This is a genomic window from Lysinibacillus parviboronicapiens (genome assembly GCF_003049575.1).
In the GTDB taxonomy this organism is placed as follows: domain Bacteria; phylum Bacillota; class Bacilli; order Bacillales_A; family Planococcaceae; genus Lysinibacillus; species Lysinibacillus parviboronicapiens.
Genome location: NZ_PYWI01000016.1, coordinates 57,672 through 101,048 on the forward strand (window position 1 = coordinate 57,672; position 43,377 = coordinate 101,048).

Sequence of the window (43,377 nt, forward strand, 5' to 3'; positions counted from 1 at the left end):
TTTATATTTATTCAGCCGTGCTTCTAACTAGTGCGTTTGAATAATATTTGATATAAAAACGGTTGACAGCAATCCGTATCTTTGGTAAGATGGGTGCTGTTGTGAATCATCCATTTGTACCGTAGACAGTAGGAGTGACTTGTCACTTAATGATCCTACCGAGGACATCGGAATTCGGATTCTTATTTTAAAGATGATGACTTTCAGCCTCTGTGTCTATATGACCCAGAGGCTTTTCTTTTGTCGGTATAAATGACCCATTCTAATAGGAGGTGTCATCATGAGCAAAGCAATCGAAAACAAACAATCACAAGTGCAAGAAATCACTGAAAAATTCCAAGGCGCTGCTTCTGTAGTAGTAGTGGATTACCGTGGTCTTAATGTTGCGCAAGTAACTGAGCTTCGTAAACAACTTCGTGAAGCTGGCGTTGAGTTCAAAGTTTACAAAAACACTTTAACTCGTCGTGCTGCTGAAGCTGCTGGCGTTGAAGGAATCAACGAAGTATTAACTGGTCCTAACGCAATCGCGTTCTCAACTGAAGATGTTGTAGCTCCTGCTAAAATCATCAACGATTTCGCTAAGAAAAATGAAGCTTTAGAAATTAAAGCGGGTATCATTGAAGGTACAATCTCTTCTGTTGAAGATGTTAAAGCACTTGCAGAACTTCCATCACGCGAAGGTCTTCTATCAATGCTTTTATCTGTACTTCAAGCTCCAGTGCGCAACTTCGCACTTGCAACAAAAGCTGTTGCAGAACAAAAAGAAGAACAAGGCGCGTAATTCTTTACGTTGCTTAACTTCAGCGGCCTGACCGCAAAAAAATAAAACATTATCCAATTAGGAGGAAATTATAATGAACAAAGAGCAAATCTTAGAAGCTATCAAAGCTATGACAGTTCTTGAATTAAACGATTTAGTAAAAGCTATCGAAGAAGAATTCGGTGTAACAGCTGCTGCTCCAGTAGCAGTAGTTGCTGGCGGTGCTGCTGCAGCTGAAGAAAAAACTGAATTTGACGTAGTATTAGCATCTGCTGGTGCAGAAAAAATCAAAGTAATCAAAGTGGTTCGTGAAATCACTGGTTTAGGTCTTAAAGAAGCTAAAGAAGTTGTAGATAACGCTCCTAAAGCTCTTAAAGAAGGCGTTTCTAAAGATGAAGCTGAACAAATCAAAGCTAAACTTGAAGAAGTTGGCGCATCTGTAGAAGTTAAGTAATCTCGTATTACTTTTATACAAAAAGAAAGCTCGTCATTTGTGGCGAGCTTTTTCTTCATTCTGAGGAGGCATGAAAATGTCAGATCACTATTATACAAATAAACCTCAAACTGAGAGTAAACCTCGTCACTGGACATTTAAGTTACTTGGGCATTCGTTTTCTTTTGAAACGGATGCAGGTGTATTTAGTAAAAGCGAAGTAGATTTTGGATCCCGTGTATTAATAGATACGTTTAAAATGCCTGAAGTTGATGGTGCGATTTTTGATGTGGGTTGTGGATATGGACCGATTGGATTGTCTATTGCCAAAGCAAATCCCCAACGTACTGTTTTTATGATGGATATTAATGAACGTGCAGTTGCACTTTCGCAAAAAAATGCGCAAGTAAACGGAGTTCAAAATGTACGAATATTTGTAAGTGACGGACTATCGATGGTGGATAATGACGCAAAGGCTGCGGCTATTTTAACCAACCCTCCAATTCGTGCAGGAAAAGATACAATTTTCCGTTTTTACGATGGTGCTTACGATAAGCTAGTGACATCTGGAGAGTTGTGGGTAGTGATTCAGAAAAAGCAGGGTGCACCTTCGACGGTAAGTTATTTAGAAGAGAAGTTTTTAGAAGTCGATGTTGTCGAGAAGAAAAAAGGATATTGGATTATACGTGCAAAAAAATAAATGAAATATGTATAAAATATTGACTTGACAAATCGGCTATGATAATATGATACAATGCAAAAATATTATTTTGAGGTCGTGTGCCCTTTTGTATATGATTAGTTTTATATGGGTATACTTGCCAAGATAAGTTTAGTTAACCGAAAATGAGATCTTTTTGAAGACTCGTTTTCTTTTTGTCTTTCGAAATCATACACTATTTGTATGATTTTGCAAAGACCTAATATCGCTTTATTGAGGGGTGAATGAGTTGACAGGTCAACTAGTTCAGTACGGACAACACCGCCAGCGTAGAAGCTTTGCGCGTATTAAAGAGGTGCTTGAGCTTCCAAATCTGATTGAGATTCAAACGGCGTCTTACGAGTGGTTCCTTGAAGAAGGTTTACGTGAAATGTTCCGTGACATTTCGCCGATCGAGGACTTTACAGGTAATCTTTCATTAGAATTCATCGATTATACATTGGGTGATCCTAAGTATGATGTGGATGAGTGTAAAGAGCGAGATGTTACTTACGCAGCTCCATTACGTGTGAAAGTACGTCTTTACAACAAAGAAACAGACGAAGTGAAAGAACAAGATGTATTCATGGGTGACTTCCCATTAATGACTGAAACAGGTACGTTCATCATCAATGGTGCAGAACGTGTTATCGTTTCACAATTAGTTCGATCACCAAGTGTGTATTTTCATGATAAAACTGATAAGAACGGTAAAAAAGGCTTCGGAGCAACGGTTATTCCGAACCGAGGCGCTTGGTTAGAATATGAAACTGACGCAAAAGACGTAGTATATGTGCGCATTGATCGTACGCGTAAGCTACCAGTAACAGTGTTGCTTCGTGCTTTAGGTTTCGGTTCAGATCAAGAAATTATCGATATTATCGGTGACAACGAGTATTTACGTAATACGCTTGAAAAAGATAACTCTGAAAGTACAGAAAAAGCACTTTTAGAAATTTATGAGCGTTTACGTCCTGGTGAGCCACCAACAGTCGAAAGTGCTAAGAGCTTATTATACTCTCGTTTCTTCGATGCAAAACGCTATGATTTAGCGAATGTTGGTCGTTACAAAATGAATAAAAAGCTTCACATTAAAAATCGTTTATTCAACCAAACGATTGCAGAGACGCTTGTAGATCCAGAAACAGGCGAAATTTTAGTAGAAAAAGGTACAGTGCTTGATCGTCGTACATTAGATAAAATCTTACCGTACCTAGAAGATTCTTCAAAAGGTATTGGCTACCGTTCTTTATCACAAGTCGGTGGTGTACTTGAGGATGATGTAACAATCCAATCTATTAAAATTTATGCACCAAAAGATGAAGCACAAAAAGAAATCAATATAATTGGTAATGCGTATATTGATGAAGAAGTGAAAAATATTACACCTGCTGACGTGCTATCTTCAGTAAGTTACTTCTTCAACTTACTTTACCAAGTAGGGGCTACTGATGATATCGACCATTTAGGTAATCGTCGTCTACGCTCTGTTGGTGAGCTATTACAAAACCAATTCCGTATCGGTTTATCTCGTATGGAACGTGTAGTACGTGAGCGTATGTCTATTAACGACACAGCTGCTATCGTACCACAACAATTAATCAACATCCGTCCTGTTATTGCATCGATTAAAGAGTTCTTTGGTAGCTCTCAATTATCTCAATTCATGGACCAAACAAACCCATTAGCAGAGCTAACACATAAACGTCGTCTATCTGCATTAGGACCGGGTGGTTTAACGCGTGAGCGCGCTGGTTTCGAAGTACGTGACGTTCACTACTCTCACTATGGTCGTATGTGTCCAATCGAGACACCAGAGGGTCCAAACATTGGGTTAATCAACTCATTATCTTCATTTGCCAAAGTAAATAAATTTGGATTCATTGAAACACCTTACCGTCGTATTGATCATGAAACTGGTAAAGTAACGGACCAAATCGATTATTTAACAGCGGACGAAGAAGATAACTACTACGTTGCACAAGCAAACTCGTTATTAAATCCAGATGGTACATTTACAAATGACGAAGTAGTAGGTCGTTTCCGTGGGGATAACACTGTATTCAATAAGGCACAAATGGACTACATGGACGTATCTCCTAAACAAGTAGTTTCTGCTGCGACAGCATGTATTCCGTTCTTAGAAAACGATGACTCTAACCGTGCACTTATGGGTGCCAACATGCAACGTCAAGCGGTTCCACTATTAAATCCAGAAGCGCCATTCGTTGGTACTGGTATGGAACACGTAGATGCGCGTGACTCAGGTGCGGCAGTTGTAGCGAAGTATGATGGTATTGTAGAGCATGTTGAAGCCCGTTCAATCCACGTACGTCGCATTGAAACAGTTGACGGTAAAGAAGTTAAAGGCGATTTAACAAAATATAAATTACAAAAATTCATTCGTTCAAACCAAGGTACTTCATATAACCAACGTCCACTTGTAAAAGTTGGCGAACGTGTGAAACCTCGTGATATTTTAGCAGACGGTCCATCGATGGAAAAAGGTGAATTAGCTCTTGGTCGTAACGTTCTTGTTGCATTCATGACATGGAACGGCTTCAACTATGAGGATGCTGTTATCATGAGCGAACGCCTTGTAAAAGACGATGTTTATACTTCAGTTCATATTGAAGAATACGAATCAGAGTCTCGCGATACAAAATTAGGACCTGAAGAAATCACACGTGATATTCCAAACGTTGGGGAAGATGCACTTCGTAATTTAGACGAACGTGGAATCATCCGTATTGGTGCGGAAGTTCGTGACGGTGATATTCTTGTTGGTAAAGTAACGCCTAAAGGGGTTACAGAACTAACTGCTGAAGAGCGTTTATTACATGCAATCTTTGGTGAAAAAGCACGTGAAGTTCGTGATACTTCATTACGCGTACCACATGGTGCGGGCGGTATTATTCTTGACGTGAAAGTATTTAACCGTGAAGATGGCGATGAGTTACCACCAGGTGTTAACCAATTAGTTCGTGCATACATTGTTCAAAAACGTAAAATCCGCGTTGGGGACAAAATGGCCGGACGTCATGGTAACAAAGGGGTTATCTCTCGTATTTTACCGGAAGAGGATATGCCATTTATGCCAGACGGCACTCCTGTAGATATCATGTTAAACCCACTAGGTGTACCTTCTCGTATGAATATCGGACAAGTTTTAGAGCTACACTTAGGTATGGCTTCTCGTTACTTAGGTATCCATATGGCAACACCAGTATTTGATGGTGCCAACGAAGAAGATGTTTGGGAAACGATGGAAGAAGCAGGGATGAACCGTGATGGTAAAACAATCCTGTATGATGGACGTTCTGGTGAGCCATTTGATAACCGTGTATCTGTTGGGATCATGTACATGATCAAACTTGCGCACATGGTTGATGATAAACTTCATGCACGTTCAACTGGTCCTTACTCACTTGTTACACAACAACCACTTGGTGGTAAAGCACAGTTCGGTGGACAACGCTTTGGTGAGATGGAGGTATGGGCACTTGAAGCATATGGTGCTGCGTACACACTTCAAGAAATTTTAACAGTTAAATCCGATGACGTGGTTGGTCGTGTAAAAACTTACGAAGCCATTGTTAAAGGTGAAAGTGTACCAGAGCCGGGTGTTCCTGAATCGTTCAAAGTATTGATCAAAGAACTTCAATCTCTTGGTATGGATGTAAAAATGTTAACAATCAATGATGAAGAAGTAGAGCTTCGCGATTTAGATGAAGAAGAAGATCTTCAACCAGCTGATGCACTTAACATTGCACCACAGCCAGAAAAAGAAGAAGAGCCAGTGGAGTCATTTGAATAATTAACACTATTCAGAGCCGGGCAGGATTTGATGCCCTGTCCGGCTTTTCTTTACTTGTAAAACAATCTATTTTTAATCTTTTGTCAAAGAAGTACATTTTTTGCAAACGATTGTCGAGCTGCGTAAAAGAGTCTTTATAAAGACCTATACTAAAGGGAGGTAGGCTCCTTGATAGACGTTAATGAATTTGAATATATGAAAATTGGTTTAGCTTCTCCTGACAAGATTCGTTCTTGGTCATACGGTGAAGTCAAAAAACCTGAAACAATCAACTACCGAACATTAAAACCAGAAAAAGATGGTTTATTCTGTGAACGTATTTTCGGTCCAACTAAAGACTGGGAATGTCACTGTGGTAAATACAAACGTGTGCGCTACAAAGGCGTAGTTTGTGACCGTTGTGGTGTTGAAGTAACACGTGCAAAAGTTCGTCGTGAACGTATGGGTCACATCGAATTAGCAGCCCCAGTTTCTCACATTTGGTACTTCAAAGGTATTCCAAGCCGTATGGGTCTTATCTTAGATATGTCTCCACGTGCTTTAGAAGAAGTAATTTACTTCGCATCTTATGTTGTAATCGAACCGGGTGCTACTAACTTAGAAAGCAAGCAATTACTTTCTGAAAAAGAGTACCGTGCATACCGCGAAAAATTTGGGAACACATTCGAAGCAGCGATGGGTGCAGAAGCAATCAAAAAGCTTCTTGCTAAAATTGATCTTGAAGATGAAACATATTCTTTAAAAGAAGAGTTGAAATCTGCACAAGGCCAACGTCGTACACGTGCGATTAAACGTCTAGAGGTTGTTGAATCATTCCGTAATTCAGGTAACTCACCTGAATGGATGATTTTAGATGTACTACCTGTTATTCCACCAGAGCTTCGTCCAATGGTGCAATTAGATGGTGGTCGTTTCGCGACATCTGATTTAAATGATCTTTACCGTCGAGTTATCAACCGTAATAACCGTTTAAAACGCTTATTAGACCTTGGTGCACCAAGCATCATCGTTCAAAACGAAAAACGTATGTTACAAGAAGCTGTTGATGCATTAATCGATAATGGCCGCCGTGGTCGTCCGGTAACAGGTCCAGGTAACCGTCCGTTAAAATCACTTTCACACATGTTGAAAGGAAAACAAGGTCGTTTCCGTCAAAACTTACTTGGTAAACGTGTTGACTATTCAGGTCGTTCAGTTATCGTAGTAGGTCCAAACTTAAAAATGTACCAATGTGGTCTACCAAAAGAAATGGCAATTGAGCTATTTAAACCTTTCGTTATGAAAGAGTTAGTAGAACGTGGTCTTGCACATAATATTAAATCTGCTAAACGTAAAATTGAACGTTTAAACAACGATGTATGGGACGTTTTAGAAGACGTTATCCGTGAGCACCCGGTATTACTTAACCGTGCACCGACGCTTCACCGTCTTGGTATCCAAGCATTCGAACCAACATTAGTTGAAGGGCGCGCTATTCGTCTTCACCCATTAGTATGTACAGCTTATAACGCTGACTTTGATGGTGACCAAATGGCGGTTCACGTTCCTTTATCAGCAGAAGCACAAGCAGAAGCTCGTCTTCTAATGCTTGCTGCACAAAACATCCTAAACCCGAAAGACGGTAAACCAGTTGTAACACCGTCTCAAGATATGGTATTAGGTAACTATTATTTAACATTAGAGCGTGAAGATGCTCGTGGTGAAGGTTCCATTTTCTATGGACCAAATGAAGTGCTAATCGCGTATGATACTGGTCATGTTCACTTGCATACACGTATTGCGATAAAAGCAAGTTCACTACACAATCCAACGTTTACTGAAGAGCAAAATAATATGTTCTTAATCACAACTGTTGGTAAAGTAATCTTTAACGAAATCTTGCCTGAATCATTCCCGTTCATTAATGAACCGACTGAATTTAACTTAGAGCAAGAAACACCACAAAAATACTTTGTAAATTTAACAATTGACGAAGAAACTTTAAAAGAACTTGAAGCAGATGCTGCATACAAAGAACTTGATGAAAAAGGCAAAGTAGATGCACAACGTACAGCTGTACTTCGCAAACACTTTGTATCAGTTCCTGTTGTAAACCCATTCCGTAAGAAGTTCTTAGGAAATATCATCGCTGAAGTGTTTAAACGTTTCCACATTACAGAAACATCTAAAATGCTTGACCGTATGAAAAACCTTGGTTTCAAATATTCAACACGTGCTGGTATCACTGTTGGTGTATCTGACATCGTTGTATTACCAGATAAAGGCGAAATCTTAGCAGTAGCACAAGAAAAAGTAGATAAAGTACAGGCGCAATTCCGTCGTGGTTTCATCACTGAAGATGAGCGTTATGATCGCGTTATCTCTAGTTGGAGTGCAGCGAAAGATGAAATTCAATCGAAGCTGATGAAATCGCTTGAGAAAACAAACCCAATCTTCATGATGTCTGACTCAGGTGCCCGTGGTAACGCATCTAACTTTACACAGTTAGCTGGTATGCGTGGTCTGATGGCCAACCCGGCTGGTCGTATCATTGAACTTCCAATCAAATCGTCATTCCGTGAAGGTTTAACGGTATTGGAATACTTCATCTCTACGCATGGTGCTCGTAAAGGTCTTGCCGATACAGCCTTGAAAACGGCCGATTCAGGTTACTTAACTCGTCGTCTTGTAGACGTTGCACAAGATGTTATCGTTCGTGAAGATGACTGTGGAACTGACCGTGGTTTAACAATTGGTGCGTTAATGGAAGGTACAGAGTTAATCGAAGCGTTAGACGAACGTATTGTTGGTCGTCATGCAAAGAAAACTATCTATCATCCAGAAACAGGCGAAGTGATTTTAGCGAAAGATGGTTTAATCGACCAAGATATCGCTCGCGTCATTACTGAATTAGGTATTGAAGAGGTAACAATTCGTTCTGCATTTACATGTAATACAAAACATGGCGTATGTAAAAAATGTTACGGCATGAACTTAGCAACAGGTGAAAAGGTTGAAGTTGGGGAAGCAGTTGGTATTATTGCGGCTCAATCAATCGGTGAACCAGGTACACAGTTAACAATGCGTACTTTCCATACAGGTGGGGTTGCCGGAGATGATATTACACAAGGTCTTCCACGTATCCAAGAGATTTTTGAAGCTCGTAATCCTAAAGGTCAATCAGTTATCACTGATATCGCAGGTACGGTTTCAGACGTCACTGAAATTCGTGAAGGTCTAAAAGAAATTACAATTGAAGGTGAAGTAGAAACACGTAAATACCAAGCACCATACAATGCTCGTCTGAAAGTACAAGAAGGCGACTTCGTAGAACGCGGCCAAGTATTAACAGAAGGTTCTATTGATCCAAAACAATTATTAAAAGTTAAAGACGTTTCAACAGTACAAGAGTATCTGTTAAAAGAAGTACAAAAAGTATACCGTATGCAAGGGGTAGAAATTGGAGACAAACATATCGAAGTAATGGTACGTCAAATGCTTCGTAAAGTACGTGTCATTGAAGCTGGTGATACAGAGTTACTACCAGGTTCATTACTAGATATCCACCAATTCTCAGAAGCAAATGCAGATGCTGTGATGAACGGCAAAAACCCTGCAACTTGCCGTCCTGTAATTTTAGGTATTACAAAAGCTTCTCTTGAAACAGAATCATTCTTATCTGCCGCATCATTCCAAGAAACAACTCGTGTATTAACAGATGCTGCCATTAAAGGTAAGCGTGACGAACTTCTAGGATTAAAAGAGAACGTAATTATTGGTAAACTTGTTCCTGCAGGTACTGGTATGCAACGTTACCGTCAAATCCGTATTGAAAAAGATGAGCTTGATTTAGAAGAAACAGTTTCTGCTGAATAACTAGTAACATGAGCTCCGAAGAGATGGATTGTTGCCATCTCTTCGGACTTTTTAAAGATATTAGTTGACAGTGGGAATAGGTAATGTTAATATATTGAAGGTTGATAGTTAACTGTCTATACTTCGGAGGATATGAAAATGTCTTATGATAAAGTAAGGGCTAGTAAAACAATCATAGGTACAAAGCAAGCAGTAAAAGCAATGCGCGATGGTTCAGTAAAAGAACTTTTTGTGGCACTTGATGCAGACAATTGGGTAACCGATTTGGCCATTACTTTCGCGAGAGAAATCGGTGTGCCAATTATTCTTGTTGAGTCCAAAAAGGAACTGGGCAAGGCCTGTGGAATCCACGTTGGAGCAGCGGTTGTTGCTATTGCTGTAGAGTAGTTTTTGTGTATAAAACACAAAGACTTTGTTTTTACCCAAAAAATGAACCACCTGGATGTGTGGTATTAACAAGGAATAAATGAAGGGAGGAAATACCGATGCCTACAATTAACCAATTAGTACGTAAGCCTCGTCAATCTAAAATCACGAAATCAAAATCACCAGCGTTAAACAAAGGATATAACTCATTTAAAAAATCTTTAACTGATGTTAAATCTCCACAAAAACGCGGTGTTTGTACTCGTGTAGGTACAATGACACCTCGTAAACCAAACTCAGCGTTACGTAAATACGCTCGTGTGCGTTTAACTAACCAAATTGAGGTTACAGCTTATATCCCAGGTGAAGGCCACAACTTACAAGAGCACAGTGTTGTTCTTATCCGTGGCGGACGCGTAAAAGACTTAGCGGGTGTTCGTTACCATATCGTACGTGGAGCTCTTGATACAGCTGGTGTAAACGGTCGTTTACAATCACGTTCTAAATACGGAACAAAACGCCCTAAAGAAAAAAAATAATGTAACACGATAAGTGTTATTAAATATTGAGCCTCATGTAGATGTCACCAATTTCAAATCTTGCTAGCAGAGTTGAAATTCGTGTGGCAACTACGAACAAGGCAAAATTTATAAAATAAATCGATAACTATTCGAAAGGAGGAAAACACATGCCTCGTAAAGGTCCTGTTTCCAAACGTGACGTGTTACCAGATCCAATTTATAGTTCAAAACTAGTAACTCGTTTAATCAATAAAATGATGGTTGATGGTAAAAGAGGTACTTCTCAAAAGATTTTATACGGTGCGTTCGAAATTGTTAAAGAACGTTCTGGTGAAAATCCAATTGAAGTATTCGAAGCTGCTCTAAACAACGTAATGCCAGTTCTTGAAGTACGCGCTCGCCGTGTTGGTGGTTCTAACTACCAAGTACCGGTTGAAGTACGTCCAGAACGTCGTACAACTTTAGGTCTTCGTTACCTAGTTAACTATTCTCGCCTTCGTGGTGAAAAAACTATGGAAGAGCGTTTAGCTAACGAAATCCTAGATGCTTCAAACAACACTGGTGCATCAGTTAAGAAACGTGAAGATATGCACAAAATGGCAGAAGCGAACAAAGCATTCGCTCACTACCGTTGGTAATTTAACCTATGTGTTAGCTAATTGGCTAACACAAGGTCTTTTATACAGTCTTTACCCCAATATGGAAGGAGAAATTTCCTATGAAACGCGAATTCTCACTTGAGAATACTCGTAATATTGGGATCATGGCTCACATTGATGCTGGTAAAACAACAACAACTGAGCGTATCCTTTATTACACTGGTAAGATTCACAAAATCGGTGAAACTCATGAAGGCGCTTCTCAAATGGACTGGATGGAGCAAGAGCAAGAACGTGGTATTACAATCACTTCTGCTGCAACAACAGCCCAATGGGCAGGCCACCGTGTAAACATCATCGATACTCCTGGACACGTAGACTTCACTGTAGAAGTAGAACGTTCATTACGCGTACTTGACGGTGCTGTAACAGTACTAGATGCTCAATCTGGTGTTGAGCCTCAAACTGAAACTGTATGGCGTCAAGCTACAACATACGGTGTTCCACGTATTGTATTCATTAACAAAATGGATAAAACAGGAGCAGATTTCTTATATTCTGTAGGAACTCTACATGATCGTTTACAAGCAAACGCTCACCCTGTCCAATTACCTATCGGAGCTGAAGATCAGTTCTCTGCAATCATTGACTTAGTTGAAATGAAAGCAACTTTCTACGGCGACGAAAAAGGTACTGCAGTAACTGAAGGTGAAATCCCTGAAGAATACCGCGAACAAGCTGAAGAATACCGTGAAAAACTAATCGACGCTGTTGCAAGTGTTGATGAAGAAATCATGGAGAAATATTTAGAAGGCGAAGAAATTACTGTTGCTGAACTTAAAGCGGCTATCCGTCGTGCTACGATCGCAGTAGAATTCTACCCAGTAATCTGTGGTACAGCATTCAAACACAAAGGCGTACGCCCAATGTTAAATGCAGTTATCGATTATTTACCATCTCCAGTTGATGTACCAGCAATCAAAGGTACTTCAGTTGATGGTGACGAAGAGTTAGAACGTAAATCTTCTGATGAAGAGCCATTCTCAGCTCTTGCATTCAAAGTTATGACTGACCCATTCGTAGGTAAATTAACTTTCTTCCGTGTGTACTCTGGAACATTAGATTCAGGTTCATACGTACAAAACTCTTCTAAAGGTAAACGTGAACGTGTAGGTCGTATCCTACAAATGCACGCTAACTCTCGTGAAGAGATTTCTAAAGTATTCGCTGGGGACATCGCAGCAGCAGTAGGTCTTAAAGATACTACTACTGGTGATACTCTATGTGACGAGAAAAACCTAGTTATTCTTGAATCAATGGAATTCCCTGAGCCAGTAATTTCTCTTTCTGTAGAACCAAAATCAAAAGCTGACCAAGATAAAATGGGTCAAGCTTTACAAAAACTTCAAGAAGAGGATCCAACTTTCCGTGCACACACTGACACAGAAACTGGACAAACAATCATCTCAGGTATGGGTGAGCTTCACCTTGATATCTTAGTTGACCGTATGCGCCGTGAATTTAAAGTAGAAGCTAACGTAGGTGCTCCAATGGTATCTTACCGTGAGACATTCCGTGGCTCTGCAAAAGTTCAAGGTAAATTCACTCGCCAATCTGGTGGTCGTGGACAATACGGAGACGTAACGATTGAGTTCTCTCCAAATGAAGAAGGTAAAGGCTTTGAATTCGAAAACGCTATCGTTGGTGGTGTAATACCTCGTGAATACATCCCTGCAGTTGAAGCAGGTCTTCGTGACTCTCTTGACCGCGGTGTAGTAGCTGGTTACCCTCTAATCGACATTAAAGCGAAATTAGTATTCGGTTCTTACCATGACGTTGACTCGAATGAGATGGCGTTCAAAATTGCTGCATCTATGGCTCTTAAAGAAGCATCGAAACAATGTGACGCTGTTATTTTAGAACCAATGATGAAAGTTGAAGTTGTAATTCCAGAAGAGTACCTTGGTGATATCATGGGTAACATTACTTCTCGTCGCGGACGCGTTGAGGGTATGGATGCTCGCGGTAACTCTCAAGTTGTTCGTGCAATGGTTCCGTTAGCGGAAATGTTTGGTTACGCAACAACTCTTCGTTCTGCAACGCAAGGTCGCGGTGTATTCTCAATGACATTTGATCATTATGAAGAAGTACCAAAATCAATCGCTGCTGAAATCATCAAAAAAAATAAAGGTGAATAATTGAATTTTCATCTTGCATAAAGTATAACTAATTTGTAAGCTATGATTGCAGGATAGGGGATGGGCCCGTTCTCTATCAGCATTCATTCTATAAATTTCAAAAAAAACATATAATTTTGAGGAGGCAATCTCTAATGGCTAAAGAAAAATTTGACCGTTCAAAAACGCATGCTAACATTGGTACAATCGGACACGTTGACCATGGTAAAACTACTTTAACTGCTGCAATCGCTACAGTACTTTCTAAAAAAATGGGTGGTACAGCTAAATCTTACGCTGACATCGATAACGCACCTGAAGAAAAAGAACGTGGTATCACAATCAATACTTCTCACGTAGAATACGAAACAGAATCTCGTCACTATGCACACGTTGACTGCCCAGGACACGCTGACTATGTTAAAAACATGATCACTGGTGCTGCACAAATGGACGGCGGTATCTTAGTAGTATCTGCTGCTGATGGCCCAATGCCACAAACTCGTGAACACATCCTTTTATCTCGTCAAGTAGGTGTTCCATACTTAGTAGTATTCATGAACAAATGTGATATGGTTGACGACGAAGAATTATTAGAATTAGTAGAAATGGAAATCCGTGACCTACTATCTGAATATGAATTCCCAGGCGACGATATCCCTGTAATTAAAGGTTCTGCTCTTAAAGCTCTTGAAGGCGAAGCAGAATGGGAAGAAAAAATCGTTGAATTAATGGACGCTGTAGACTCTTACATCCCAACTCCAGAACGTCAAACTGACAAACCATTCATGATGCCTGTTGAGGACGTATTCTCAATCACTGGTCGTGGTACAGTTGCAACTGGCCGTGTTGAACGTGGTCAAGTTAAAGTTGGTGACGTAGTTGAAATCGTAGGTATTACTGAAGAAGCTAAATCTACAACTGTAACTGGCGTTGAAATGTTCCGTAAATTATTAGACTACGCTGAAGCTGGTGACAACATCGGTGCTTTACTTCGTGGTGTAGCTCGTGAAGAAATCCAACGTGGTCAAGTATTAGCTAAACCAGGCTCAATCACTCCACACACAAACTTCAAAGCTGAAGTTTATGTTTTATCTAAAGAAGAGGGTGGCCGTCATACTCCATTCTTCTCTAACTACCGTCCTCAGTTCTACTTCCGTACAACTGACGTAACAGGTATCTGTAACTTACCAGAAGGCGTTGAAATGGTAATGCCTGGTGATAACATCGAAATGACAGTAGAACTTATCGCTCCAATCGCTCTTGAAGAAGGTACTAAATTCTCTATCCGTGAGGGTGGCCGTACTGTAGGCGCTGGCGTAGTTGCTTCTATCCAAAAATAATTTTAGCGCAAGCTAATTTTTCTAAACCAATCTGTAGGGACGCTTACAGATTGGTTTTTTATGTTAAAATTAGATGAGAAAGGGGTGCTTGTGCATGGAAATGAAAGTTTTATTGATAGAAGATGATCCATCAATTTTTGGAATGATTAAACAGCGTTTTGCGCAATGGTCACTGCAAGTTGTAGGTCCAAGAAATTTTCTAAAAGTGATGGATGATTTTATAGAAGAGAAACCGCAACTAGTATTAATTGATATTCAACTACCTGCTTATGATGGTTTTCATTGGTGTCGAGAAATTAGACATATCTCGAAGGTACCAATTCTCTTTCTATCATCACGAGATCACCCTATGGATATGGTGATGGCCATGCAAATGGGTGCTGATGATTTTATACAAAAACCTTTTCATATGGAAGTATTAGTTGCAAAGGTACAGGCCATTTTGCGGCGTACGTATGACTATGTAGAAGAAAAGATGGAAGTCACACGTTTTAATGGTGCTGTTATTGATTATGCAAGAAGCGAGATAATGTTTGAAGGACAATTGGTTTCTTTGACAAAAAATGAACTTTTTATCTTAAGGGTTTTAGTGGAAAAGGCTAATCAAATTGTCTCAAGAGATGATCTAATGAGAAAATTATGGGACGATGAGCGCTTTGTTAATGATAATACATTGTCTGTAAATGTAAATCGTTTACGCACAAAGCTTGAAGATATAGGATTACAGGAAGTCATTTTAACAAAAAAAGGGCTAGGCTATATGGCGTTATCGCAAGGGATGTGATTGTGGGTGCTTCTATTATTCTTAAAAGAGCGACTAACATGGATAGGATTTCATTTATTTATAATAGTTGTTCTGAATGTACTATTTTCTTTAGATGTGGGTTTAATGAGCATTTCCATTACGTATGTTAATATTTGCATGGTAGTTAGCTTTACAGTCTTTTTGCTGTGGCGTTATATTGTTGAAGTAGGTCAATTGAAAGATTTCCTGGGAAATGTGGATGGGCAGTTAGATGACGTTCATAGTAAAAACTTAGACCTATCACCTTTTCAAGATGCTTATTTTGCGAAGATTGAAGATGTATTTTATGTAAAGGATATGGAATTGAACAAGGCGAAAGTTCAGTTACAAGAGTATACAGACGAGCTTTTGGCATGGGTACATGAAGTGAAGGCACCTTTAACATCTATTAACTTAATGTTATCCCAAATAGAGGATTTAGCATTACGTCGCAAACTAGAGCATGAGTGGCTCAGATTGCATTTATTAGTCGATCAGCAGCTGCATCAAACTCGTCTTGCTTCAATTGAAAAAGATAACTATATGACCGAAATGGAGCTGCGTACTGTTGTTTACAAGGAAATCCGTGCAATGCAGCCGTGGTGTTTGGAAAAGGGTATAGGTTTTGATGTAGCAGAACTATCGGAGATGGTAATGACGGATGGTAAATGGTTAGCTTTTATCGTACGGCAAATTCTATCAAATGCTATAAAATACAGTCCTACCAATACTGACATTGTAATCTTTACGGAAGTAGATGTCACTGGCGCAATATTGCTACATATACAAGATGAAGGTATTGGTATTCGAAAAGAGGATTTGCCACGTATCTTTCAAAAGTCGTATACGGGGACTGCTGGTAGGGAGTCGGCACAATCAACAGGTATGGGTTTATACCTAGCACATAATGTTGCACTGAAAATCGGCATTCGTATTAGCGTGCAATCGGAGGCTGGTGAAGGTTCCATTTTCACATTACGTTTCCCCTTGCAAAATGAATATGTCAAACTAACAGGTAGATGACGAAAATGTCACCTACCTTTTTATATTGTCATGTAAAACACACGAAATGATTTCACAGACAGGGTACACTTGGACTATAGAAAGGGGCGCGACTAAGTGGCAGTTTTAATTGGACGTAAAGTTAAAAAAGTTTATGGTAAAAAATCAACGGCTCAGGAAGTATTAAAGGGCATTGATGTAGAAGTTAATAAAGGTGAATTTGTAGGCATTATGGGTCCCTCTGGTTCAGGCAAGACCACATTATTAAATGTTTTGTGTTCGATTGACTTTGCGACTGAGGGCGTTATCGAAATAAATGGTCAAAGTTTACGTGGTATGAAGGAAAAGGCACTGGCTAATTTTCGCCGTGAACAGTTAGGTTTCATTTTCCAAGATTATAATTTACTTGATACTTTAACAGTGAAAGAAAATATTTTATTGCCTTTAGCGATTGGTAAATTACCAAAAGCTGTTGCGGAAAGCCGTGTTAAGGAGCTGACGCATTTATTAGGGATTACAGATATTTTACATAAATATCCGAATGAAATATCAGGAGGCCAAAAGCAACGCACATCTGCTGCGCGTGCCCTTATTACAAATCCATCACTTGTGTTTGCGGATGAACCTACAGGTGCGCTCGATTCCAAATCGGCTACTGCGCTTCTAAAAAACCTACAAAGTATCAATGAAGCAAAAGAGGCGACGATTATGATGGTTACGCACGATGCAGTGGCAGCAAGCTTCTGTACACGTGTTTTGTTTTTAAAGGATGGACTCATTTATAGTGAGCTATATAAAGGTGATAAGACAAGACAGGCATTTTTCCAGGAAATTATGCATACGCAAAGTGTGCTAGGTGGTGACGGTTATGAGTCTTAGTAAACTCGTGTTCCGCAGTATGAAGAAAAATATGAAGCATTATTACTTATATTTCTTCGCACTTATTTTTAGTGTCACACTCTATTTTTCTTTTGTGACATTGCAGAATAATGCTGAAGTGCTAGCTACTGTACAGAAGAGTGGTACAGCAACTGCAGGTTTTGAAGCTGCGACATATATCTTGTACTTTATCATTTTGTTCTTCGTGTTGTATGCTAACCATTTATTTATGAAGCGTCGCAGTAAGGAAGTTGGTTTGTATCAGTTAATAGGAATGACAAAGGGTCTTATTGTACGCTTGTTGGCGGTAGAAAATATTTTATTATTTGTTGGAGCTGTTATTCTAGGCATGACAGCAGGCTTTTTTAGCTCACGTTTCTTCGCGATGGTTTTACTTCGTGTACTAGAAAAAGAAGCACTTGTGACAATGACGTTCAGTACACAGGCTTTACAGCAGTCTATTGTAGTATTCGCGATTCTCTTGGTAATAGTGCTAGCGCAGATGGCATGGATGATTCAACGTGTATCTTTGCTATCGTTATTTAGTGCTTCTAAGCAGGCAGACGAGCGTGTAAAACGTTTCAGTCCACTACAAATGATGATTGGCTTCTTAGGGCTTGTATTAATTGCATATGGATACTATGCATCAACGAAACTATTCGATATTGAGTCCACTGGCAATCTGTTTGTCAATATGATAATTATTTTAGCGTCAACAATTGGTGGGACATTCCTTGTATTCCGCTTTTCAGTTGCGTTTATTATGAATTCAGTTCGCTTAAAGAAAAATGGGCATTTATCTGTGCATGATGTATTAGCATTAACACCGATTATGCACCGTATGAAAAGTAACGCAAAATCATTGACGCTTATTACTGTTTTAACGGGTGTATCACTTGGGGTTACAACATTATCTTATATTGCATATTATTCTTCTGAAGCATCGGCATACAGCCAAGTACCAGGAGATTATATATTACTTGAAGATAACGGGCAGGAATTCTTACAGACGCTAAAGCAAAATAACATTGCCTATAACAAGGTTGATTACAGATTACAGGCCGTAACAGCTTCAGTAGCGCAATTATTACCGAAGGATCAAAAAGATAGTCCCTTTTATAATATGAAAGGTACTATTTATACCGTTCCACTTTCTGATTATCGACAAAGTGTGCCCGAAGCTTCAATGTCAGGAAATGATGTCATCTTAACAAATTATGGTGGTTACATGGCTGAAATGTTCCCGTTGGAAAAGGATCATGATATGGTCGTAACTGTGGGCGAACATGAGGAAACATTTCATGTCATAGATGTGCAAGATAAAAGTATTATCAGTGGCATTGTGACTGCTGGTGGAGGTGGACCAATCTTTGTAGTAACAGACAAATTGTTTGAAAAGCTAGCTAAGTATTCAAATGAATCACAGTGGCATAAACAAACTTCCATTACATTAAAATCAAAAGAAGATTTAGCTTTAGCTGAAAAACTATATAGACAATCGGGTGCAGGTGTTATCTCTTCTATAGATAGTGAAGGCGAAACAAAAAGCTACAAGCAAGCCTCTTTTGAGGGTAAGCGCAAAGAGAATATCGAAACCTTGGGAATAACGATATTCACGACGGCTTTCTTAGGCTTAGCCTTTTTAATGACAACAGGAAGTATTTTGTACTTTAAACAAATGTCCGAAGCTGAAGAGGAACGAGGTTCATATACAATTTTAAGAAAGATTGGTTTTGCAGAGCGAGATATTATGAAAGGAATCTATATGAAGCAAGCCTTTAACTTTGGTGTACCTTTGCTCATTGGATTACTTCATAGTTACTTTGCAGTTAAATCGGGTTGGTTTTTATTCGGCACAGAGCTAACGACGCCTCTGTGGATAGCTATGATTTGCTATATAGCACTATACGCTATTTTTGCAGTACTCTCTGTCGGCTATTATAAAAAAGTTATCCGAGAGTCTTTGTAAACAATAATTATATGAAGAAAGTCAAAAAACAGTATGGCAAGCAGATGAATGCTCCATACTGTTTTTTATTGTTGCCCAGGTAAAACACTGGCTCAACTGGACTGAATATTGATATGCCAGACAACTATATATCAAATGGGTGAGAGACTATGCTTGTCCTTATGAATTTTAGAAAAGCACGGTTAAGTATTTGAGAATTGACGGTGACTATGTTAATTGTGTGAAATGTCCGAAAACGTTGTGGTATAGCCTTTTGTGTTGCAATGTTCGTAGAAATTATATATACTAGTAAACGGCTTAAATAAGCGAGAAATATTAGTAGTTAAGAATATCTACAACATTTAAAAGAATTTAGCGAAAAGACTTGCTTATTCTTTTTTTATTGTATATAATGTTGAATGTTGGTCTTTGACTGCGATGAAACGAGAGGTTGCCGACACACCCGGCCGCTTTGCCATGGCGGTGTGTGGGAGAATTTTCGTGGAGAATGTCTAGAAAATAGGCGAGAAGGAGGGAAAATAATGGCAAAACAAAAGATTCGTATTCGTTTAAAAGCGTATGATCACCGTATTTTAGATCAGTCTGCTGAGAAAATTGTGGAAACTGCAAAACGTTCAGGTGCAAGTGTATCAGGTCCGATTCCACTTCCAACTGAGAAGTCTGTGTACACAATTCTTCGTGCTGTTCACAAGTACAAAGATTCTCGTGAGCAATTCGAAATGCGTACGCATAAACGTCTGATCGATATCGTTAACCCAACACCACAAACTGTTGATGCGTTAATGAAACTTGATTTACCATCTGGCGTTGATATCGAAATCAAACTTTAATGGTAAAAACAATATAACATTTTAAAACTTACAGGAGGTGTGACGAATGGCTAAAGGAATCTTAGGTAGAAAAATTGGTATGACTCAAGTTTTCGCTGAAAACGGCGATTTAATCCCGGTAACAGTTATCGAAGCTGCTCCAAACGTAGTTCTTCAAAAGAAAACTGTTGATACAGATGGCTACGAAGCAATCCAAGTTGGTTTCGAAGATAAGCGTGTTAAGCTTTCTAACAAACCAGAACAAGGTCACGTAGCAAAAGCGAATACTGCTCCTAAGCGCTTCATTCGTGAATTCCGCAACGTGAACGTTGAAGAATACGAAGTTGGTCAAGAAGTCAAAGTAGAAATTTTCGCAGAAGGCGATGTAATTGATGTAACAGGTGTTACTAAAGGTAAAGGTTTCCAAGGTGTTATCAAACGCCACGGACAATCTCGTGGTCCTATGGCCCACGGTTCTCGTTACCACCGTCGTCCTGGTTCAATGGGTCCAGTTGCTCCGAACCGCGTATTTAAACAAAAGAAATTACCTGGTCAAATGGGTGGCACTGTAGTTACAATCCAAAACTTAGAAATCGTGAAAGTTGATGCGGAACGTAACTTACTACTTGTTAAAGGTAATGTTCCTGGTTCTAAAAAAGCTCTAGTTACAGTTAAAACTGCAATTAAAGCTAACTAATCACTTCGAGAAAGGAGGAAACAGGAATGACAAAAGTATCTGTACTTAGTCAAACAGGTGCTTCAGTTGGTGAAATCGAGTTAAACGAAGCGATCTTCGGAATCGAGCCAAATGAAGCAGTATTATTCGACGCAGTAGTTGCACAACGCGCTTCTCTACGTCAAGGTAATCATAAGGTTAAAAACCGTTCTGAAGTTGCTGGTGGTGGTCGTAAACCATGGCGTCAAAAAGGAACTGGTCGTGCTCGTCAAGGTTCTATCCGTTCTCCACAATGGCGCGGTGGTGGTATCGTATTCGGTCCAACTCCACGTAGCTACTCTTATAAATTACCTAAAAAAGTTCGTCGTTTAGCTCTTAAATCAGCTTTATCAGCTAAAGTAGTAGAACAAAACTTCTTAGTTCTTGATGCTCTTACTCTAGCAGCACCAAAAACAAAAGAATTCACAAAAATCCTTAAAGATCTTTCTTTAGAGAAAAAATCTTTATTCGTTACTGCTGACCTAGATGAAAACGTAGCATTATCTGCTCGTAACATCCCTGGTGTAACAGTTTTAACTGCAAACGGAATCAACGTTCTTGATCTTTTAGGTCATGAAAAAGTTGTATTCACTAAAGCTGCAGTAGAAAAAGTTGAGGAGGTGCTTGGATAATGGAAGCACGTGATATTTTAAAACGTCCGGTCATTACTGAGCGTTCTTCAGAACTTATGGCAGAGAAAAAGTATACTTTCGAAGTAGACACTCGCGCTAACAAAACTCAAGTAAAAGACGCTGTAGAAGAAATCTTTGGTGTAGAAGTTGAGAAAGTAAACGTTCTTAACTACAAAGGTAAATTCAAACGCGTTGGCCGTTACGGTGGTTACACTAACAAACGTCGTAAAGCGATTGTTAAATTAACTGCGGACAGCAAAGACATCGAATTATTCGAAATGTAATCCTTTAGGGATTTATGATTTGAACAATCAAGAAGGAGGGAAAACACATGGCGATTAAAAAGTATAAACCTACCTCTAATGGTCGTCGTAATATGACGTCATTAGACTTTGCGGAAATTACAACTAACAAGCCTGAGAAATCATTGCTTGAACCAACAAAACGCAAAGCTGGTCGTAACAACCAAGGTAAAATCACTGTTCGTCATCATGGTGGTGGTCATAAGAAGCAATACCGTGTCATCGATTTCAAACGAATTAAAGATGGCATTCCGGCAAAAGTTGCTACTATCGAATATGATCCAAACCGTTCTGCGAATATCGCATTAATCAACTACGCTGATGGAGCAAAAGCTTACATCTTAGCACCAAAAGGTCTAGAGGTTGGTCAAACAATCGTATCTGGTCCAGATGCTGATATTAAAGCAGGTAATGCATTACCATTAGCAAACATTCCAATGGGTACTACAATCCATAACATCGAGTTAAAACCTGGTAAAGGTGGCCAATTAGTACGTTCAGCTGGTACTTCAGCTCAAGTACTTGGTCGTGAAGATAAATACGTTATCGTACGTCTTCAATCAGGTGAAGTACGTTTAGTTCTTGCTACTTGCCGCGCTACAATCGGTCAAGTTGGTAACGAACAACACGAACTTGTAAACATCGGTAAAGCTGGTCGTAGCCGTTGGTTAGGTAAACGCCCAGTAGTTCGTGGTTCTGTAATGAACCCTAACGATCACCCACACGGTGGTGGTGAAGGACGTTCTCCAATCGGACGTAAATCACCAATGACTCCTTGGGGTAAACCAGCTCTTGGTTACAAAACTCGCAAGAAGAAAAACAAATCGGATAAATTTATCATCCGTAGTCGTAAAAAATAAAGTGGTTAAACTACGGTTCTATGTGAGAGCCGTGGTGGAATCACAGAGGGAGGTTCCTACATGGGTCGCAGCTTGAAAAAAGGACCTTTTGTCGATGACCACTTAATGAAAAAAGTGGAAGCACAAGAGGCTTCTGAGAAAAAACAAGTTATTAAAACTTGGTCTCGCCGTTCTACAATTTTCCCGACTTTCATCGGTTTAACGATTGCTGTATATGATGGACGTAAACATGTTCCTGTATACGTTACTGAAGATATGGTAGGCCACAAACTTGGTGAGTTCGCGCCGACACGTACTTACAAAGGTCACGGTGCAGACGACAAGAAAACAAGACGCTAATTTTGAGAGGAGGTAAATCCTAATGACACAAGCTAAAGCTATCGCTCGCACAGTACGCATTGCCCCTCGTAAAGTACGTCTAGTTGTAGACTTAATCCGAGGTAAGCAAGTTGGTGAAGCAGTTGCAATTTTACGTCATACTCCAAAAGCGGCGTCTCCAGTCGTTGAGAAAGTATTAAAATCTGCAGTTGCTAACGCTGAGCACAACTACGATCTTGACATCAACTCTTTAGTAGTTTCTGAAGTATTTGTTGATGAAGGTCCAACATTAAAACGTTTCCGTCCACGTGCACAAGGACGTGCAAGCGCAATTAACAAACGCACAAGCCACATTACTCTAGTGGTATCTGAGAAGAAGGAGGGTTAATCCGTGGGTCAAAAAGTACATCCAATAGGACTGCGCGTTGGTATTATTCGTGACTGGGAGTCAAAATGGTACGCTGAAAAAGACTATGCAACTCTACTTCACGAAGACATCAAAGTGCGTAAATATATTGAAACGGCTCTTAAAGACGCATCAGTTTCTAAAGTTGAAATTGAACGTGCTACAAACCGTGTAAACATTACAATTCACACTGCGAAACCAGGTATGGTAATCGGTAAAGGTGGTACTGAAGTTGAAAACCTTCGTAAATACCTTGGCGATTTAACTGGTAAACGTGTACACATCAACATCATCGAAATCAAACGTGCTGATCTTGACGCTCGTCTAGTAGCTGAAAACATCGCTCGTCAATTAGAAAACCGTGTATCATTCCGTCGTGCGCAAAAGCAAGCGATCCAACGTACAATCCGTGCTGGTGCAAAAGGAATTAAAACACAAGTATCTGGTCGTTTAGGTGGCGCTGATATCGCGCGTGCCGAACACTATAGTGAAGGAACTGTTCCACTTCATACTCTACGTGCTGACATCGACTATGCACACGCAGAAGCTGACACTACTTACGGTAAATTAGGCGTTAAAGTATGGATCTACCGTGGTGAAGTTCTTCCTACGAAGAAATCTGTGGAAGGAGGCAAATAATATGTTATTGCCTAAACGCGTAAAATACCGTCGTGAACACCGCGGAAACATGCGTGGCGAAGCGAAAGGCGGTAAAGAAGTATCATTCGGCGAGTGGGGCTTACAAGCTCAAACTGCTAGCTGGATTACAAACCGTCAAATCGAATCTGCTCGTATCGCGATGACTCGTTACATGAAACGTGGCGGTAAAGTTTGGATTAAAATCTTCCCACATAAACCTTACACGAAAAAACCTCTAGAAGTCCGCATGGGTTCTGGTAAAGGTTCTCCTGAAGGTTGGGTAGCAGTAGTAAAACCAGGAAAAGTAATGTTCGAAATTGCTGGTGTATCTGAAGAGGTAGCACGCGAAGCACTTCGTTTAGCATCACATAAGCTTCCTGTTAAATGTAAGATCGTAAAACGTCAAGAAACTGGTGGTGAATCTAATGAAAGCTAATGAAATCCGTGACCTTGCCACTTCTGAAATTGAATTAAAAGTGAAATCACTGAAAGAAGAGCTTTTCAACCTTCGCTTCCAATTGGCGACTGGTCAATTAGAAAACACAGCTCGTATTCGCGAAGTGCGTAAAGCAATCGCGCGTATGAAAACTGTTATTCGTGAAAGAGAAATCAGTGAAAATAACTGATAAAGGAGGTTTTCAAGTATGACTGAGCGTAATCAACGCAAAGTTTACACGGGCCGCGTTGTTTCAGATAAAATGGACAAAACTATTACTGTTTTAGTTGAAACTCACAAAAAGCACAAGCTTTACGGTAAACGTGTAAAATACTCTAAAAAGTTTAAGGCTCATGATGAGCAAAACCAAGCGAAAATCGGTGATATCGTACGTATCATGGAAACTCGCCCGCTATCAGCTACTAAACGATTCCGTCTAGTTGAAGTTGTAGAAAAAGCGGTTATTATTTAATAACTATTTCGGAACAACCAATTTCCGAAGGGAGGTAACCTAAGTGATCCAACAAGAAAGTCGTATGAAAGTTGCTGACAACTCAGGTGCACGTGAAGTTCTTACAATTAAAGTGCTTGGTGGCTCTGGCCGTAAAACTGCTAACATCGGTGATATCGTTGTATGTACAGTTAAGAAAGCAACACCAGGTGGCGTTGTCAAGAAGGGTGACGTTGTTAAAGCTGTTATCGTTCGTACTAAATCAGGCGTTCGTCGTAAAGACGGTACGTACATCAAATTTGATGAAAATGCTTGTGTAATTATTCGTGATGACAAATCACCACGCGGAACTCGTATTTTCGGACCTGTTGCACGTGAATTACGTGACAGCAACTTCATGAAAATCGTTTCTCTAGCTCCAGAAGTTCTTTAATTTCATGACAGTGCCAATCAAGGAGGTGCGACAGCATGCATGTAAAAAAAGGTGACAAGGTTAAGGTTATCACTGGTAAAGACAAAGGCAAAGAAGGAGTAATCCTTGCTTCTTTCCCTAAACAAGATCGCGTTCTTGTTGAAGGTGTTAATATCGTGAAAAAACACGTTAAACCTAACCAATTGAATCCACAAGGTGGGATTGTAAGCCAAGAGGCTGCAATTCACGTTTCGAACGTAATGCTAATCGATCCTAAATCTGGCGAGCCGACTCGTGTAGGTTATAAAATCGAAAACGGTAAAAAAGTTCGTGTTGCAAAAAAATCAGGTGCAGTAATCGACTAATTAGTAAATAAAAGAAGGGAGGTACACACATGAGCCGCCTAAAAGAAAAATATTTAAATGAAGTTTCACCTGCTCTTATGAGCAAGTTTGGATATAAATCAGTTATGCAATTGCCGAAAGTTGACAAAATCGTTATCAACATGGGTGTTGGTGATGCTGTTCAAAACTCTAAAGCATTAGATGCAGCTGTAGAAGAATTAACAATTATCACTGGTCAAAAACCAGTTGTAACTAAAGCGAAAAAATCGATCGCTGGTTTCCGTTTACGTGAAGGTATGCCTATCGGTGCTAAAGTTACATTACGCGGTGAGCGTATGTATGAATTCTTGGACAAATTAATTTCAATTTCACTTCCTCGTGTACGTGACTTCCGTGGTGTTTCTAAAAAAGCATTCGATGGTCGCGGTAACTACACTCTAGGTGTTAAAGAGCAATTAATTTTCCCAGAAATCGATTACGATAAAGTTTCAAAAGTACGCGGTATGGACATCGTGATCGTAACGACAGCGAACTCTGACGAAGAAGCTCGCGAGTTATTGACACAATTCGGTATGCCGTTCCAAAAGTAATTAAACAAGGAGGGCGAAAACGTGGCTAAAAAATCTATGATCGTTAAACAACAACGTAAGCAAAAGTTTAAAGTGCAAGAATATACACGTTGTGAACGCTGTGGCCGTCCACACTCTGTATATCGCAAATTTAAACTTTGCCGTATTTGTTTCCGAGAACTTGCATATAAGGGACAAATTCCTGGCGTGAAAAAAGCCAGCTGGTAATCCCCTAATTTGGGAAGGAGGTAAATGTAATGACAATGACTGATCCGATTGCAGATATGCTTACTCGCATTCGTAATGCGAACATGGTTCGTCACGAGAAGTTAGAAGTACCGGCTTCCAACGTGAAAAAAGAAATCGCTGAAATTTTAAAGCGTGAAGGTTTCGTACGTGACGTAGAATACGTGGAAGACAACAAGCAAGGTATTATCCGTATCTTCTTAAAATACGGTAAAGATAACGAGCGTGTTATCACTGGCTTAAAACGTATTTCTAAACCTGGTCTACGTGTATATGCTAAAACAAATGAAGTTCCTAAAGTACTGAACGGTCTTGGTATCGCTTTAGTGTCAACTTCACAAGGTTTATTAACAGATAAAGAAGCTCGCGCTAAACAAGTTGGCGGCGAAGTTCTAGCATACGTTTGGTAATTAGCAATAAATGAATGGAGGTGCAACTAAATGTCTCGTGTAGGTAAAAAAATTATCGAGGTACCAGCTAACGTAACTGTTACTGTTGCAGCTGACAACACTGTTACTGTTAAAGGTCCTAAAGGCGAACTTGTTCGTTCTTTCCACCAAGATATGAAAATTGAGCAAGAAGGTAATGCGATCTCTGTATCTCGTCCTTCTGACTCAAAAGAACACCGCACAAACCACGGTACAACTCGTGCGCTTTTAGCGAACATGGTTACTGGTGTTTCTGCAGGTTTCGAAAAATCATTAGAACTAATCGGTGTCGGTTACCGTGCGCAATTACAAGGAAAAAAACTTGTTCTTAACGTAGGTTACTCTCACCCAGTTGAGTTCACGCCTGAAGATGGTCTAGAAGTAGAAGTTCCTTCTAATACTAAAATCATCGTTAAAGGTATTAGCAAAGAACGCGTTGGCGCTCTTGCATCTAACATCCGTGACGTTCGTCCACCAGAGCCGTACAAAGGTAAAGGTATCCGTTACGAAGGCGAATACGTTCGTCGTAAAGAAGGTAAAACAGGTAAATAATGCTGCGTAAGCATTAGAAAGGAGTGACCCTTGTGATTACGAAACAGGATAAAAATCAAGTTCGTAAAAAACGTCATGCGCGAGTTCGTTCTAAAATTTCGGGTACAGCTGAGCGTCCACGCTTAAACGTATTCCGTTCTAACAAGAACATCTACGCTCAACTTATCGATGACGTAGCAGGCGTAACTATTGTTAGCGCATCTTCTCAAGAAAATGGTTTTGAAGGTGCTGGTAGCAACGTTGAAGCTGCATCAAAAATCGGTGAAACAATCGCGAAACGCGCTGCGGAAAAAAATATTACTGCTATAGTTTTTGACCGTGGTGGTTACTTATATCATGGACGTGTGAAAGCTTTAGCTGAAGCTGCACGTGAGAACGGTTTAGAATTTTAATAAGAAGGAGGGACACATTTCATGAGTCGAATTGACGCAAACAAACTTGGAGAACTTGAAGAACGCGTAGTTACTATTAACCGTGTTGCTAAAGTTGTTAAAGGTGGACGTCGCTTCCGCTTCACAGCACTAGTTGTTGTTGGCGATAGAAACGGTCATGTAGGTTTTGGTACTGGTAAAGCTCAAGAGGTTCCAGATGCTATCCGTAAAGCTGTTGAAGATGCGAAGAAAAACTTAGTAGAAGTGCCACGTGTTGGTGGAACAACTCCACACTTAGTGCTTGGTCGCTTCGGTGCAGGAGAAATCCTAATCAAACCTGCTGCTCCTGGTACAGGGGTTATCGCTGGTGGTCCAGTACGTGCCGTACTAGAACTAGCTGGTATTACTGATATTCTTTCAAAATCACTTGGATCAAACACACCAATCAATATGGTTCGTGCTACTGTTCAAGGTTTAACTGAATTAAAACGCGTAGAGGACGTAGCGAAATTACGTGGTAAATCAGTGGAAGAAATATTAGGATAAGGGGGGAATAATAATGGCTAATAAATTAGAAATCACCCTTACAAAATCTGTGATTGGTTCAAAACCAGCACAACGCAAAACTATTGAAGCTTTAGGTTTACGTAAATTAAACCAAACTGTAGAGAAAGCTGATAATGCAGCAACTCGCGGTATGCTTGATGTAGTAGCTCACTTAGTTACTGTAAAAGAAAACTAATTTTTAATTAACGAACAAGGAGGTGCCATCCAATATGAAACTTCATGAGTTAAAACCAGCAGAAGGTTCCCGTAAAGTACGTAACCGCGTAGGTCGCGGTATCGGTTCTGGTAACGGTAAAACTGCAGGTAGAGGTCATAAAGGTCAAAACTCTCGTTCTGGCGGCGGTGTACGCCCAGGATTCGAAGGTGGTCAAAACCCTTTATTCCGTCGTTTACCGAAACGCGGCTTTACTAACATTAACCGTAAAGAGTACGCGATCGTTAATCTTGACACATTAAACCGTTTCGAAGATGGTGCAGAAGTAACAACTGCATTATTACTTGAAACAGGTCTAGTGAGCAATGAAAAAGCTGGAATTAAAGTTCTTGGAAACGGAACTCTTAACAAAAAGCTTACAGTAAAAGCTCATAAATTCTCAGCTTCGGCTAAAGAAGCAATTGAAAATGCCGGCGGAACTACTGAGGTGATTTAATGTTTCAGACAATCTCTAACTTTATGCGTGTTCGAGATATAAGAAATAAAATCATTTTCACTCTTTTAATGTTAATCGTTTTCCGTATTGGTACATTTATACCAGTACCGAACGTTGACGCTAATGTATTAAAGGCAACTGATGAGTTTAACCTCGTTGGTTTCCTCAATACTTTTGGCGGTGGTGCACTGAGTAACTTCTCTATCTTTGCGATGGGAATTATGCCTTACATCACAGCCTCAATCATTGTTCAGCTTTTGCAAATGGACGTAGTACCGAAATTTGCTGAGTGGGCAAAGCAAGGTGAAGTCGGAAGACGTAAACTTGCACAATTTACTCGTTACTTTACTATTATTCTTGCTTTTATCCAATCATTCGCGATGTCATTTGGTTTTAATAAAATGTATGGTGGATCTTTGATTAAAGAAGAAGGAATTTTAACATATGTTACAATTTCTATTGTATTAACGGCGGGTACAGCATTCCTTGTATGGCTTGCTGAACAAATTACTGCTCATGGTGTTGGTAATGGTATTTCCGTTGTTATCTTCGCAGGTATCGTTGCCGCATTACCTACAGCAGCAAACCAAATTTACGCACAACAAATCGAGGATGCAGGTGATGAACTGTTTGTTAACATCATTGTCCTTGCATTACTTGCTTTAATCTTACTTGCTATTGTAGTTGGTGTTATCTATGTGCAACAAGCACTACGTAAAATTCCAATTCAATATGCTAAACGAGTTACTGGACGTAACCAACAAACAGGTGGTCAACAAACGCACTTACCGTTAAAAGTAAATGCTGCAGGGGTTATTCCGGTAATCTTCTCAGTCGCGTTCATTGTGACACCTCGAACACTAGCTACGTTCTTTGGTCAGAATAATGTAACGTCTTTCATTGAAAACACGTTTGATTATACTAAACCTGTTGGAATGATTATTTACATTGCACTGATCGTCGCGTTCACATATTTCTATGCGTTCGTACAAGTGAACCCAGAGAATGTGGCAGACAACTTGAAAAAACAGGGTGCTTACATTCCAGGTATTCGCCCGGGTGAAAACACTCAAACGTATTTAACAAGCGTGTTATATCGTTTGACATTTGTCGGAGCGATTTTCTTGACTGTTATTGCTGTAATGCCGATTTTATTCATTAATTTGATGAAATTACCTGCCTCGGTGCAGATCGGTGGTACTAGTATTATTATCGTAGTCGGCGTAGCGCTAGAAACGATGAAACAGCTAGAGTCTCAACTTGTTAAACGTCACTACAAAGGCTTTATGAAATAATGTTGGTTTTTAGGGAACGCTCGCTCGTTTCCTGAAATCAGCAAACTTTGTGGGAGGAATATTTCCGTATGAATATCATTTTAATGGGTTTGCCAGGTGCTGGTAAAGGTACACAGGCAGATAAAATTGTTGAGAAGTACGCGATTCCTCATATTTCTACAGGCGATATGTTCCGTGCCGCTATTAAAGACGGTACAGAACTAGGCTTACAGGCTAAATCGTTTATGGATCAAGGTGCTCTAGTACCTGATGAAGTGACGATTGGTATTGTTCGTGAGCGACTTGCAAAACCTGATTGTGAAAAGGGATTCTTATTAGACGGTTTCCCGCGTACTGTTCCTCAAGCTGAAGCTTTAGATGGCATTCTTGCTGATCTTGGCAAAGCGATTGAGCATACGTTAAACATCCAAGTTGAAAAAGAAGAGCTAATTGCTCGTTTAACAGGTCGTCGTATTTGTAAAACTTGCGGAACTTCTTATCACCTAGTTTTCAATCCTCCTGCTGAGGAAGGAAAATGTGATAAAGATGGTGGCGAGCTTTATACACGTGCGGATGATAATCCTGAAACGGTTACAAACCGTCTGGAAGTAAATATGAATCAAGCACAACCTTTACTTGACTTCTATAAAGCTAAAGGTGTGTTAACTAATATAGATGGACAGCAAGATATTAATAAAGTGTTTGCTGATCTTGATGCTCTATTACAGAGCAGCCGCAGCTGATACCCGGCTCCGGGCGCAGAGTACTGCTTCCGCGGGAGGCATGCGGAAGCAACAACGAAACATAATTTTTTTGAGAGTTGCAAAAGCATATTGTGCCCGGTATATATTTCTTTTAAAAAGTGCAACATTACTTTTGAGAGAGTATAATGGGTTTCGTGGAAGCATCTGTGTAACGGGTATGAATATCTCATCCAAGACATTCCGGTATTCGTGTAAACATGGGAGATTCAGTGCCCTTACTGGTCCTGTCTATTCCGTGGATTGTGTGAAGCGAAACCAGACGAGCGTCTTTCTAACATCTCTCATACAATCCAAACATATGTTGAAACGAGGTTGCTTCTATAGTTGCAGCAGATATATCCGTTTGATGTAACGATGAGAACTTTAATTTGCATATAGAGAGGAGACAGAGTAGATGGCGAAAGATGATGTAATTGAAGTCGAAGGGACAGTTGTTGAGACTTTGCCAAACGCGATGTTTAAGGTAGAATTAGAAAATGGACATGTGATTTTAGCACACGTATCTGGTAAGATTCGTATGCACTTTATCCGCATTCTACCTGGAGATAAGGTTACTATTGAGTTATCTCCTTATGATTTAACTCGCGGTCGTATCACATACCGTTTTAAATAATCTTTTGCGCTCCGGACTACTAAGGAGGTTAGGTTAGATGAAAGTGAGACCATCTGTGAAACCGATCTGCGAAAAATGTAAAGTAATTCGCCGACGCGGTAAAGTAATGGTAATCTGTGAAAATCCTAAACACAAACAAAAACAAGGTTGATTCTAAAGGAGGTGCACAACGTACATGGCACGTATTGCTGGTGTTGACATTCCTCGCGACAAACGCGTGGTAATTTCATTAACTTACATTTACGGTATTGGTAAAACTACAGCTCAGAAAGTATTAGCTGATGCAGGTATCTCTGAAGATACACGCGTACGCGACTTAACTGAAGATGAGTTAAACAAAATCCGTGAACAACTTGACTCTTACAAACTTGAAGGTGACTTACGTCGCGAAACTTCATTAAATATTAAACGTCTGATGGAAATCGGTTCATTCCGTGGTATCCGTCACCGTCGTGGTTTACCTGTTCGTGGTCAAAATACGAAGAACAACGCGCGTACGCGTAAAGGTCCTCGTAAAACAGTTGCGAACAAGAAAAAATAATCGGTAAAGGAGGTTCCTTCTTAACATGGCTCGTAAACAACAAACTCGTAAACGTCGTGTGAAAAAGAATATCGAATCTGGTATTGCACACATTCGTTCTACATTTAACAATACAATCGTAACGATTACAGATATGCAAGGTAACGCTGTATCTTGGTCAAGTGCTGGTGCTCTTGGTTTCCGTGGTTCACGTAAATCTACACCATTCGCTGCTCAAATGGCTGCAGAAACTGCTGCTAAAACATCCCTTGAACATGGTCTGAAAACGTTGGAAGTAACTGTTAAAGGTCCTGGTGCTGGTCGTGAAGCTGCAATCCGTGCACTTCAAGCTGCTGGTTTAGAAGTAACTGCTATTAAAGACGTTACTCCAGTTCCTCACAATGGTTGCCGTCCGCCAAAACGTCGTCGCGTGTAATGGGTGCGTCTCATATTGTATGAGAACATCATTTTTTGTACAGACTGTCTTGTGCAGATAAATAACGATACGTCAATGACGATCGAATCTATGATGGAAAGAACCTATACATTCGATGTTTTGAGGGAGGGTAAATGAAATGATCGAAATTGAAAAACCAAAGATTGAAACGGTGGAGATCAGCGAAGATTCCAAATATGGAAAGTTTGTTGTAGAACCGCTTGAACGCGGATATGGAAACACTTTGGGTAATTCTTTACGTCGTATCCTTCTGTCTTCATTACCAGGGGCTGCTGTCACTTCCATTCAGATTGATGGCGTTCTTCACGAATTCTCAACTGTGGAAGGCGTAGTAGAAGATGTGGCTTCAATTATTTTGAACGTAAAAAAACTTGCTCTTAAAATCTACTCTGACGAAGAAAAAGTTATTGAGATTGATGTAAAGGGCGATGGTACAGTTACGGCTGCTGACATTACACATGACAGTGACGTAGAAATTTTAAACCCAGATCTATATATTGCAACAATCGCTAAAAACGGTCATTTACGTATGCGTATGTACGCTCAACGCGGCCGTGGTTACACTCCTGCTGATCAAAACAAACGTGAGGATCTTCCTATCGGCGTGATCCCGATCGACTCTATTTACACTCCAGTATCACGCGTCAATTTCCAAGTGGAAAATACTCGTGTAGGTCAGTCTTCTGACTACGACAAACTTTCTCTTGATGTGTGGACAGATGGTAGCATCGGTCCGAAAGAGGCGATTTCGCTCGGAGCAAAAATTTTAACCGAGCATCTAAACATCTTCGTTGGCATGACAGATGAGGCACAAACTGCTGAAATCATGGTCGAAAAAGAAGAAGATCAAAAAGAAAAAGTTTTAGAGATGACTATCGAAGAACTTGATCTTTCTGTTCGTTCTTATAACTGCTTAAAACGCGCTGGTATTAATACAGTACTAGAACTAGCGAATAAGTCAGAAGACGATATGATGAAAGTCCGTAACCTTGGACGTAAGTCACTTGAAGAAGTAAAAGCGAAGTTAGAAGAGCTTGGTTTAGGATTACGCAAAGAAGACTAAGCGATTTAAACAAACTAACAAGATCAGATATTTTCTATAAAGGAGGGAAACATCCATGGGTTACAGAAAACTTGGTCGTACAAGTTCTCAACGTAAAGCGATGTTACGTGACTTAGCTACTGATTTAATCATCAACGAGCGTATCGAAACTACTGAGGCTCGCGCTAAAGAAGTACGTAAAGCTGTTGAAAAAATGATTACTTTAGGTAAACGCGGAGATTTACATGCACGCCGTCAAGCTGCTGCATTCATCCGTCGTGAACTAGTAACAACTACTGACGAAGAAGGTAACGAAACAACTTCATTTGCGCTTCAAAAGCTATTTGATGATGTTGCACCACGTTATGCAGAACGTCAAGGTGGTTACACTCGTATTCTTAAAGTAGGTCCTCGTCGTGGAGACGGTGCACCTGTTGTTGTGATTGAACTAGTTTAATCATAAGAGAAAACAAGTGGTGAAGAGGGTGGACCACCACCCTCTTTCTTTATAAACGATTTATACGACAAATAATTAAGCTGAGCGTTATGATGAGCGGACACTTTTGTGTAGCGTCTCGTTTAGCTCTCCGCACCTCATTCAAAAAAGATCAAGGGCTTGAGCACCCGTGTTTCTTGTAAATGTAACGACTAGCGCATTTCTATTGAATGAGGTGCGCGCTTTTTTATTATTTTAGGGAAGTATAGGACAGCGCCAATTGATGGTGCTTTTTTTTATCTTCATTCAGCCGAGCAGTCCCATCTATCGATAAGGAGATAAATGTGGATTCGGCCCTTTTTCAGTTGGAGTATAAATGTTACAGATAGTGAATTGTGCAAGCCCAATTCAAATGCTGGACGCAAATATACTAAGGTGAATTTGATGGAGACATATTGATTGTGGTGGAATTCATACATAAAACAGTGTAAGTTAGTTAGTAGAGCTGAGCATGTAGAGAGGAGTACTAGAAATGCCCGAAATCTTATCGTTAAATAATGTAACGTTTTCATATACACCTGATGACACAGAAAGTCGCAATGCAGTAGAAGATGTGAGCTTTGCTGTTCAGGAAGGTGAATGGATTGCCATTGTCGGTCATAATGGCTCTGGTAAATCAACAATTGCAAAACTAATGAATGGTTTATTATTCCCGCAACAAGGGGATGTTCGTATATTACGACAAATACTGAGTGAAGATAATTTATGGGAAAGCCGTTCACAAATCGGTATGGTGTTTCAAAACCCTGATAATCAGTTTGTCGGTGCTACGGTGCAAGATGATGTTGCCTTTGCGCTTGAAAATAACGGTGTACCATTTGAAGACATGGTAAAACGTGTACATGCAGCGCTAGAGCAAGTTAAGATGGGTAGTTTTTTAGACCATGAGCCACACCATTTATCGGGTGGGCAAAAGCAACGTGTGGCCATTGCAGGTGCACTCGCGTTAAAACCAAAGTTGTTAATCTTAGATGAAGCTACATCCATGTTAGACCCTCAAGGTCGTGCGGAGGTATTACAAACCGTTCAAACATTACGTGCAGAAACAGGTTTAACAGTTTTATCTATTACGCATGATTTAGAAGAAGCTATGCTTGCGGATCGTGTCCTTTTTATGAATGATGGTAAAAAGTTTGCAGAGGGGACACCAACCGAAATTTTTGCACTTGGGGACAAGCTTGTCGAGTTAGGACTTGACTTACCGTTTGCCATGAAGTTATCAAAGTTATTGCAAAAGGAAGGTGTTCCATTAATGGGACAACATATGACAGAAGAAGAGTTGGTGAATGATTTATGGACATCAAACTTCAACAAGTAAGCTATGCTTATGCACAAGGTACACCCTTCGAAAAACGTGCTTTGTTTGATGTGAATTTTGCTATTCCATCACATACCTATCAAGCGATTATTGGCCATACTGGCTCTGGTAAATCAACAATTCTTCAGCATTTTAATGCACTGTTAAAGCCAACATCCGGTGAAGTACATATCGGAGATCGGGTTGTTGTAGCTGGGAAAAAAGCGAAAGATTTAAAAGCTGTACGTCAAAAGGTTGGCATTGTTTTTCAATTTCCAGAGCATCAGCTTTTTGAAGAAACAGTATTGAAGGATATTATGTTTGGTCCCATGAATTTTGGGGTGCCAGAGAAGGAGGCTGAAATTCGTGCAAGAGAGCTTGTACGTTTAGTAGGTCTGCCGGAAAACGTTCTTGAAAAGTCACCTTTCGATTTATCAGGTGGGCAAATGCGTCGTGTAGCAATTGCTGGCGTCCTGGCAATAGAGCCAGAAGTCATTGTTTTAGACGAACCAACGGCTGGGCTTGATCCACGTGGACAAAAAGAGATTATGGATATGTTTTATTCGTTGCATCAGGAACGAGGCTTAACGACAATTCTTGTTACTCATAGTATGGAAGATGCTGCGCGCTATGCAGACAATATTGTCATAATGCATGAGGGCAAAAATGTGTTGAGTGGAACCCCACGTGAAATTTTTAAGGATGTTCAGACATTGAAGGAGCTTCGTTTAGAACCGCCTCGTATTGTGCGCTTTCAACATAAAATTGAAAAGATGATGAATTCATCACTATCAAAGGTATGTTTAACAGAAGAGGAGCTAGCAAATGAAATTGCCGGGTTGTTAAGAAAGGAGCGTGCGGAGTCATGATGGAAAAAATGATTTTCGGGCGCTTCCTACCTGGAAATTCCCCTGTGCATAAGCTTGACCCACGATCAAAACTTATATTCGTGTTCGCATTTATCATTATCGTTTTTTTAGCAAATAATACGATAACATATGCAATGTTACTTGCCTTTACTTTATTTATTGTTTTAGTGTCACGTATTCGCTTGTATTTTTTAATAAATGGTTTGAAGCCTGTGCTCTTTTTAATGGCTTTTACGTTCTTACTTCATATTTTTATGACGAAAGAAGGCGATCTATTATTTCACTGGAGGTTTATCTCCGTTTATGAAGAAGGTGTTCGCCAAGGGATATTTATTTCAGTAAGATTCCTTGTTTTAGTGTTTATGACATCAATTTTAACATTAACAACGTCACCAATTTCAATTACAGATGGTATTGAAGTGCTACTAAACCCATTAAAAAAAGTGAAGGTACCTGTACATGAGCTAGCCCTTATGATGTCAATCTCTCTGCGCTTTATTCCGACTTTAATGGATGAGACAGATAAAATTATGAAGGCGCAAATGGCACGTGGTTCTGATTTGTCTTCCGGGCCTATCAAGGATCGTATTAAAGCCGTCGTACCTCTACTAGTACCACTCTTTGTAAGTGCTTTTAAACGTGCTGAGGATTTGGCAACTGCAATGGAAGTACGAGGTTACCGTGGGGGCGAAGGACGTACCCGTTATCGTCAGCTGAAGTGGGACATGGGCGATACATTTGCTCTTGTATTATTAGTAGCAATGGCTGTATTACTATTCTTTTATAGAAGTTAAAAGGAGTAACTTTATGCGACGATTAAAAGCAATAATTAGTTATGATGGAACGCAATTTTCTGGCTACCAAGTGCAACCCGGGGAACGTACGGTACAAGCAGAACTTGAGCGAGTACTTGCCATCATGCATAAAGGGGAAAAGGTCAAAGTGACCGCGAGTGGTCGTACGGATGCAAGAGTACATGCTACAGGGCAAGTACTGCATTTTGATACGCCGCTGACTATCCCGGTAGAAAAATATATGAAAGCACTAAATGTTCAGTTACCAAAGGATATCCGGGTATTAGCAATGGAAGAAGTGGCTGCTGATTTTCATGCGCGCTATAGTGTGGTAGGAAAGCGCTATCGTTATATTTGGTCATGTGAGACTGTTCAAAGTCCATTCCGCAGACATTACACGGTAGAGACAAATGGTCTGAAGCCAGATGTGGCAGCAATGCAGGAGGCGGCAAAGGCGATAATTGGTACGCATGATTTCTCATGCTTCTGTGCGGCCAATACAAGTGTGCAAGATAAGGTGAGAACAGTGAATACACTTCGGTTTGAATGGCATGGAGAAGAGCTACATATGATTATCGAAGGTAGTGGCTTCCTATATAACATGGTGCGCATTATTGCAGGTACTTTATGGGAAGTTGGTATCGGGCGTCGCGATATTATCAATGTGGAAAAGGTTGTAGCATCCATGAATCGCGATAAAGCTGGTAAAACTGCACCAGCACAAGGCTTATATCTTGAAAAAGTCTTCTATTAATGATGTACGTACATGAATTTTATTTAGAGGTAAATAGGAAAATTATTATCCAAAAATGGGTGTAAATACGCCAAGGTAAACCTGGTGATTTTCCCTATACAACATCACCAGGTGTTTAATGAAATTACTTGACTTTAAAAGTCATTCATTATATGATAACAGATGGTATTTTCATTACCACCACAAATAAGCCCCGAAACTTATAGTGTAGTCTAATGAAAAATAACGGTAATCGAATTGATTAGGAGGATATATACATGCGTACAACATTCATGGCTAAAGGTCACGAAGTAGACCGTAAATGGTTAGTAGTTGATGCAGAAGGCCAAACTCTTGGACGTTTAGCTTCTGAAGTAGCTGCAATCTTACGTGGTAAACATAAACCAACATTCACACCAAACGTTGACACAGGTGATCACGTAATCATCATCAACGCTGACAAAATCCATTTAACTGGTAACAAATTAGAGGGTAAACTTTACCGTCACCATACTCAATTTGCGGGTGGTTTAAAAACTCGTACTGCTGGTGAAATGTTAGAAAAGTACCCAACAAAAATGATCGAATTAGCAATCAAAGGGATGCTTCCTAAAAACTCTTTAGGTCGTAAAATGTTTGGTAAACTTAACGTTTACACTGGAACAGAGCACCCACATGCTGCACAAAAACCAGAAGCATATGAGCTTCGCGGATAATATAAATTAAGAGGAGGATATTACTTTGGCACAAGTTCAATACATCGGCACTGGTCGCCGTAAAAGCTCTGTAGCTCGTGTACGTTTAGTACCAGGTACAGGTAAAATTGTTATCAACAAGCGTGAAATCGAAGAATACGTACCATTCGCTGCATTACGTGAAGTAATTAAACAACCATTAGTAGCTACTGAAACTACAGGAAGCTATGATATCCACGTAAACGTTAACGGTGGTGGATACACTGGTCAAGCTGGTGCTGTTCGTCACGGTATCGCTCGTGCTCTACTTCAAGTAGACCCTGATTTCCGTGCTGCACTAAAATCTGCTGGATTACTTACTCGTGATTCACGTATGAAAGAGCGTAAAAAACCAGGTCTACGCGGCGCTCGTCGTGCACCTCAGTTCTCAAAACGTTAATCTACGGATTATTCTTATCAAACTCTCAAGCTTATGCTTGGGAGTTTTTTTTTACTTTGTAGCATAGTTCCATCACTATTTTCGTACACTATATGTAAAAGGGTGGTGGATATGGGTGAAGCGCTGGCTTGCACTAGGAGTGATTATGCTAATGAGTATAGTATTCGTGGCATATGAGACAAATGCTTCGGACCGTAACTTCTTCTTACCAGACCCACTTAGTGGCATGAAAATTGTCATTGATGCGGGGCATGGTGGTGAGGATGGAGGTGCTTCAAAGGGCGAAGTAATTGAAAAGGAAATCACACTTGCTATTGCGCAGCAAGTAGAGAAGCGATTAAAGAAGAAGGGCGCAACGGTCGTGATGACACGAACGAAAAATGGTGATGTGATTGATGAGCACGCGTCATCAGAGCAGTATAGTACATTAAGAGAACGAAAAAAACAGGACATCTTTTTACGCAAGGATATTGTTGAAAAAGAACAACCCAATGTCTTTATTACAATTCACGCGAATGCAATTCCAGAAACAAAATGGCGAGGAGCACAAGTGTTTTATCATAAAGGCGGACATGCTGACGGAGAATTGCTAGCAAAGAGCATTCAACAATCAATCCGTACGAACTTACAAAATACAGATCGAGAAGCACTGTCGATTAAGCAGATTTATTTATTGAAGAAAGTGGAGGTTCCTGCAGCATTAGTTGAGACTGGCTTTATCAGTAATGACGAGGAACGTGCATTACTAGTTGATAAGAAATATCAAGAAAAGATGGCAGATGCCATCGTAGAAGGTATAGAAGATTATCTATTAGCAAAAATTGAATAGAGCACCTGCAACCACGTAAATCAAATCATTATGATATACTAACATTGAGATAATATAAGGGGAGTGTTCGTCGTGATAACAGAACAACAAGTGCGAGAAATATTAGGACAACTACAAGATCCATTTTTACATAAATCATTAGCAGAAACAGATGGAATTACAAATGTTGCAATTAAAGAAGAAAAAAATCATGTCAGTGTGAAAATTGCTATTGCTAAAACAAATACGCCTGAGCAGATGCAACTGCAAATGAAAATTGTTGATGTATTAAAAGAAGCGGGCGCTAACACAGTCGGAATTCGCTTTGAAGAATTACCGACAGAGAAATTACAAAGCTTCCGTGGAACAGCAACAGAGGCAGAAGCTCAAGATATATTATCACCACTTAGCACAGTGCAAGTTATTTCAATTGCTTCTGGTAAGGGTGGTGTAGGGAAATCTACCGTATCAGTTAACTTAGCTGTTGCTTTGGCACGTCTAGGAAAAAAAGTTGGTTTAATTGATGCTGATATATATGGCTTCAGTGTACCAGATATGATGGGTGTTACGGACATGCCGAAAGTAGTCGACAACCGGATCTTCCCGGTGGACCGTTTAGGCGTTAAGGTAATCTCAATGGGCTTCTTCGTTGAAAATAATGCACCAATTGTATGGCGTGGACCAATGTTAGGGAAAGTATTAGATCAATTCTTCCGAGATGTAGAGTGGGGAGAGCTTGATTACTTACTATTAGATTTACCTCCAGGTACAGGTGATGTCGCTTTAGATATTCACCAAATGCTACCGTCATCAAAAGAAATTGTAGTGACGACACCACATCCGACAGCAGCTTTCGTAGCAGCGCGTGCAGGGGCTATGGCTTTACAAACAGATCATGAAATTTTAGGTGTGATTGAAAATATGGCATGGTTCGAGTCGAAATCAGGAGAGCGTGAATTTGTATTCGGACAAGGTGGAGGGCCAAAATTAGCAGACGAGTTACGTACAGAGTTACTTGGGCAAATTCCACTGGGGCAACCAGACTGGACAGATGAGGATTTCGCGCCTTCCGTTTATGCAGAGAAGCACAATACTGGACAAATCTATTTAGATATAGCTGCGGAAGTAATAAAAAAATTAAATAAATAAACAAAAACGGATTTCCTCAAGATGCAGGAAATCCGTTTTTCTATAATGTAGAGGATTATTGCTTATTTTTTTGGTCATTTTCAGAACTTCCGCCACTTTCGCCGCTAGTCTCTTTCTTCTCTCCTCCATCAGCAGATGAACTTCCCTCACCGCTCTTTTTAATGAGCTCCTGCCATTTCGATTGCATAAGAGGACTTTCAATCGTTTCTTTTACGACTTCCTCCATTTGTTTCCGAAGGTTAGCGGATTTTAAAATCGTCTCCAACTGCTTTTGCATATCGGGCTGACCAAAGAAAGCCTCCATATCCTTTTGGAAAGTAGGGTCTTTTATAAGTTCCTTCATAATATCCTGCTGTTGCTTTTGCATACTCTTAGCTACAGTCTCTTTAAATTTTGGATCTTCAAAAGTTTTTTTCCAAAAATCCTCTGCTTCTTTTGAAAGTAAAGTTTCCTCTGTTGCTTTCTTTACTTCCTCATGTTCCAAAATCAATAATTCACGAAAACTTGGCTCCTCTAAAAGCTGTCGCAGTGCCTTTTTACCATCCTCTGTTTGAAGAGAGTCAATCATAATTTTTTTTATTTCATCATAGGACATGGTAGAGGTTTTATCTTGTGCACAGGCAGTAAGGATAAGCATCAGAATTAGTAATAAGGTGAATTTTCGCATTAACATCAGTCCTTTCTATAGATAGACTCTTTCAATTATTGTTCACATTTATGATGACTTTATGTATTGGATGGGATGAGAAATAGCTTTTTTAACAATGCATTGTTAAAATGAGTACAGATATATTGAGAAATTGGGGGATTTTTTGTTGTGACGATACGAAATTGGGCAAAGTTTTTCTTCTTTGCAATGCTCGTTGGTGGTGTAGTCAACGGAGTTTTTAGTTTATTTATTCGTTGGGATTTCTTCCAACCGTATGTAGCAAATGGTCAATGGGGAGAATTCTTTGCCGGACTTTTATGGATGGTATTTTTAGGATTCACAATGAGTGTTATTGCGCAAGCTGGATTTTTCGCCTATTTAACTTTACACCAAGTCGGAGTGAATATATTCAGAACGCTAACATTATGGAATTGGGTACAGCTACTGCTAATTGCCGTAACTATTTTTGATATTGTGTTTTTCCGTTTTATACCGGGTGTAAAAGATGGGCAAAGCTGGTTATTTTATATTGGTTTATTAGTCGTATTAATTTTCGGTTCTATAGCAACAGCCATGCAAAAAGTAAAGATGACAGGAAAAAAGCATGTATTAATTTCAGCTTTATTCTTTATGATTGTCATCACAACATTAGAATGGACAATTGCTTTAATGGGGCGAGATGAAAATATTAATGAGTATGTCGCATTGCTGCTATTTCCATTATTAGCTGTGAACGCGTATCAATTGTTAGTATTACCGAAATACAATGCAAAATCCGATGAAGATCGTCAAAAATTAGAAGCACGTCGTAAAGCACGCCGTGAACAAGCTAAAAATGCATGACAAACAGAAGTTGCCTCAAAATAGATTGAGGCAACTTTTTTTATGGAGATTTCTTTGATTGAACGGAATAACCGAATATATTTTCTTCAATTGACATAAATTTATTTTGTTGTACGAAGGTATTAAACTCATTAAATGAAATGTTGCTATTTTGGTGTAACGGAATAAAGAGAAAATCTCCTTTTTGTAATTTGGGTGTTTTCTCTCCTTGCCAAACTAGCGAAGGCGAAAGGATATTTACCTGTTGTTGAAACAAAGTCTTTTGTAAATCTTGCGAATATTGGTGATTCCTTGTGGCAAACCAAAGAGGTGGAGTTTTTAAATGCTTTTCATAAATATTAATATCTTTTTCCACCAATGCAAAATCAATGGGCTCGTCTACGGAATCTTCTGGACCTAATAAACCTGTTGGCAGTTTTCTTTCTTCAATGATTTTCATATGTTCGGGCGACCGTTCAATCCAAGCGGCATCTAAAAGAAGAAGCGGGTAAGGTTCTTTTATAGTCTTTAGCCATTCTAAAAGTGATTCATCAGAAAAAGAAATTTCGACAATTAGTGATGTACCATAGTGTCCTTTAGTTACTACTGCTGGAGCATTTGCGATATTAAATACAGAAATCATGGTAGAATTTAAAGGCTTTATGAAGACAAATAATATTACGATCAAACACAATGATATCAACGTTTTACGAAACATATTAACACCCTCATCTCTATTGAATTTAAGCAAAAAAAATAACTCCTTAAAAAAACTTATGATTTAGTGTTGACTTTCATGAATAATCGATGTTATTATGTATAAGTCGCCAAGAGGTGACGCACTAAACGAAACAACATGAACCTTGAAAACTGAACAAGCAAAACGTAATCAATAACGTTTTTAGTAACTAATTTCGGTTAGTGAACGAAACAAAATTTTGGACATCAAAATTGATGCCAGCAAAACAATTTGAGCTAATCAAATTTCTTTTATGGAGAGTTTGATCCTGGCTCAGGACGAACGCTGGCGGCGTGCCTAATACA

At 39.7% G+C, this 43,377-nt stretch carries 54 protein-coding genes, 1 pseudogene and 1 other annotated feature; of the genes and pseudogenes, 53 read left to right on the forward strand and 2 right to left on the reverse strand.

Features of this window, described 5'->3' with window-relative positions; translation table 11 throughout:
• Positions 1-101: 101 nt before the first annotated feature.
• Positions 102-248 (forward strand) — a sequence feature (ribosomal protein L10 leader region).
• A gap of 32 nt (positions 249-280) precedes the next feature.
• The 52 genes and pseudogenes from rplJ to salA all read left to right on the forward strand — a co-directional run bounded on the left by rplJ (position 281) and on the right by salA (position 40,862).
• Complete coding sequence (rplJ, locus tag C9J35_RS14355) at positions 281-781, forward strand: 50S ribosomal protein L10 (protein WP_054767897.1); 501 nt, start codon at positions 281-283, stop codon at positions 779-781.
• Positions 782-854: 73 nt separating this feature from the next.
• Positions 855-1,214 (forward strand): 50S ribosomal protein L7/L12, encoded by a 360-nt coding sequence (rplL, locus tag C9J35_RS14360; RefSeq protein ID WP_010860618.1) that lies wholly within the window; start codon positions 855-857, stop codon positions 1,212-1,214.
• Between the two features lie 76 nt (positions 1,215-1,290).
• Entirely contained in the window at positions 1,291-1,893 is a 603-nt protein-coding gene (locus C9J35_RS14365; RefSeq protein ID WP_107925079.1) for a class I SAM-dependent methyltransferase, read from the forward strand.
• A gap of 241 nt (positions 1,894-2,134) precedes the next feature.
• Complete coding sequence (rpoB, locus tag C9J35_RS14370) at positions 2,135-5,710, forward strand: DNA-directed RNA polymerase subunit beta (protein WP_193767116.1); 3,576 nt, start codon at positions 2,135-2,137, stop codon at positions 5,708-5,710.
• Positions 5,711-5,878: 168 nt separating this feature from the next.
• Complete coding sequence (rpoC, locus tag C9J35_RS14375; RefSeq protein WP_107925081.1) at positions 5,879-9,565, forward strand: DNA-directed RNA polymerase subunit beta'; 3,687 nt, start codon at positions 5,879-5,881, stop codon at positions 9,563-9,565.
• Between the two features lie 138 nt (positions 9,566-9,703).
• Positions 9,704-9,952 (forward strand): ribosomal L7Ae/L30e/S12e/Gadd45 family protein, encoded by a 249-nt coding sequence (locus tag C9J35_RS14380; protein ID WP_054767898.1) that lies wholly within the window; start codon positions 9,704-9,706, stop codon positions 9,950-9,952.
• Between the two features lie 98 nt (positions 9,953-10,050).
• Positions 10,051-10,470, forward strand: coding sequence for a 30S ribosomal protein S12 (gene rpsL / locus C9J35_RS14385; RefSeq protein ID WP_010860613.1), 420 nt, complete (start codon positions 10,051-10,053; stop codon positions 10,468-10,470).
• 149 nt (positions 10,471-10,619) lie between these two features.
• Positions 10,620-11,090: a 30S ribosomal protein S7 gene (rpsG, locus tag C9J35_RS14390; RefSeq protein WP_010860612.1), complete on the forward strand. Its 471-nt coding sequence runs from the start codon at positions 10,620-10,622 to the stop codon at positions 11,088-11,090.
• An 80-nt stretch (positions 11,091-11,170) separates the two neighbouring features.
• Complete coding sequence (fusA, locus tag C9J35_RS14395) at positions 11,171-13,249, forward strand: elongation factor G (protein WP_054767901.1); 2,079 nt, start codon at positions 11,171-11,173, stop codon at positions 13,247-13,249.
• Positions 13,250-13,383: 134 nt separating this feature from the next.
• A complete protein-coding gene (gene tuf, locus C9J35_RS14400; RefSeq protein WP_107925082.1) occupies positions 13,384-14,571 on the forward strand; it encodes an elongation factor Tu in 1,188 nt (395 codons plus the stop codon).
• Between the two features lie 94 nt (positions 14,572-14,665).
• A complete protein-coding gene (locus tag C9J35_RS14405; protein ID WP_107925083.1) occupies positions 14,666-15,355 on the forward strand; it encodes a response regulator in 690 nt (229 codons plus the stop codon).
• Between the two features lie 6 nt (positions 15,356-15,361).
• Positions 15,362-16,378 (forward strand): sensor histidine kinase, encoded by a 1,017-nt coding sequence (locus tag C9J35_RS14410; protein WP_107925096.1) that lies wholly within the window; start codon positions 15,362-15,364, stop codon positions 16,376-16,378.
• 96 nt (positions 16,379-16,474) lie between these two features.
• Positions 16,475-17,236: an ABC transporter ATP-binding protein gene (locus tag C9J35_RS14415; protein WP_107925084.1), complete on the forward strand. Its 762-nt coding sequence runs from the start codon at positions 16,475-16,477 to the stop codon at positions 17,234-17,236.
• Positions 17,226-19,205, forward strand: coding sequence for an FtsX-like permease family protein (locus tag C9J35_RS14420; protein ID WP_107925085.1), 1,980 nt, complete (start codon positions 17,226-17,228; stop codon positions 19,203-19,205). Before C9J35_RS14415 ends, C9J35_RS14420 begins: the two co-directional genes overlap by 11 nt.
• A gap of 521 nt (positions 19,206-19,726) precedes the next feature.
• Entirely contained in the window at positions 19,727-20,035 is a 309-nt protein-coding gene (gene rpsJ / locus C9J35_RS14425; protein WP_004233624.1) for a 30S ribosomal protein S10, read from the forward strand.
• Between the two features lie 46 nt (positions 20,036-20,081).
• On the forward strand, positions 20,082-20,711 hold the full coding sequence (rplC, locus tag C9J35_RS14430; protein WP_010860605.1) for a 50S ribosomal protein L3: 630 nt from the start codon (positions 20,082-20,084) through the stop codon (positions 20,709-20,711).
• A gap of 26 nt (positions 20,712-20,737) precedes the next feature.
• Positions 20,738-21,361, forward strand: a complete 624-nt coding sequence (rplD, locus tag C9J35_RS14435; RefSeq protein ID WP_010860604.1) for a 50S ribosomal protein L4 — start codon at positions 20,738-20,740, stop codon at positions 21,359-21,361.
• Positions 21,361-21,645 (forward strand): 50S ribosomal protein L23, encoded by a 285-nt coding sequence (gene rplW, locus C9J35_RS14440; RefSeq protein WP_054767903.1) that lies wholly within the window; start codon positions 21,361-21,363, stop codon positions 21,643-21,645. Before rplD ends, rplW begins: the two co-directional genes overlap by 1 nt.
• Before the next feature lie 47 nt (positions 21,646-21,692).
• Positions 21,693-22,523 (forward strand): 50S ribosomal protein L2, encoded by an 831-nt coding sequence (gene rplB / locus C9J35_RS14445; RefSeq protein ID WP_054767904.1) that lies wholly within the window; start codon positions 21,693-21,695, stop codon positions 22,521-22,523.
• A gap of 60 nt (positions 22,524-22,583) precedes the next feature.
• Positions 22,584-22,862: a 30S ribosomal protein S19 gene (gene rpsS / locus C9J35_RS14450; protein ID WP_010860601.1), complete on the forward strand. Its 279-nt coding sequence runs from the start codon at positions 22,584-22,586 to the stop codon at positions 22,860-22,862.
• A gap of 22 nt (positions 22,863-22,884) precedes the next feature.
• The gene (gene rplV, locus C9J35_RS14455; RefSeq protein ID WP_004233639.1) at positions 22,885-23,229 is read left to right on the forward strand and encodes a 50S ribosomal protein L22; all 345 of its coding nucleotides are present in this window, start codon (positions 22,885-22,887) and stop codon (positions 23,227-23,229) included.
• A 3-nt stretch (positions 23,230-23,232) separates the two neighbouring features.
• Positions 23,233-23,886 carry a 30S ribosomal protein S3 gene (rpsC, locus tag C9J35_RS14460; RefSeq protein WP_054767905.1) on the forward strand — a complete coding sequence of 218 codons (654 nt, stop codon included), beginning with the start codon at positions 23,233-23,235 and terminating at the stop codon, positions 23,884-23,886.
• Between the two features lies 1 nt (position 23,887).
• Positions 23,888-24,322, forward strand: a complete 435-nt coding sequence (gene rplP / locus C9J35_RS14465; protein WP_054767906.1) for a 50S ribosomal protein L16 — start codon at positions 23,888-23,890, stop codon at positions 24,320-24,322.
• A complete protein-coding gene (gene rpmC, locus C9J35_RS14470; RefSeq protein WP_010860598.1) occupies positions 24,312-24,512 on the forward strand; it encodes a 50S ribosomal protein L29 in 201 nt (66 codons plus the stop codon). Before rplP ends, rpmC begins: the two co-directional genes overlap by 11 nt.
• An 18-nt stretch (positions 24,513-24,530) precedes the next feature.
• Positions 24,531-24,794 carry a 30S ribosomal protein S17 gene (gene rpsQ / locus C9J35_RS14475; protein WP_054767907.1) on the forward strand — a complete coding sequence of 88 codons (264 nt, stop codon included), beginning with the start codon at positions 24,531-24,533 and terminating at the stop codon, positions 24,792-24,794.
• Positions 24,795-24,837: 43 nt separating this feature from the next.
• Positions 24,838-25,206 carry a 50S ribosomal protein L14 gene (rplN, locus tag C9J35_RS14480; RefSeq protein WP_004233650.1) on the forward strand — a complete coding sequence of 123 codons (369 nt, stop codon included), beginning with the start codon at positions 24,838-24,840 and terminating at the stop codon, positions 25,204-25,206.
• Positions 25,207-25,241: 35 nt separating this feature from the next.
• On the forward strand, positions 25,242-25,550 hold the full coding sequence (gene rplX / locus C9J35_RS14485) for a 50S ribosomal protein L24 (RefSeq protein ID WP_107925086.1): 309 nt from the start codon (positions 25,242-25,244) through the stop codon (positions 25,548-25,550).
• A 29-nt stretch (positions 25,551-25,579) separates the two neighbouring features.
• Positions 25,580-26,119, forward strand: a complete 540-nt coding sequence (rplE, locus tag C9J35_RS14490; protein WP_008181719.1) for a 50S ribosomal protein L5 — start codon at positions 25,580-25,582, stop codon at positions 26,117-26,119.
• 21 nt (positions 26,120-26,140) lie between these two features.
• Positions 26,141-26,326 carry a type Z 30S ribosomal protein S14 gene (locus tag C9J35_RS14495; protein WP_004233656.1) on the forward strand — a complete coding sequence of 62 codons (186 nt, stop codon included), beginning with the start codon at positions 26,141-26,143 and terminating at the stop codon, positions 26,324-26,326.
• A gap of 29 nt (positions 26,327-26,355) precedes the next feature.
• Positions 26,356-26,754, forward strand: a complete 399-nt coding sequence (gene rpsH / locus C9J35_RS14500) for a 30S ribosomal protein S8 (RefSeq protein WP_008181717.1) — start codon at positions 26,356-26,358, stop codon at positions 26,752-26,754.
• Positions 26,755-26,784: 30 nt separating this feature from the next.
• A complete protein-coding gene (rplF, locus tag C9J35_RS14505) occupies positions 26,785-27,324 on the forward strand; it encodes a 50S ribosomal protein L6 (protein WP_054767909.1) in 540 nt (179 codons plus the stop codon).
• Between the two features lie 32 nt (positions 27,325-27,356).
• Positions 27,357-27,716: a 50S ribosomal protein L18 gene (gene rplR, locus C9J35_RS14510; protein ID WP_107925087.1), complete on the forward strand. Its 360-nt coding sequence runs from the start codon at positions 27,357-27,359 to the stop codon at positions 27,714-27,716.
• 21 nt (positions 27,717-27,737) lie between these two features.
• Positions 27,738-28,241, forward strand: coding sequence for a 30S ribosomal protein S5 (rpsE, locus tag C9J35_RS14515; protein ID WP_008181711.1), 504 nt, complete (start codon positions 27,738-27,740; stop codon positions 28,239-28,241).
• A gap of 13 nt (positions 28,242-28,254) precedes the next feature.
• Positions 28,255-28,437 (forward strand): 50S ribosomal protein L30, encoded by a 183-nt coding sequence (rpmD, locus tag C9J35_RS14520; protein WP_010860593.1) that lies wholly within the window; start codon positions 28,255-28,257, stop codon positions 28,435-28,437.
• 34 nt (positions 28,438-28,471) lie between these two features.
• Entirely contained in the window at positions 28,472-28,912 is a 441-nt protein-coding gene (gene rplO, locus C9J35_RS14525; RefSeq protein WP_010860592.1) for a 50S ribosomal protein L15, read from the forward strand.
• Entirely contained in the window at positions 28,912-30,207 is a 1,296-nt protein-coding gene (secY, locus tag C9J35_RS14530; protein WP_107925088.1) for a preprotein translocase subunit SecY, read from the forward strand. The genes rplO and secY overlap by 1 nt, the downstream gene beginning before the upstream one ends.
• A 68-nt stretch (positions 30,208-30,275) precedes the next feature.
• Positions 30,276-30,929: an adenylate kinase gene (locus C9J35_RS14535; RefSeq protein WP_054767911.1), complete on the forward strand. Its 654-nt coding sequence runs from the start codon at positions 30,276-30,278 to the stop codon at positions 30,927-30,929.
• 249 nt (positions 30,930-31,178) lie between these two features.
• Positions 31,179-31,256: pseudogene (locus C9J35_RS14540) on the forward strand (type I methionyl aminopeptidase); the annotation flags it as partial.
• 88 nt (positions 31,257-31,344) lie between these two features.
• Entirely contained in the window at positions 31,345-31,563 is a 219-nt protein-coding gene (infA, locus tag C9J35_RS14545) for a translation initiation factor IF-1 (protein ID WP_004233690.1), read from the forward strand.
• 37 nt (positions 31,564-31,600) lie between these two features.
• Positions 31,601-31,714, forward strand: a complete 114-nt coding sequence (gene rpmJ / locus C9J35_RS14550; RefSeq protein WP_000868344.1) for a 50S ribosomal protein L36 — start codon at positions 31,601-31,603, stop codon at positions 31,712-31,714.
• 24 nt (positions 31,715-31,738) lie between these two features.
• A complete protein-coding gene (rpsM, locus tag C9J35_RS14555) occupies positions 31,739-32,104 on the forward strand; it encodes a 30S ribosomal protein S13 (protein ID WP_049662875.1) in 366 nt (121 codons plus the stop codon).
• A 25-nt stretch (positions 32,105-32,129) separates the two neighbouring features.
• Positions 32,130-32,519, forward strand: coding sequence for a 30S ribosomal protein S11 (gene rpsK / locus C9J35_RS14560; protein ID WP_004233731.1), 390 nt, complete (start codon positions 32,130-32,132; stop codon positions 32,517-32,519).
• A gap of 139 nt (positions 32,520-32,658) precedes the next feature.
• Complete coding sequence (locus C9J35_RS14565; RefSeq protein ID WP_004233733.1) at positions 32,659-33,603, forward strand: DNA-directed RNA polymerase subunit alpha; 945 nt, start codon at positions 32,659-32,661, stop codon at positions 33,601-33,603.
• A gap of 55 nt (positions 33,604-33,658) precedes the next feature.
• Positions 33,659-34,039, forward strand: a complete 381-nt coding sequence (gene rplQ, locus C9J35_RS14570; RefSeq protein ID WP_010860588.1) for a 50S ribosomal protein L17 — start codon at positions 33,659-33,661, stop codon at positions 34,037-34,039.
• A gap of 511 nt (positions 34,040-34,550) precedes the next feature.
• Positions 34,551-35,396, forward strand: coding sequence for an energy-coupling factor ABC transporter ATP-binding protein (locus tag C9J35_RS14575; protein ID WP_107925089.1), 846 nt, complete (start codon positions 34,551-34,553; stop codon positions 35,394-35,396).
• On the forward strand, positions 35,372-36,244 hold the full coding sequence (locus tag C9J35_RS14580; RefSeq protein WP_107925090.1) for an energy-coupling factor ABC transporter ATP-binding protein: 873 nt from the start codon (positions 35,372-35,374) through the stop codon (positions 36,242-36,244). Before C9J35_RS14575 ends, C9J35_RS14580 begins: the two co-directional genes overlap by 25 nt.
• Positions 36,241-37,038, forward strand: coding sequence for an energy-coupling factor transporter transmembrane component T family protein (locus C9J35_RS14585; protein ID WP_107925091.1), 798 nt, complete (start codon positions 36,241-36,243; stop codon positions 37,036-37,038). The genes C9J35_RS14580 and C9J35_RS14585 overlap by 4 nt, the downstream gene beginning before the upstream one ends.
• A gap of 13 nt (positions 37,039-37,051) precedes the next feature.
• A complete protein-coding gene (gene truA / locus C9J35_RS14590) occupies positions 37,052-37,792 on the forward strand; it encodes a tRNA pseudouridine(38-40) synthase TruA (protein WP_054767913.1) in 741 nt (246 codons plus the stop codon).
• Positions 37,793-38,049: 257 nt separating this feature from the next.
• Positions 38,050-38,487: a 50S ribosomal protein L13 gene (gene rplM, locus C9J35_RS14595; RefSeq protein ID WP_010860583.1), complete on the forward strand. Its 438-nt coding sequence runs from the start codon at positions 38,050-38,052 to the stop codon at positions 38,485-38,487.
• Between the two features lie 25 nt (positions 38,488-38,512).
• On the forward strand, positions 38,513-38,905 hold the full coding sequence (gene rpsI, locus C9J35_RS14600) for a 30S ribosomal protein S9 (RefSeq protein ID WP_004233744.1): 393 nt from the start codon (positions 38,513-38,515) through the stop codon (positions 38,903-38,905).
• A gap of 115 nt (positions 38,906-39,020) precedes the next feature.
• Positions 39,021-39,734, forward strand: a complete 714-nt coding sequence (locus C9J35_RS14605; RefSeq protein WP_107925092.1) for an N-acetylmuramoyl-L-alanine amidase — start codon at positions 39,021-39,023, stop codon at positions 39,732-39,734.
• A 72-nt stretch (positions 39,735-39,806) separates the two neighbouring features.
• Complete coding sequence (gene salA, locus C9J35_RS14610; protein ID WP_107925093.1) at positions 39,807-40,862, forward strand: iron-sulfur carrier protein/transcriptional regulator SalA; 1,056 nt, start codon at positions 39,807-39,809, stop codon at positions 40,860-40,862.
• Between the two features lie 55 nt (positions 40,863-40,917).
• On the opposite strand, the gene gerD is transcribed toward salA, so the two are convergent.
• Complete coding sequence (gene gerD / locus C9J35_RS14615) at positions 40,918-41,529, reverse strand: spore germination lipoprotein GerD (RefSeq protein WP_107925094.1); 612 nt, start codon at positions 41,527-41,529, stop codon at positions 40,918-40,920.
• Positions 41,530-41,679: 150 nt separating this feature from the next.
• Between gerD and C9J35_RS14620 the strand changes: the two genes are divergently transcribed.
• On the forward strand, positions 41,680-42,354 hold the full coding sequence (locus tag C9J35_RS14620; protein ID WP_107925095.1) for a KinB-signaling pathway activation protein: 675 nt from the start codon (positions 41,680-41,682) through the stop codon (positions 42,352-42,354).
• Between the two features lie 40 nt (positions 42,355-42,394).
• Here C9J35_RS14620 and C9J35_RS14625 read toward each other — a convergent pair whose 3' ends face one another.
• Positions 42,395-43,084, reverse strand: coding sequence for a hypothetical protein (locus tag C9J35_RS14625; RefSeq protein WP_235616321.1), 690 nt, complete (start codon positions 43,082-43,084; stop codon positions 42,395-42,397).
• Between the last annotated feature and the right edge of the window lie 293 nt (positions 43,085-43,377).

Coding starts and splice junctions, on each gene's coding strand:
- rplJ (WP_054767897.1), top strand. CDS start 281: ATGAGCAAAGCAATCGAAAACAAACAATCACAAGTGCAAGAAATCACT.
- rplL (WP_010860618.1), top strand. CDS start 855: ATGAACAAAGAGCAAATCTTAGAAGCTATCAAAGCTATGACAGTTCTT.
- C9J35_RS14365 (WP_107925079.1), top strand. CDS start 1,291: ATGTCAGATCACTATTATACAAATAAACCTCAAACTGAGAGTAAACCT.
- C9J35_RS14380 (WP_054767898.1), top strand. CDS start 9,704: ATGTCTTATGATAAAGTAAGGGCTAGTAAAACAATCATAGGTACAAAG.
- rpsL (WP_010860613.1), top strand. CDS start 10,051: ATGCCTACAATTAACCAATTAGTACGTAAGCCTCGTCAATCTAAAATC.
- rpsG (WP_010860612.1), top strand. CDS start 10,620: ATGCCTCGTAAAGGTCCTGTTTCCAAACGTGACGTGTTACCAGATCCA.
- fusA (WP_054767901.1), top strand. CDS start 11,171: ATGAAACGCGAATTCTCACTTGAGAATACTCGTAATATTGGGATCATG.
- tuf (WP_107925082.1), top strand. CDS start 13,384: ATGGCTAAAGAAAAATTTGACCGTTCAAAAACGCATGCTAACATTGGT.
- C9J35_RS14405 (WP_107925083.1), top strand. CDS start 14,666: ATGGAAATGAAAGTTTTATTGATAGAAGATGATCCATCAATTTTTGGA.
- C9J35_RS14420 (WP_107925085.1), top strand. CDS start 17,226: ATGAGTCTTAGTAAACTCGTGTTCCGCAGTATGAAGAAAAATATGAAG.
- rpsJ (WP_004233624.1), top strand. CDS start 19,727: ATGGCAAAACAAAAGATTCGTATTCGTTTAAAAGCGTATGATCACCGT.
- rplC (WP_010860605.1), top strand. CDS start 20,082: ATGGCTAAAGGAATCTTAGGTAGAAAAATTGGTATGACTCAAGTTTTC.
- rplD (WP_010860604.1), top strand. CDS start 20,738: ATGACAAAAGTATCTGTACTTAGTCAAACAGGTGCTTCAGTTGGTGAA.
- rplW (WP_054767903.1), top strand. CDS start 21,361: ATGGAAGCACGTGATATTTTAAAACGTCCGGTCATTACTGAGCGTTCT.
- rplB (WP_054767904.1), top strand. CDS start 21,693: ATGGCGATTAAAAAGTATAAACCTACCTCTAATGGTCGTCGTAATATG.
- rpsS (WP_010860601.1), top strand. CDS start 22,584: ATGGGTCGCAGCTTGAAAAAAGGACCTTTTGTCGATGACCACTTAATG.
- rplV (WP_004233639.1), top strand. CDS start 22,885: ATGACACAAGCTAAAGCTATCGCTCGCACAGTACGCATTGCCCCTCGT.
- rplP (WP_054767906.1), top strand. CDS start 23,888: ATGTTATTGCCTAAACGCGTAAAATACCGTCGTGAACACCGCGGAAAC.
- rpmC (WP_010860598.1), top strand. CDS start 24,312: ATGAAAGCTAATGAAATCCGTGACCTTGCCACTTCTGAAATTGAATTA.
- rpsQ (WP_054767907.1), top strand. CDS start 24,531: ATGACTGAGCGTAATCAACGCAAAGTTTACACGGGCCGCGTTGTTTCA.
- rplX (WP_107925086.1), top strand. CDS start 25,242: ATGCATGTAAAAAAAGGTGACAAGGTTAAGGTTATCACTGGTAAAGAC.
- rplE (WP_008181719.1), top strand. CDS start 25,580: ATGAGCCGCCTAAAAGAAAAATATTTAAATGAAGTTTCACCTGCTCTT.
- rpsH (WP_008181717.1), top strand. CDS start 26,356: ATGACAATGACTGATCCGATTGCAGATATGCTTACTCGCATTCGTAAT.
- rplF (WP_054767909.1), top strand. CDS start 26,785: ATGTCTCGTGTAGGTAAAAAAATTATCGAGGTACCAGCTAACGTAACT.
- rpsE (WP_008181711.1), top strand. CDS start 27,738: ATGAGTCGAATTGACGCAAACAAACTTGGAGAACTTGAAGAACGCGTA.
- rpmD (WP_010860593.1), top strand. CDS start 28,255: ATGGCTAATAAATTAGAAATCACCCTTACAAAATCTGTGATTGGTTCA.
- rplO (WP_010860592.1), top strand. CDS start 28,472: ATGAAACTTCATGAGTTAAAACCAGCAGAAGGTTCCCGTAAAGTACGT.
- secY (WP_107925088.1), top strand. CDS start 28,912: ATGTTTCAGACAATCTCTAACTTTATGCGTGTTCGAGATATAAGAAAT.
- C9J35_RS14535 (WP_054767911.1), top strand. CDS start 30,276: ATGAATATCATTTTAATGGGTTTGCCAGGTGCTGGTAAAGGTACACAG.
- infA (WP_004233690.1), top strand. CDS start 31,345: ATGGCGAAAGATGATGTAATTGAAGTCGAAGGGACAGTTGTTGAGACT.
- rpmJ (WP_000868344.1), top strand. CDS start 31,601: ATGAAAGTGAGACCATCTGTGAAACCGATCTGCGAAAAATGTAAAGTA.
- rpsM (WP_049662875.1), top strand. CDS start 31,739: ATGGCACGTATTGCTGGTGTTGACATTCCTCGCGACAAACGCGTGGTA.
- rpsK (WP_004233731.1), top strand. CDS start 32,130: ATGGCTCGTAAACAACAAACTCGTAAACGTCGTGTGAAAAAGAATATC.
- C9J35_RS14565 (WP_004233733.1), top strand. CDS start 32,659: ATGATCGAAATTGAAAAACCAAAGATTGAAACGGTGGAGATCAGCGAA.
- rplQ (WP_010860588.1), top strand. CDS start 33,659: ATGGGTTACAGAAAACTTGGTCGTACAAGTTCTCAACGTAAAGCGATG.
- C9J35_RS14575 (WP_107925089.1), top strand. CDS start 34,551: ATGCCCGAAATCTTATCGTTAAATAATGTAACGTTTTCATATACACCT.
- C9J35_RS14580 (WP_107925090.1), top strand. CDS start 35,372: ATGGACATCAAACTTCAACAAGTAAGCTATGCTTATGCACAAGGTACA.
- C9J35_RS14585 (WP_107925091.1), top strand. CDS start 36,241: ATGATGGAAAAAATGATTTTCGGGCGCTTCCTACCTGGAAATTCCCCT.
- truA (WP_054767913.1), top strand. CDS start 37,052: ATGCGACGATTAAAAGCAATAATTAGTTATGATGGAACGCAATTTTCT.
- rplM (WP_010860583.1), top strand. CDS start 38,050: ATGCGTACAACATTCATGGCTAAAGGTCACGAAGTAGACCGTAAATGG.
- gerD (WP_107925094.1), bottom strand. CDS start 41,529: ATGCGAAAATTCACCTTATTACTAATTCTGATGCTTATCCTTACTGCC.